Below are 49,472 nucleotides of genomic sequence, written 5' to 3' on the forward strand. Positions count from 1 at the left end.
CGGATCGGGCGTCAGCTCCCACTCGACGTAGTAGCACCAGCCCTGATCGGAGTAGCTGTTCTCGTACACGCGGAGCTTGCGGGGGTTGCGGTTCTGGTAGAGCCGCATCAGATGATGGCCGGGGTACGCCTCGTGCGGGCCGATCGCGTAGGTGAAGCTCCAGTCCTTCTCCGTGAGGTTCTCCTCGGCGACCTCGTCGGACCAGTCGGGATGAATCGGGATGATGGGCCACGCCATCTTCTTCGACTGGTGCGCGGCCGGCAGGAACCCGGGGCCGAAGCCCCACCACTGGGACGCCGAGAGGCTCGGGTCCGACGCCACCATGACCTGATCGTCATCGTCCCAGGGGATGCTGACGAGATCGTTCTTGATCGTCCATTCCCGAGTCCACCGCGCGACCTTCAGTCCCTCGTGGACGAGCTGCTCCGCGGCGGGGTGCACGCGCTTCATGTCCTTGATGATCTGCAGCCAGGTCCTGCCGGGCGCGATCTGCTGGGCGCGCGCCTCGAGCATCTTCTCGGTGATCGTGTACTGCTTCCAGCCCCAGTCGAAGTACCGCGGCACGCGCGTGAAGCCCTCGGCCCCGCGGGCGATCGTCCGCAGATCGAGGTCGTCGCCGTCGAACATGTGGCGGTGCTCCTGCAGGTAGTTGAACAGGTCGGCCCCGATTCTGAAGTCGCCCACCGGCCGGTTCCGCCACTGTTCGTTCACGAAGATCCTGAAATCGCGGAGCCCGGCGATCGCCTTGTCGGTCTCCCCCTGCAGCTGCTCCCGCAGGGCGGGGCTCAGCCGCGCCGCGAACTTGGGAACGGCGTTCTGGAAGTGCAGGATCGTTCCGTCGATGCGCGCGTTCGCGTAGGGGAGCCAGTTCGGGATGTACTCGGTCAGGTTGATCTTCGCCTTGGCGAGGCGCGCCTGCAGCGTCTGCATGTCGGTCACGAGCGCGCGGCCTCGCTCCTCGGGGTGCCGCGGATCCGCCTGCAGCTTGAACGTGATCGGGTTCGTCTCGACGTAGCGCCGCGGATCCTGCCGCCAGCGCGGGACCTCCTGCTGCTCGCGGATGTTCGCCCTCAGGATGCCGCCGAGGAACTGGTAGTCGATCTGCTGGTCGAAGTTGAGCTTCGAGCGGTCGAGCTGCTCCAGGTCGGCGAGCAGCGACTTCTGCGCCGCCAGGCGGGAGGCGAACGACTCCGCGCTCATGTCCGCCGGCAGGTTCCCTCCCACGCCGCGGACGTCGCGCAGGTACTTGTCGACGAGCGCCTCGAACGCCGGGTCCAGCGGCGCCTCGCGCACCCGCGCCTGTGCCGGCTCTCCCGGGGTTCCACTGCACCCTGCGCCGGCCATGGCGAGCACGGCCAGCAGCGGCCAGATCGTTCCACGCGTCATTCGTCCCTCCTCCGCGCCGGATCACGCCGGCGGCGATGCGCGCCGGTCCAGGTTGTCGCGATCCGCGGACCGGCTTCTCCGGCGTGCTGAGGCCCCGAGCAGTACGCCGGCGGCGACTCCCGTCAGCAGCCACACCCACGGCCCGGACGCCGTCCACCGGCGCCCGGCCGGGCCGGCGGCCGGCAGCGCGAACACGAAGATCGCGTTCTGCCCCTGCGGGGGCTTGATCTCGGGGTGCAGCGACAGGACGCGCTTCTCGGGCGAGGCCGTGTCGCCGCCGGCCGGCACGGCGATGTACTGCCGGCCGCCGACGGCGTAGCTGATGGCGTGGCCCGACACGGGCCCGCTCAGAATCGTCTTCCACACGACGGCCCCCGTCGTGTCGTCGAGGGCGAACAAGCGCCGGTCGACGTCGCCGCCAGTCTGGTTGGGCTCCGTCGGGCGGCCGTCGGCGTCGCCGCTGCTCTTCAGACCTCCGGCGCCGAGCTGCCACACGCCAATTCCGTCCGGGCCGGCATCGTCGCAGCGGTGGTGCCGGCCAGTCCTTCCCGCCCCCCAGCGACGGGCAGACCAGCCGTTCCTCGAAGGGTCCGGCGAGCAGGCGCTCGTCGATCGACACGCGCCCCGAGACTGGGTCGATGTCCCGGACCACGTTCTGGTGGATGGTTTCGCGCGCCCAGAGGAACTCGCCGGTCCGCCGATCGAGCGTGTAGACGATCCCGGTCTTGCCCGGGATGCCGGTCACCACTTGCCGAATCTCGCCCCGCCGCACGCGTGGGTTGATCCATCGCACCGCCGACGGGTCCGGCGACACGGCCGTGTCGACGAGCATGCGCTCGAACACGTGGTCGAGGTCCCAGTTGTCCCGCGGCAGATGCTGGTAGTACCACTTGACCCGCCCCGTGGCGGCATCGATCGCGAGCGTGCTGTTCGAGAAGAGTGCGTCGCCGCCCGGCGTTCCTCGGAGCGATTCCAGCGAGGGAGCGGGAACCGACGTGCCCCAGTAGATCAGGTTGAGGCTCGGGTCGTAGCTGCCGACGCCCCACGCGCCCACGTGAAGCCGGCGCTCGTACGGGAGGCCGACCCACGTCTCGTCGCCCGGCTCGCCGGGCCGGGGGATCGTCCGGACCCGCCAGAGCTCGCGCCCGCTGTCGACCGCGTGTGCCGCGATGTAGCAGATGTCCGGGCCGCCGGTCGCGGCGCAGGAGCGGCCGCTCACCACTTTCCCGTCGGCAATGATCGGCCCGGCCATGTGCCCGATCCCAACGCCGGCCTCCGCCACCGACCACGCGAGCGTGCCCGTGCGCGCGTCGACCGCGATCAGGTGCCCGTCGCTGGTGAAGTGGAACAGCCGCTCGCCGAACATCGCGATGTTCCGCACGCTGCGGCCGCGCGGCCTTTCGGCGGATCTCGAGGCGCCCCCCGCCCTCGCCCTGGCCGGTGGCTCCCACCGGAACTCCCAGATCAGATCGCCATTCGCGGCGTCGAGCGCCTGGATGACGTCGCCCGCGTGGGCGATGTACATCGTGCCGTTCCGGACGAGCGGCGTGGCGTACTGCCCGCCCGGCTCCATGGCCCGCGACCACGCGAGCTGCAGCCGGTCGACGTTGTCGCGCGTGATCTCGGCCAGCGGACTGTAGGCCGCCGCGTCCGGGGTGCGCCGGAACGAGACCCAGTCGGCGGCGGGCGGGTCGGCCAGCACGGCCTCGGTGACCGGCTCGACGTCCCGCACCTCGCCCTGCGCGAGCCCGTGCAGCTCGACGCCGTGAAGATTGGGACGACTGAGGCTGCGGGTGTACGCGACGAGCGCAACCAGCTGCTCACCGCGGATGTGCGCGAACGCGGGCATCTGGAACCCGCCGGCCTGGATGCGCCGTCCGATCTCGGTATCGGTGAGGGCGTCCATCGCGCGGTAGTCCGTCTGGTCGGCCGGTCGCGCCGACAGCGCTGCGGCGGCCGGACCGTCGCCCCTTCCCGATTCGCCGTGGCACGCCGCGCACTGCTCGCGATAGACGCCGCGCCCCTGCGCGAGCTTCTCGCTGTTCACCGGCACCAGCGGCGGCGCCGGCCCTCGGCGCGGTGGAGGCGGCAGGCGACGGCTCTCGGCGGCCTGCTCCGCCGCGGCACTCAGGCGCGGGGCCGGGGGAGCGACCAGACCCGCGGCCGCCAGACAGGCGCCGACGCCCGCGACGCGCACGAGCGACCGCATGACGGCGCGCATCGAACCTGTGGTCCCGGGTGTCATGGCCGCCTATCGCTGCGAGCCCGGGCCGGAGCATCCCAGAACGATCGGATCTGATCGTCCTGCCCGGTCATTTCCCAGCGGACGAGGGCGGGCGGAATCTGTCCGTACGAGAGCATCGCGTCGTGAAACTCCCGCCAGTTCACCTCGAAGTTGTTCTGCGCGATGCGCTCGGCCAGGATCTGCTCGATCTGCTTCTTGCCGGCGATGTAGCTGGTCGCCTGGTAGGGCCATCTCACGTACAGCTCGACCTCCGAGCGCGAGATGTGGTCCTCCATCGTGGGCACGCGGTCGATCTGGTACTTGATCGCGTCCTCCATCGTGAGCGTGCCGTCGGAGAGCCGGATGTCGAGCGGCACGCGCACGGCGCGCAGCAGCAGGAAGTTGTAGGTCAACTCGCGCGTGCGGGGCCCCCGCAGGTACGGGTAGCCCATGTCGAGGAAGAACTCCTCCCAGTAGTGCGCCCATCCTTGCGAGAAGCCGGTGTCGCGGTGAACGGCCCGAATGGGGCAGGGATTCCGCCGCGTCACCTCGCCCTCGAAGTAGTGCCCCGGCCAGTCGGAGTGCTGGTAATCGGTGATCGGATCGAGCCGCATCGCCCGTTCCCAGTACGTCCCGGCGAACCAGTGGTCTTCGTCAACCACGAACAGGCGCTTCGAGGGCTGCGGCGGCGCTTCGGCGAAGAAGCCGAGCAGGCCGGGCCGGTTGCCGATCCCGCCGAACGGCTCCTGCCACGTGCCGCGCGCGAGAGACGACTCGCCGACGTACGGCGGGAAGCTGATGAGATCCAGGTCCTTGAGCCAGTGTTTCGTCTGCAGGTACGTCAGGCGGAACCACTCGATCCACTCGTCCGTGGTCGGCATCGTGAGCGGCTTCAGGCCGCGGTTCCTCGTTTCCTCGATTTCGATCGACATGAGGAAGCGGTTCTTCTCCACTTCTCCCAGAGAGAGCAGCTCGTCGGCCGTCCACGGCACGAAGTTCACGCGCCGGAAGTACCACTCCATCGCCTCGCGGCCGACGTTCGGCTTTCCTTTCATCGCGGGCAGACTGGACTCGACCCAGCGCCCGTAGGTCTCCAGCGCGGTCGCGGCGGCATCCGCCGCGGCGACCAGCCGGGCGCGGTGACTCTCGGGAACGTGCGGCGCGAACAGCTTCGCGCCGGCGGCGTATTTCGCACGGATGTTCTTCAGATGCCGGAGCGCCACGCGGCCAAGATCGGCGGAGGCCTCGGCGAGCACGAGCGTCCGCGGGCCCTGCTGGAGGATGGGGCCGGTCCGTTCGAACGCCGACACGATGGCCTCGGCGCGATCGAGCGTGTAGGGCACCGTGCCGCGCACCGCCGCGGCCACCCCGTCGATCGCCTGCTCGACGTAGAAGGAAGGGTTCGTCGCAGGCTCGCGCAGCACCCGGTGCTCGAAATCGACGTCGTCCATCTCCGCGCGCAGGAGCAGGTAGTCCACCTGGTCGTGCACCGGCCAGCGGCGCGGGTCGAGCGCCGCCAGGCGCGCCTGGAACCTGGGCAGCCCCTCGCGCTCCGCGCGGACGACCGCCGCGTAGTCGGGCACGCCACGGCTGGCGTGCGTCGGGCGCCAGGTGCGCGGACGGAACACCGGGCTTCGGAAGCTCCGGAACTCCTCCGCCAGGGCGATCAGCGCGCCCGAGGCGTGCATCACCTGGGCGTGCGCCTTCGGCGGGGCGCTCCCGGCCATGAGGATGACGGCCAGCACGGATCCCGCAGCGCGTCTCATACACCCTCCGGCGCCGGAATTGACCGGCGGTTCGATTGCGCGACCACCTGACCGAATGGTTTGGCCTGAATCGTAGAGTTTCGAGGGCTTGGAGTCTAATAGTTATTAACTCGAGGGTCAAATTTTCGGAAGGGGGCAGAGGCCCGCCGCGTCCGCAGGCGTCCCGAGCGGCGGATCTGAGAGAGAGGGGAAGGCGTACCGGGGCGGCGCGCCGCGGCAGGGCGTCCGGGGCGTGATCACCGCCACGACAAGTGATCGAACCGTTCTCCCTGCTTCATGATCAGCCGCACGCGACGCATCGCCCGGACGTCCTCGACCGGATTGCCCTCGACGGAGATGAGGTCGGCCAGCTTGCCCGCCTCGATCGTCCCGATGCGGTCGCCGTGGCCGATCAGGCGCGCCGGCACGCGCGTGGCGGCTTCGATCGCGGCCAGCGGCGTGAGGCCGGCCTCGACGAGAAACTCGATCCCGAGCGTGAGCGTGCCGTAGAAGCCGTCCGAGCCCAGGCTGAAGGGCAGGCCGGCCTTCCACGCGTCCAGGTACTGGCGCTGGACGTTGCGGACCCCCTGGAACCTGTCGCGCGCCGCGCGGCCCGGCTCGTTGTCCTCGTAGGGCCGGTCCTCCTCCTCCTGTCGCGGATGCGCCCGGCGATACGCCTCGTACTCGCGCGCGAGGTAGTTCAGCCACTCTTCGGCGCTCCGCACGCCCGCGTCCATCGTCTGCCACGTCTTCGTCGTGGGCCGCCAGCCGATGTAGGCCATGGGCGTGAGGCTGGCGGAGGTGCCGTGCTTCAGCATGAGCGCGACCAGCTCGGGCGTCAGCGGACGGGCGTGCTCGATGTTGTCGGCGCCCGCCTCGACGGCCGTGCGAATCGCCGAGCCCCAGCGGCCGGTCGCGTGCACCGTGACCTTCATCCCGAGGCGATGGGCCTCCTCGACGGCTGCGCGCATTTCAGCGGGAGAGATGTGCGCGGTGGCGGGCGTCACGTCGGTATGCGCGAGCTTGATCCACTCGGCGCCGCGGTGAAAGCCCTCCCGCACGGCCTGACGCATCGCCTCGGGGCCGTCGGTTCCGCCCGCGTACTGCCCGTGGCCGCCGGTGGGGGTGATGACGAGACCCGCGCTGATCAGCCGCGGCCCGACGTGCATGCCATTCGCGACGGTATCGCGCAGCAGGATGTCGTTGTAGTTCGGCTCGCCAGCCTGCCGCTGCGTCGTCACGCCGCACAGCAGCTGGACGCGTGCCGCCCGCACAACGGTGAGCATCTGCTCGTTGGCGGGCGCACGCCGCTGCGCATTCAAGCCGAGCACTCCGCCAGCGCCGTAACGCAGGACGAGATGTCCATGCGTATCGATCAGGCCGGGGAGCAGCGTGTGCCCGGCGAGATCGATGACCTCCGCGCCTGCAGGCACCGGCGTGGCGGCGCGGGTGCCAACGGCCTCGATGCGGTTTCCGCGCACTAACACGACGCCTTCCCTGATCGGGGGCTGTCCGGTCGCTGTCAGCAGCCAGGATGGGCGGAGCGCGATGATCCTGTCCTGAGCGACTGACGAACGGAGCACCACCAGCACGATGAGGAGCACGAAGATCGCCGTACTACATGAGAACTCGGTACGACGGCGGCAGCTTGTACGCGACGGATCAGACAGGCTGCCTGCAAACAGCGTCATCATGTGACGATCCTACAGCGGCCCCCGGTGAAGTGCGACACCCGCACCAGTCCAAACGGGATCGGCAGAGGTCTGACCCTGCCTCAGTGCCCGAGCACGAGCTTCGCCAGTGGATACCCGACCAGCGCCAGCAGGAGCGTGTGCAGCAGGAACAGCAGCGCCCCGTGCCGCACCATCGTCCGCACGCGAAGGAAACCTGATCCCGCGACGATCGCGTTGGTCGTCGTGCCTGACGGCAGGAGATGCGCCAGCGACGTGCCCATTCCCAGGATGATACCCAGTGCGGCCGGATCTCCCACACCGAGGCTGCTGCTCAACGTCAGACCGAGCGGCACGAAGATGGCGAGCGTCACCATATTGGAAATGACGCTCGTCACGAGGATGACGGCGCCGCACAGGATCAGGACGAACATCGTCTCGGGAAGATGCCCGAGCAACGGTTCGAGCGTGTTCCTCACGTAGCCCGGCACCCCCGTCGCCTCCTCGCCCACGGCGATTCCCAGCGCCATGACCCCGCCAATGAACAGCACCAGGCTCCAGTCCACCCCGCGCAGCCACTCCTCCCAGGTCAGCACGAAGCGCCGCTTCGGATCGGGGACGGGGGTCAGGCACATGCCCAGCGGAACGAGCAAAGCCGGAACGGTGAGGTGAAGTCTGCTCTGCGCGATCGCCGCGATGTCGGGGGACAGCAGCATCCGCGCGGCGTCGGGCGCGAACCACAGCGCGACAGCCACGCCGACCCAGGCCAGGGCGCGCCGCTCGGCCACGGGCATGGGGCCGAGGCGCCGCCGTTCGGCACTGATATGGTCGCTCAGGTGGGGTCCACCGAGCGTGCCGGAGCCGTGCGGTACCGCCAGCCAGAGGAGCGCAATTGCCGAAGCCATCAGAAGCAGTGCGAGCCCCGATCCAATCGCCGTCCATTGCAGGAACGTGACGGTGGTGCCCGTGGCGGCCGCGACCAGTCCGATCGTCGGCGCATTCGTGCCGTTGCCGACCGGCGTGATCAGGCCGCCGATGTTGGCCGCCCATGCAATGCCGAGCGTGTTTGCCTCCACCAGCGGGTCCGCGTGGTCGATCTTCAGCAGCTCGTAGATCTTCACGGCCAGCGAAAGCCAGACCACGGCCACCACGGTGTTGGCCATCACGCCGCTCATCAGTGTTGCCGAGATGAGGAACATCGTCATGAAGCGCACCGGGTGGCCGCGCACCCAGCGCACGTCCAGGAGCGCCAGCGCGAACCGGCGGTTCACGCCGGTGGCATCGAGCGCCGCCCCCAGGCCGAAGGTCCCGATCACGAACCACAGCAGCCAGCTGTTGGAATGGGCGAACGCGCCGGCGAGACTGAGCGCCCCCGACAGCACGCCCGCCGCAAGCATTGCCAGCGTGGTGAACGCAGCAGGCAACGGTGTGGCGACCCACCAGATGACCGCGAAGGCGAGCAGGCCCAGACGGGCCATGCCCACCTCCGTGATCGGCGCCGGCGGGGGGAGGAGAAGGCCGCCGGCAACCGCCGCAAGGCCGCCCAGGATCCCCGGCAGCGCGGAACGGCCGAGTGCGGGCGCAGTCACGCGCGCTGTCCGGCCCAGCGAAACGCGAACAGCTGCAAGCCGCCCCGCAGCGCGCGGATCTCGGCGATGTCCACGTCGTCGAGCGAGCGGGTCGGATGCCGGACGGCGGGCGACGCGATCACCCCCGCATCGAACAGGTTGCGCTTCATGACGGCAACCCCCAGGCCGGGTTGCAGCTCATACCGGATCAAGGGAAGCGCCCGCGCGAACTGGTCGCGCGCAGACGAGTGATCGCCGCGTTGATACGAATCCCAGATGGCGCGGAAGATGTCCGTCATGTCCGAGCCCGGCATCGTGCCCACCGCCCCACGGGCGAGTTCCTCCAGGAAGAAATTCCCGTTCAGGCCGCCGAACAGCGTCAGGCGGTCGCCGGCCAGCGCACGGAGCCTGGACACTTTCGGCGTGGTGGGCGGGGCCTCCACTTTCACGAGGCGAACGTTCTCAAGTTCCAGCGCCATGCGCGCCAGCAGGTCGGCACCCATTGGGAGCTGCGTCATGAGCGGCGCGTCCTGCACCATCACCGGTATGCGCACGGCGTCGGAAATGGCGCGAAAGTAACGGAAGATGCCCTCGGCGTCGGGCTTCACGTAATAAGGGGGGAGCACCATCAGCGCGTCAGCCCCCATCGCCTCCATGTCGCGGCTGATCGCCACCGCCACGTCGGTTCCGGTGTGGCCGCTGCTGACCACGAGCGGCACGCGGCCGTCCACCTCCCGCACGATGACCTCAAGCAGAGTGCGGCGCCCCGATTCGGAGAGGGCATATCCTTCGCTTGCGTTCCCGAACAGCCCCAGGCCATGCGCCCCCGCATCAATCAGGAAGCGGACAAGTCGCCGCTGGCTCTCCAGATCGAGAGCGCCGTCGTCCCGGAACGTGGTGTTGATGATGGGAAACACGCCGTGGAAACGCGTCACTGATCCCTCCCGCCGCTTCCCGGCGCGTGAGGCCTCACGGCGCGCCGCAGATCTTCAATGAGGTTCTCGGCCGCCCGCCCGATGTGCTGCATCAACGCCCCGCGCAACCTTCCGGCATCGCGACCCTTCAAGGCGTCGACGATCTCGCGGTGTTCGGCCTTCTCTTCGGCCAGCCGGGACGCCCACCGATCGTGGCTGCGGTGAATCCGCGCAATCTTGATGTGGGCGTTCAGGCTCTCGTAAAGCTGAATCAGGCGGCGGTTCCCCGAGCGCTCGACGATGTAACGGTGAAAATCCGAATTGGTGCGCTCGTGCGCAATGCGGTCACCTTCGGTGACCATCGGCCGCTCGAGTATCGCGAGCATCCGTTCGAGCCGGTCCAGTTCGTCCCCGTTCAAGCGCCCCATCGCCTTTTCACCGGCCACCACTTCGAGGGCGGCGCGCAGCTCGAATGTTTCGGCCACATCCTCCGGGGAAATGTCGGTCACGAAGGTGCCGCTCCGCGGGCGAATTTCCACCAGACCTTCGGACGCCAGCTTGTTGAGCGCCTCCTTCACGGGAGTCAGGCTGACGTTGAGCGAGCGTGCCAGGTCGAGGACGTTCAGCCGTTCACCAGGCAGAAACACCTGGGTCATGATGGCCTGCAGGAGACTCTGGTAGGCCGCGTCGCTGGCCCTCTCCCGGTGCACCGGCACAAGTCCTCCCGCGCTTTGCGGAACCCGCCGTCTCTTCATCGTTGTTGACATTTCAGATGATAAATATCAGATGTTGTGGAGTCATTTGTTAGTCAACTTATTCCAGTAAAATTATCCAAAATATGACGTATGATGACAACTGAAATTTTTTACTTTACATAAAGAATCGCCTCAACTATGCTCCGCGGGTCAGGGCCGGGTGGCCGGCTTCGACTTTCTCCTCGAGGTGAGCGATGAAGGTACCGCCTCTCTGCCGGGCCGGCGCGGCGCTGGCGTGGATCGCGATAGCGTGCACGGCCGTCGTGCACGCACAGGGGCTGCAGAACGCGGTCGTCGGTCGCATTGTCGATAGTTCGGGTGCCGTGCTGCCGGGCGTCACCGTGACTGTGACCAACGTCGGCACCGGCGTGGAGCGGACTGTCCAGACCGGCTCCGCCGGGGATTATGTGGCTCCTTCCCTCGTGGCGGGCAACTATTCCGTTCGGGCGGAAATTCCCGGCTTCAAGGCTGAAGTCAGGCGCGGCGTCGTCGTCCGAACCGATGCATCGACGCGCGTCGATTTCACACTCGAGATCGGCGGGCAGCAGGAAGTCGTGGAGGTCACGGCCAGGGCCGCCGATACGATCCTGCGAACCGAAGACGCCAGCCTGGGTTCCGTGCTCGGTGAATCCCAGATCGACGCCCTTCCCGTCAAGAACCGGAACTTCATGGCTCTGGCGCAGATCGTGCCCGGGGCAACCGAGTCCCAGGTCGGCAACCAGAACACCCTCGGTCGCGCCCAGCCGCTGAACCTCTCGGTGCACGGGCAGCGGCATTTCGACAACAACATCCGGATCGACGGGGTGAGTATCATTGCCGGCTTCGTCAATGCCAGCACCTTCATTCCATCGCTGGAGTCGCTGAAGGAAGTCAGCGTGCAGACCGGCCAGTACTCGGCTGCGTATGGCATGTACTCGGGCGCGCAAGTGGACAGGACATGATCGTCAAGTCCGGGCAGAACGAATTCCACGGCAACGTGTTTGGCAACCTCCGCCATGACGCTTTGAACGCGAGCGACTATTTCGAACAGGATGAGAAGTCGCCGTTCAGTCACGGCCAGTACGGCGCCACGCTGGGGGGGCCCATCAAGAGGAACCGCGCCTTCTTCTTCGTGGGGTGGGAGGGCAACCGGCTGCGCAGGAGAGCGACCGGGCAGGCGACCGTGGCAACCGACCGCATGCGTAACGGCGATTTCTCCGAGCTCGCGGCCCCGATCCGGGACCCGTTCACGGGAGCTCGGTTCAGCGGCAATGTCATCCCGGCCAACAGGCTCTCTCCGCAGGCGCAGCTCCTGCTCGACTTCATCCCGCACGCGGACCTCGGCGTTCTCGTCTCCAACTATTTCGGCGAAACCAGCTGAACCCGAATTTTCAGAGCATCGGCCAGCCCGAGAACCAGAATTACGTGCTCGGCTATACCAAGACGTTCGGCTCGCGCGTGGTGACGGAGGCGAAAATCTCGTACGTGCGGGAGTCGAGCCCGAACCAGACGGGTCGCGAAGGCGCCGACATCGACCCTCTGCGCGACTTCGGCATCAGTGGCCTCAATTTCGACGAGCCGCTGCTGCGCGGCATCCCGAACGCCGGCATCAGCGGATACATGGGAACCGGAGAGACGTTCGCCAACGCGAAGCTGCTGTATCGGAGCCCCGCGGTGCAGAGCCACACGATGCTGGATCTGGCAGGGCATTCACTGAGATTTGGAGCGGAAGCGTTCCGTCGCTACCAGGACTTTACGACGATTAACGCCTCGAACCAGGGCAGCTTCAGCTTCACCGGACAGCTCACCGGCAACGCATTCGCCGACTTCATCCTCGGCCTGCCCACGCGAACCGACCGCATACCCTTCCTGCTCTCCTCCGAGCTGCAGCAGAATCACTTCCATAGCTACGTTCAGGATGACTGGAAGCTGTCCTCGAACGTGACCTTCAACCTGGGGCTGCGCTACGAATACGCGGGGGTGTACCGCGACAGGCTCGGCAACACCACGAACTTCGACTTCGATACGCTCACCTTCTTTCCGGATCCGGGAACGGACGGGGCGCTCAACGACCCCAGTCACGATCTGGCGCCGAGGCTGGGCGTCGCATACCGCTGGGGCGGGAGCACGGTCATCCGCGGCGGGTACGGTCACTATCTCACGCAGCCGACGATGGCCAACGTGTCGCTCATCAACCGCAACCCGCCGCGAAGCCGCCAGGACACGTTCAACACGAATCTGGCGAACCCCGATCTCACGCTCGCCAACGGCTTCCTGGACGGCCGATTGGGGGCGACGCCGCCGCCGACGCTCACGACCGTTCCCCGCGACTACGGTCCGGGCCGCGCACAGGTCTGGAGCCTGGGCGTGCAGCACCAGCTGCCGGGGGACTGGGTGGCCGAGATGAGCTACGTCGGCTCGACGACGAATGATTTGGACAGCGCATACACGCGCAACACGCCGCCGCCGGGGCCGGGCCCGGTGCAGGCCCGCCGGCCGAATCCCGCTTTCGGAGACGTCCGCGTGTTCGCGTCGGAGGCCGAGGCCTCCTACGACGGTGTGGACTTCCGCATTCAGAATGTCGGCTGGCACGGCCTCAATATCCTCTCGAGCTATACGTACTCCAGATGCATCGATACGAAGAGTTCGCCCGCCACCAGCACGGTGGGAACCGAGGACCAGGAACCGCAGAACCAGCTGGATCGCTTCGATGGACAGCGCGGACGGTGCGCGATCGACTTCACGCACCAGTACAAGCTGAATCTCATTTACGCGCTTCCGCTGGGTGAGCGCCTCACCGGCATCGCCGGCGCGTTCCTGAAGGGCTGGCAGCTTTCGGCGAGCGTGAACCTCCATACCGGAGCGCCCTTCACGGTCATCATGAGCGGCAATCCCGCGAACACGTCCCGCGGCACCATCCGGCCAGACCTTATCGGCGATCCAAACGACGGCCCGAAGACGACAGCGCAGTGGTTCAACACGGGCGCCTTCGCCGCACCGGCGCGTTTCGCCTACGGAAGCGCCGGACGCAACATCGTCGTCGGGCCGCCCACGAAGCTGGTCGATCTCGGCCTGCGTAAGCAGGTACGTCTAGGGGGAGGCCGGTCGCTGGAGGTCCGCATCGACGCCTACAACGCCTTCAACACCCCGCAGTTCGGAATTCCCGGCCGCGTGTTCGGGACTCCGCAGTTCGGCCGGATCACGAGCGTCGGATCGCCGCGGGAGATTCAGCTGGGGCTCCGGCTCGCGTACTGACGCACCCGGAGATCATGGGAAGCGACCAGACTCGCCGCCGTTTTCTGACCGCGTTGACCGCCGTTGGCACCCTCGCGCCGTTCTGCGAGGTGCTCGCGGGCGGCGAGAGACAGGTCGCTTCCCGGCCCGTCGACGCGCTGGGGCTTGATTCCGCCCAGCGGGCCGATCTCGAGGGCTTCGCCCAGCCCGTGCTCGAGGAGGCGGCCCTGCTCGAGGAGCTCGCCCTCGATGACTGTGATCCGGCGTTCGTGTTCGTTCCGCGCTGAAGACCGAGCGCCCCGAGCCGAGGGAAAATCGTGAGCAGCGAGCTGTGCTTTCTGTCGATCGCCCAGGCGTCGGACCTCATGCGACGGCGGAAATTGTCCCCCCTGGAATTGACCGAGGCGCACCTCTCGCGGATCGACGCGCTCGATGGTGCGCTCGGTAGTTTCATCACCGTGACGCGTGAAGAGGCGCTCCGCGAGGCGCGCGACGCCACCTCCCGAAGACCGCCGGCCGCCGGGCCGCTGTTTGGAATTCCGGTCACGCTCAAGGACAACATCGCGACGGCCGGGGTGCGGACGACCGCCGCGTCGCGCGTACTGAAGGATTGGGTTCCCGAAAGGGACGCGTCGCTGGTGACGCGCCTCCGCGCGGCCGGCGCGGTCCTCCTGGGAAAGGTGGCGCTCTCCGAGTTCACGTTCGCCGGCGGGTCGACCGGAGACGATTTCGTGAAGGCGCCACGGAACCCGTGGAACCTCGAACGCTCGGCGGGCGGATCGAGCAACGGGTCCGCCGTTGGCGTGGCGGCGGGGCTCGCGATGGCTTCGGTCGGCAGCGATTCCGGAGGATCGATCCGCATCCCGGCGGCGTTTTGCGGCGTGACGGGCTTGAAGCCGACATACGGACGGATCGGACGGTCGGGGGTCATCCCGCTCAGCTACTCGATGGATACCATGGGACCGATCGCCCGGGAGGTTCGCGACACCGCTCTCGTGCTGGAGGTCCTCGCCGGGTTCGATCCGGCTGATGCCACAACCAGCCGGCTGCCGGTTCCGCACTATGGAGGCGCGACCTCGAAACCGGTTCGCGGGCTGCGCATCGCTACCTGCCCGGATTACGTCGAGGCAGTCGGGTTGGAGTCGGATGTCGAGGAGGCGATCGCCGGAGCGGTCGAGGTGTTCAGGTTCCTCGGCGCGTCGATCCGGGAAGCTTCGGTCCCGCATCTGACGTACGCGTGCGCTGCGGGCTACAACACGATCATGCGGATCGAGGCGTTCGAGTACCACTTCCCGAACCTCCGCGATCGGCGCGGGCAGTATGGGGCGGCTTTCAGGAATATCGCCAGGGGCGGTTTTCTGACCGCGCGCGATTACCTCAGAGCGCAAAAAGCCAGAACACTGATCTGCGGAGAGTTGCATCAGGCCTTCGAGCAGGTTGACGCGTTGATTCTGCCGGTGACCCCTGCCACGCCGGGCGGAGGCTCCTACGGGAACGAAGGAACGGACGCAAAGGTGAGGAAGGGCAGCTTCGCGCACGGCGCCGCGTATACGGCGCCGTTCAACCTGACCGGCAGTCCAGTGCTCGCCCTGCCGTGCGGCTTCACGAAAGACGGGATGCCGATCGGCCTGCAGCTCGTTGGCCGGTCATTTCAGGAAGAGACGCTCATCGCCGCCGGGCACCAGTACCACGCCCGCACCAGACTGGCGCCGCTCCGCATTCGCGGCGTCGAGGGCATTGTCATCCGTGTCCCGCACGACACCGTGGCTGAGAACGACGTCGTGGAACTGGCGCCGCCGGGAAGCACCACGCCCGGTCGCGGTCTGTGGAACCGGCTCGACCACGCCAGTCCGACACGGCAGCGGGGCTACGAGCAGGCCACGCTCGTCAAGATCACGACAGATGAGGGTCTCGTGGGCTGGGGCGAATGCCATGCCCCGTCCGCGCCACACGTGCACCAGCGCATCATCAGCGACCTCCTTGCGCCGCTTCTTGTCGGCCGTGACGCGCGGCAGGTGGAGGCGCTCTGGGAGCGGATGTACACGAGCGAGCGCGTGCGCGGGTACTCGACGGGCTCACATCTTGAAGCGATGGCGGGGGTGGACCTCGCGCTCTGGGATCTGCTGGGCAAGTGGGCGAACGTGCCGGTATACCAGCTGCTGGGCGGCCGCTATCGCGCAGAGATCTCCACGTACGCCACGCTTTCTGGAACGTACACGGGACGGCACGCGGGACAAAACGCAGCGGACCGGGCCAACGCGATGGTGGACGCGGGGTTCCGCGTGCTCAAGATGGCGCTCCGGACCGGCCCGGACAGCGCAGAGTTCGCCCTGGTTCGCGAGATTTCGAGCGCGGTGGCCCCCAGGGCGCAGCTTGCCGTCGATGCACTCGGCACCTTCACGCTTGCCGAGGCAACCCGCATGGGACGCGAACTCGATCGACTCGGCCAGATTGCGTGGTTTGAAGACCCGTTGCTGCCCGAGGAGATGTTGCACTACCCCCACCTGACGAGAACCGTGGATACCGCGATTTGCGCCGGGGAGGCGCTGAGCAACCGGTTTCAGTTCCGCGACCTGCTGGCCGCGCGCGGCGTCGACATCGTCAATCCGGATATCTGCCGCTGCGGCGGCATCACCGAAGCGCGCCGGATTGCCTGGCTGGCCGACATCTTCGGCGTGATCTGGACCCCGCATGTCAGCACGGGGACGGCGCCCTACATGGCGGCCTCGATTCACATGGCCGTGTCTTCCCCCAACGCCGTCATGATGGAAGTGTACGACGGTTACAAACACGACGGTCCTCTTGGCAACGTGCTGCTTCGCGAACCTCTCGACATGAAACCGGGTGTCGCGCGTGTGCCCGAGCGCCCCGGACTCGGCGTGGATTTCGACGAGGCCGCACTGGCCCGCGTGATCGTGAGCGGAAACCGATGACCACAATTCTCACGCGACGTGAACTCCTCGGTGGGACCGGCCTGGCCGCTCTCGCGTCAGGGGCGCCCGGCGCCTCCGCCCGCGCGGCGCAGAGCGCGCGGGGCCAGGTGTCCGACTTGCGGCCGCTGATTATCGAGCGCGTCGAGCCGATCGTCATCAGAACGCCACCCGATCGGATTGGCTTCGACGAACCGCTGATGCAGCCTCGCGTCGGGGCCGTGACCGGGGGGCCCGGCATGTGGAATCGCCTCGACCACGCCACGCCCACACGCTTCAAGGGCTACGAGCAGGCCACGCTCGTCAAGATCACCACCACGGAGGGACTCGTCGGCTGGGGCGAATGCCACTCGCCGTCGGCCCCGCGCATGCACCAGCGCATCCTCAGCGATCTGTTCGCGCCACTGTTGCGCGGGCAGGACGCTCGGTGGATCAATCCTCTCTGGGAGCGGATGTTCTCCACCGAGCGCGTGCGCGGGTACTCCACGGGTGCACACTTCGAGGCGCTCGCCGGCGTAGACCTCGCGCTCTGGGATCTCCTGGGCCGCGCGATGGGGGTTCCTGTCTATCAGCTCCTCGGCGGCAAATATCGCGACGGCATACCGCTCTACACCGGGATAGGCGGAGCGACCGCCGAGGCGCTCGTCCAATCCGCCGAGCGGGCGGTGGCGAGCGGCCTGAAGGTCGTCAAGATGGGATTCCGAAAGGGAGAGAACACGAGCGACGTGGAACGAGTCGAGGCGGTGGCCGCAGCGATGCGGCCCCACGGGCAGGTGTGTCTCGACTCGCTCGGGGCGTTCAAGCTGTACGAGGCCATTCAGGTCGGCCGGATTTTCGATCGGATCGGCAACATCGGCTGGTTCGAGGATGCGCTGCTGCCAGACGACTGGCCGGCCTACACCGAACTGGCGGCGGCGCTTGACACCCCGGTGTGCGTCGGCGAGATGCTGTCGAACCGGTTCCAGTTCCGCGACCTGCTCACCGCGCGCGGCGCCGACATCATCAACCCCGATGTGTGCCGCGCCGGCGGGATCAGCGAGTGCCAGCGCATCGCGGCGCTCGCGCATGCCTACGGTGCCCTCTGGACGCCTCACGTCAGCACCGGCACAGTCCTGTACTTTGCCGCCTCGCTGCACCTGGCAGTGGCCACGGCGAACTGCGTCATCATGGAGGGGGGCGGCAAGCTTTCCGGACCGCTCGGCAATGCGCTGGTTCGAACGCCGTTCCGGGTCGACCAGGGAACGGCGTACGTGCCCGAAGCGCCCGGCTTCGGCGTGGAGTGGAACGAAGAGGCGCTCGCCCGGGTCACCGCGAGAGAGGCATGAGCGGCGAGGATCCCGGGAGCGATGTGCGGGCCGCCATCGACGCGTGCGGAGTCATTGCCATTCTGCGCGGCGGATACCTGGAGCGTCTCCCGGGCATTATCGGCGCCATCCACGCGGGCGGCGTGCGGGCGGTGGAGATCAGCCTGAACTCACCAGACGCGTTGCTCCAGATCTCGCGCGCCGTGCGGCACGCGTCGGGTCGCCTCGTGGTGGGAGCGGGAACCGTGCTCACGTGCGACGAGGTCAAGAAGGTCCATGACGCCGGTGCTCGATTTACCGTGTCTCCGGTTGTCGATCCGGACGTGATATCGACCGCGCTGCGGCTCGGGCTGACTCCGATTCCGGGAGCCTACACGCCCACGGAGGTGCGACTGGCCGCAGGCGCCGGTGCCGCGGCGGTGAAGCTGTTCCCGGCCCGGACGCTCGGCGCGGACTTCGTTCGAGCGCTCCTCGTGCCCTTCCCCGACGTGCGGCTGGTCCCAACCGGGGGCGTCACGCTCGAGGACGCGCACCGCTTCGCCAGGGCCGGCGCCTGGGCGGTCGGCATCGGAACGCCCCTGCTCGGCGATGGAACCGATGCGGCCGGGAACCTTGAACAACGGGCGCGCAGTTTCGTGAGCGCGATGAGACCGCCGGCCTGATGCCGACCGCACCGATCGCGATGCTCGACGTCGGCTCCACCAACAGCAGGGCCTGGCTCGTCTCGGGCGGGACGATCCTCCGGCGCGCCGCTGCCTCCGTGGGCGTGCGCGACAGCGTCCGGACCGGGAGCACCGCACTCCTGAGGCAGACGGTTCGCCAGCTGATCGAACAGATCTCGGCAGATCATCCTGTCGGCCTCGTCGCAGCCGCCGGGATGATCACGTCGCCGCTCGGACTCGCGGACGTACCTCATGTCGCTGCGCCCGCTTCGGCGCAGGACCTGTCGGCAGCCGCGGTCATCCTGCATCCGACCGACATTACACGTCTGCCGATGTTGCTCGTTCCCGGAGTACGGACCGGCGCGGCAGCGGCTTCCGTGGAGCAGCTGGACGTGATGCGGGGCGAGGAAACGCTGGCCGTGGGCCTGACCGACAGCGGATTGCTGCGGCGCGGGGGTCTGCTGCTTACGGCCGGCTCGCACTGGAAACTCATCTGGACGGACGCCGATGGACGAGTGGCCGGCAGCCGTACATCACTCGGCGGAGAGATCGTGCACGCCGTCCAGACCGCGACGCTGCTCAACGCGTCGCTGCCTTCGCAGCCGATGCACACCTGTGACCGCGAGTGGCTCGAGGCGGGCGCGGCCGCGGCGCGGAAATGGGGACTGCCGAGAGCGATGTTTCAGGTGCGTCTGCTCGATCAATCTGCGGCAGCGGGTGCCGCCGAACGTCTGAACTGGCTCGTGGGCGCGTGCGTGGCGGTCGATCTGGACGGTCTGACGGCGTCGGGCCGCCTTGGAGCGGGCGAGGCCGTTCTGGTTACCGGGCCCGCGGCCGTGCCGCACGCCTGGAGGCACCTCCTGCAGATCGCCGGGTGTCGGGCAGAGGTCCTCGACAGCCATGCGACCGAACAGGCCTTTGTGCGGGGACTGAGCACTGTCGTGGATGCGCGGAGGCGCGAGTTGCGATGACGCGGACGGCTTGCCTGGTGATGGTCGGCCTCATCTTCTTCCCCTGGAGCGGGCGCAGCGCGCTCGCGGCTGATGAAGGCGACGCCGTTCGGGGACTGCAGCTGAAGCGGTTCCAGGCGCTGACGCGCCAGGACTACGGCGCGCTGCAGGATCTGCTGGCGGAGGATATGGTCTATACCCACTCCAACGGAAGAGTGGACTCGAAGACCTCGTATCTTCAGCCCCTGCTGTCAGGGGCAACCCGCTACGAGGACTTCGCGCTCGACGAGGTGCGGAGCAGGGTTTACGGCACAACCGCCATCCTGACCGGTCGCGTACGAACGGCTGCACGTGTCGCGGGCGAGCGACGCACGAACGACCTCCGCTTCATCGAAGTATGGGCGAAGACCGGTGACGGCTGGAAAATGGTCGCCTGGCAGGCGACGCGGATTCCGTAGAGGCCGCCGGCGGACGCTGAAGGCGTGTGCAACGATGAGCGGCGCGAGCTTGTGCTATACTCCCTCATCGGATCTTGCCCCGCACTCTGACATCTGTAGGCGAATCGAGCCTTCCTGACTCGCTCCTCCTTTAGTCCTGCTCAGCTACGAGACGAAATCCGCCCGGCGTCCATCCGGACGTCCGGACACGACGTCGCTTTGGCGACGCGCTTGTCGCATGTTGCGGCAGAGGAGAAGTTCATGAATCGGAAGTTGTACGTCGGAAACCTCTCGTACGAAACGGGAGAAACCGAGCTCCAGGAATTGTTCGCACGCGCGGGCACCGTCGAAACGGTGAAAGTGATGCGCGACATGGCCACCGGACGCGCCCGCGGGTTTGCGTTCGTGGAAATGAGCACGGGCGGCGAGGCGCAGCAGGCCATCACCCAGCTGAATGAAACAGAGCTCGGGGGCCGTCGCCTTGTCGTCAACGAAGCGAGGCCGAAAGAAGGCGGGTCGGGCGGATTCGGCGGGGGCGATTCCCGCGGCCGCCGGTCCGAGCCTCGCTGGTAAACCCCGTGAGGGCGGAGCAGCCACGCTGCTCCGCCCCACCCTCCTTCTGCGCCCACGACGGGCGCCAGAAACGCCGACAATATTCACATGCCGTTCTCGACACTCGGGCTTTCACCCGCGCTCTGTACTCCGCTCGCACGACTGGGCTACGACCATCCCACGCGCGTCCAGGCTGAATCGATCCCGGTGGTCCTCAGCGGCGCCGATCTCCTGGCGCGCGCGCAGACCGGGACCGGGAAGACCGCGGCGTTCGGCCTGCCGATGCTGCACCGCTTGATGACGCGCAGCGCCGGCGCGCGTCGCGCTCCCCGCGGGCTGGTGCTCGTTCCCACGCGCGAGCTGGCGGTCCAGGTCCATCGCGCGCTCGCGGAGTACGGAGCCCCCGCGAACCTGCGCGTCACGGCCATCTTCGGCGGCGTGCCGATGCGCGCGCAGGTGCAGACGCTTCAGCGGGGCACCGACGTCGTGGTCGCCACGCCGGGCCGGCTGATCGATCACCTGCAACGCCGCACGGTGGATCTGACGAAGGTGGAGATCCTCACGCTGGACGAAGCGGACCGGATGCTGGACATGGGGTTCCTGCCGCCGCTTCGCATCGTGGCCGCGGCGCTGCCGCGCACGCGGCAGACGCTGCTGTTTTCGGCCACGTTGCCCCCGGGCGTCGTGCGGCTCTCGAAAGAATTCACGCGCACGCCGGTTCACGTCGACGTGTCGGCCGGGCATGCCGTCGCGCCGACGGTGACCCATCGCATCCATCCGGTCGCCGACGACCGCAAGCGCGACCTCCTGGTGCACGTCCTGAAACAGCCGCGCGGCGAGCAGGCGCTCGTCTTCTGCAAGACGAAGCGGGGGTCCGACCGGATTGGCGACTGGCTCACCCGCGCCGGGATCGTGGCCGCGGTCATCCACGGCAACAAGAGCCAGGCGGTGCGGACCCGCGCGCTCGGTGATTTCAGGCAGGGCCGGGTGAGAGTCCTGGTCGCGACCGATATCGCCGCCCGAGGTCTCGACATCGCGGAGCTGCCGCTCGTGATCAATTACGACCTGCCGATGGTGGCCGAAGACTACATCCACCGCGTCGGCCGCACCGGGCGCGCCGGGCGCGCCGGGGTGGCGGTCTCCCTCGTGTCGGGGGCCGACCGGAAACTCCTTCGCGACATCCAGCGGCTGCTGCCCATGCCGCCCGAGCAGGTCGTGGAAGGGTTCAGCGGTTCACAGCGAGACGGCCGGGCATGGCAGTCTCCTAGTCCTCGAACAAGTACCCCTCTCCGAGCGGGCACCAGAACACATCAATGACCTCGGCCATCGTCTTCGAGAACGGGCTGCGCGTCTGCCCGCGCAGCAGATGCGGCACGCTCGAATCGAGGTAACACGAGTCGCCCGGGCGCAGGATGTCCTTCACCTGCTCGTCACCGACGAACGTGGTCAGCTCGAGCTCGCCGTCGAGGACATACACGAACTCCTGGCCGTGGTGCTCGTGCATCGTGAGGGTCTCGATGTCCACGTTGAGCAGCCGCAGCAGGTAGGGGTACATGCTGCGCCCCGGGTAGCCTTCCGAGAACGCCTGGCAGGTCTTTGATTTCGGCGCCGCCGGCCGTTCCACCGGCGTTCGCCGCGTGCGGCTCGGCTGCGCCGCGGTCTGATCCGCGCGCTGAACATAGTAATGCGGGCCGTTGCCCGCCGGCTGCCCGAGCAGCTCGCGCAGCGGTCTTCGATACAGCTTCGCGAGCGCGAGCATCAGATCGAGCGGCACCGGCCGATCGCCGCGCTCGATCTGCCGGAGCTGGCGCTCCGGCACGCTCACCATCTCCGCCACGCGCGGCTCCGGCCAGCCGTGCATCTCGCGCAGCAGCCTCAGCTTGTGCCCTGTCTGCTGCGCGACGTCCAGCCCGCGATCCTGCTGCACCTCGCTGATCGAGACTCCGAAGCCGGTCTTCGTCAGGCCGGAGAGGGAGCAGAACACCTGAATGGTCTCGGCCGGTTCCTCGTCGAGCGACCGGAGCGCGTGGAGGAGATCCGATCGGAAATACACAGCGTCCCCCGCCGCCAACTTTTCGCGCACCACCCCGCCGGGCGTGTGAATCGACAACTCGATCCGCCCGCGCAGCACGAAGAGGAACTCCTCCTCATGCTGGTGGCTCCACTGCAGGGCGCCGACGGGGCCCGGCAAGATCCGCCCGAACGCCGGCTCCATGTGGCGGCCGACGAACAGATCGGCCAGCGGCGAGAGCCGGACGTCCGCGTGCCCCGCGCCGGTGCCCTCCGACGTGATTCCCGAAGGGGGCTTCGCGCGCGCATCCGCCTCACGCGTGATGTGGTACGGACGCCTGGTGTCGGTCGGAACGAAGTGATCCGGCGGCAGCCCGAGCGCCGCGGCGATCCGCAGCACCTGCCCGAGATCGATGACGTGAAGGCCGTTTTCGATTTCCGACAGCCTCGCGGTCGAAATCGACGACGCTTCGGCTAGAGACCTCAGCGTGAGACCGCGGGCCTGCCGTTCCGTACGGATCCGCTCGCCGACACGCAGACCCTCGTAACTCACCAGGTGGGAGCTGTACACCGGCATTCGCGAGCCCTCCTTGCCCGTGTTCAGAAAAAACACGGATGAAGGTAATTTTTCAGATGTGTTCACCATAACAGCTAAAACCGGAAAAATCGAATAAATTTTTAGAATATTCCTTGACCGCCGGCTTCGCCGGTGTATATTTCGTCCCCTTAACGCCGCAGCCGCGCCAGCGCGCCCGACGTTCATCGTCACCGGTTCTGCCCTACTACTTGGCCACGCACGGAGGAGACCACTGATGTTTACGCAGAAAACCGGGCTGACGCTCATCGTCGCCCTCGCACTCCACGCGGCCCTGCTGTCGCCTGCGCTCGCGCAGACGAGCATGGGCACGTTCCGCGGCACGGTCGTTGACGAGCAGGGTGGCGTCCTGCCCGGCGTGACGATCACCGCACGCCACCTGGCGACCAACACCGCGCAGACCACCATGACGGAGGAGCGCGGGCAGTTCTACTTGAGCAATCTGCGGGTCGGCGCCTATGAGCTGACGGCGGAACTGGCGGGGTTTGCCACGGCGCGCCAGGCGAATCTGGACCTGCGCGTCGGACAGGAACTGACGATCGCCCTGACGCTCAGAATTTCGGCGCTGGCCGAGACCGTCGACGTGCGCGGGACCTCGCAGATCATCACGACGGAGAACACCGTCGCGACGACCGTCGACCAGAAGATGATCGACGATCTGCCGATCATCTCGCGCGACTTCGCGCAGCTGGCGATGATTGCGCCGGGCACCACCGCATCGGGCGCGACGGGCACCGGCGCCGGCACCGGCGTTTCGGTCGGCGGGGCGCGGCCGACGTCGAATTCGATCGTCGTGGACGGCGCGTCGAACGCGATGCAGTTCTACGGACGCCAGTCCAACGAATTTCCGCAGGACTGGATCCAGGAATTCCAGGTGCACACCAACGCGTTCGGGGCGGAGTACGGCCAGGCGTCCGGCGGCCTGATCAACGTGGTGACGCGCAGCGGCTCGAACGCGTTCCAGGGGCGCGTGTACGGCTTCTTCCGCGATGAGGCGCTCGACAAGGCTCCCTTTGCGGGCCGGTTCGACGGCGGCAAGCCGGTGTTCTTGGATGAGGCGCCGCCCTTCTCGCAGCAGCGCATCGGCGCGCAGCTCGGCGGCCCCCTCAAGCAGAACAGGCTGTTCTTCTTCAGCGGGATCCAGAACCTCAATCAGGACGCGACGGAGGTGCTGGGCATCTCGTCCTACTGGCGCAACCAGGGATTCGAGTCCTCGGTCAACACCGGCGTCGAGAACCTCACGTACATCGCGAAGACCGACTGGAACGCGGGCGGCAACAACCGGCTCACGTTCCGTTACACGAACACGGACAAGAAGGACATGGGCCTGAGCCTGGGCAGCAGCCCGCTCGACGTGGACGAACGGCGCTACACGTTCACCGGGCCGCTGTGGAACGTGATGGGCAACCTCGCCACCACGCTCGGAAACGCGCGCTTCAACGAGTTCCGCGTCTACTACGGGCGCAACCTGCCGTGGATCATCTCCAACATGGCGGGCGCCGGCGGCTTCGAGCTGCTCCGGCGCGACGGCCGGATGGGGCAGAACGGCACGTTCGCCACCAGGAGCTACCCCGGGGGCAACTTCGGCGCCACGGCGTTCACCGGCCTGGAAGGGGAGACGATCCTCACCTTCACCGACAACTTCTCGTTCGTCTGGGGCAACCACCAGGTGAAATTCGGCGGGCAGCTCGCGCGCATGAGCATGCACATGGACGTCGAAGCGCCGCACAAGGGACGCTGGAGCTTTCCGACCGACCGCGCGTTCAACATCAACGACCCGGTCAGCTACCCGGACAACTTCAGCGGCGGCATCGGCGAAACGCGCGGCGAGTACCCGGCCTGGAACGTCTCGGCATTCGTGCAGGACACCTGGCAGGTCACGCCGAACGTGACGTTGAATGCCGGCGTCCGGTACGATCTCGATCGCACGCCGCTGGTCCTCAACGGCCTGATCGATCCGTACAACGACCGGATCGTGAGACGCTTCGGCGGCGCGCCGCCGCTCGTGAAGTCGAACGCCGACATGAACAACATCGCGCCGCGGGCCGGCGTCGTGTGGACGCCGACCGACGACCGGCGGACGACGCTGCGCGCCAGCTCGGGGCTCTACTACAACCAGAATCATTTCAACTGGACCGTCATTTACGCGATTGAGACGCTGCTCTCCGAGCAGCGCTTCATCTTCGACGCGAACCTGCCCGAACAGAACCCGTTCTGGAACCCGGCGGACCCGGCGGGCAGCCGCGCGGCGCTGCGGCGGTGGCTCGCCGAGAGCTTCCCGGCCTTCCCTGACGTGTCGAAGGCCAGCGTGGGGCGGGAGACGATCCTCGGCAACGACCCGAACTTCAAGATCCCGTACAGCCTGCATGCGACGGGCGGGGTGACGCACGAGTTGCGGCCCGGGCTTTCCGCGTCGGTCGACTACACGTTCCGGCGCGAGTTCGACGCGCCGACGGGCGTCAACGTCAACTTCGAGCGGGTGGACGGCCGGTACGTGATCAAGGACCCGCGCTTCACCCGGATCGCGATCAACTCGAACGGCGGGTTCATCCGCTACCATGGGTTGCTCAGCCGCGTGCAGTACCGGCACTCGGACCACGCGCAGTTCGGCGTGTCGTACACGCTTGCGAAAGCCACGTCGAACACGAGCGTCGGCCTGAGCGTGAGCGGCACCACGAACCCGTTCGACCTGGATGAGGATCTCGGGCCGGACGACAACGATCGGCGGCATAATTACGTGTTTGACGGATCCCTGCTGCTGCCGCTCGACATCCAGCTGGCCGGCGTGTGGGTGTATCGCAGCGCGCTGCCCTACAGCGTGTCCACCCGGTTCCAGCTGGATACCGATCCGTTCCCGGATCGCCCGGAGCCGAAGAACTCGCGCCGCGGCGACAGCGAGCAGACGGTGGACGTCCGCCTGAGCAAGCTCGTGCGCGTCGGACGCGTCACGGGGTCGGTGTTCTGGGAAGTGTTCAATCTGTTCAACACGGATAACTTCCTGCGGTACCAGGGCAGCCTCGAGTCCTCGGCGTTCGGCCTGCCGTTGACGCAGCTGCCGAAGCAGCGCCAGCAGTTCGGATTCCGGATCGATTTCTGATCCCGATCCGGCCGGACCGGCCGCGGATCGGGCGGTGGGGTGAATCGATGACACGGGTGCCAGGGGGGCGGGACGGCGCTGACATGGTGGCGACTTCGGGCGCCTTGCTGGTCGGCGGACGATGGATCGATCGCGACGAGACGATCGAAGTTCGCAACCCGCTCGACGGCACCCTCGCCGGGCGCGTGCCCAGGGGAACCGTCGCGGACGTCGACGAGGCCATTCGGTCGGCGGTCGACGCCCTGCGGACCGATTTTCCGGTGCACGCGCGCTGTGACGTGCTGCTCCGGGCGGCCGCCCTGATCGAACAACGGCAGGACGAGTACGCCTGGCACATTGCCGCCGAAGGGAGTAAGACCATTCGCGAAGCGCGGCGCGAGCCGCCGCGCGCGGCGCAGATCCTCCGGCTCGCCGCCGAGGAGGGGCGCCGTCTGGCCGGCGAGACCCTGCCGTTCGACAGCCGCGTGGGCTCCGAGAACCGCGTCGGCTACTACTTCCGCGTGCCGGTCGGCGTGATCGGTGCGATCACCCCCTTCAACGATCCGCTGGCCAGCGCCGCGCACAAGGTGGCGCCGGCGCTCGCCGGCGGCAATGCCGTCGTCTTGAAGCCGGCGTCGCGGACGCCGCTGTCGCCCTACCAGCTCGCGCGCGATCTCACCGAGGCCGGCCTGCCGCCGGGGCGTCTGAACGTCGTCTTCGGCGGCGGCCACGATCTGGGCGATGCGCTCGTCTCGGATCCGCGCGTCCGCATGGTCACGTTCACCGGCGGGCTGGCCGCCGGCGCGCGCGTCACGCGAAACGCCGGGATCAAGAAGCTGTCGCTCGAGCTGGGGTCGAATTCAGCCGTGATCGTGATGCCGGACGCCAACCTCGATCGCGCGGTGCGCGCGATCTCGGACGGCGCCTTCGCCCAGGCGGGACAGAACTGCCTCGGCGTGCAGCGCGTCCTGATCCATCGCGAGATCTACCACGCGTTCGCGGAGCGGTTCGTGGCGCACGTCGCCACGCTCCGCGCCGGATCGTCGATGGACGCGACGACCGACGTCTGCGCGATGATCAGCGAGCGCGAGGCGGAGCGCGTCGAGCAGTGGATTCGCGAGGCGGTGGACGGCGGCGCCACCGTGCTGGCGGGCGGCGGGCGCCGCGGCGCGCTCGTGCCGCCGACGGTCCTCTCGGGCGTGCCGCGCGGCGTGCGCCTCGACTCGGAGGAAGCGTACGGGCCGGTCGTGTCGCTGTACGAAGTCGGTTCGCTCGATGACGCCATCCAGGCGGCGAACGCCGTCAACTACGGGTTGCACGCGGCCATCTTCACCGAACGCCTCAGCGACGCGTTTGCCGCAGCGCGGCGCCTGGAGGTGGGTGCCGTGATCGTGAACGACTCGACCGACTACCGACTCGACGTGATGCCGTTCGGCGGCACGAAGATGAGCGGCATCGGCCGGGAGGGCATTCGCTTCGCGCTGCAGGAGATGACCGACACGCGCGTCGTGTGCCTGAACGTCTGACATGAAACGTCCCACGCTGCGCTGCCGCGCCACCCTCGCGCTCGCGGGCGTCTGGCTCGGAGTCGCGACCGCCGCCGCTCAGGACCAGACCACTTTCACCGTCGGCACCGCACGGGCGGCTCGCGGGCAGAAGGCGTTCGGCGCGATCGAGGTGCCCGCCGCTGCCGACGCGGGGCTGTCGATTCCCGTCGCGGTGATCCACGGCCCCCGCCCGGGACCCGTGCTCGCGCTCGTCGCGGGCTCGCACGGGACCGAGTACGCGTCCATCCTTGCCGTCGTGCGGCTGATTCAGTCGCTGGAGCCGGCGTCGATCCGCGGCACCGTGATCGCCGTTCCGCTCGTCAACCCGCGGTCGTTTCACGCGATCGTGCCCCATCCCCACCCGGTGGACGGCAGGAACATGAACCGGCGCTATCCCGGGAGCGCCTCCGGCTCGCAGACCGACCGCGCGAGCGCTCTCATCACGCGCGAGGTCCTCGCACGGGCCGACTACCTGATCGACTTCCACGGCGGCGACCTCGACGAGAGCCTCTATCCGTTCGCGTACTGGCCGCGAACGGGACGCGAAGCCCAGGACGCCGCGTCCCGCGCCATGGTCCTCGCCTTCGGGATCGATCACATCGTCCTCTCGACGGTGCGTCCGCCGGACGCGTCGAACCTCACCAGCATCTCGGGCGCGTCGAGCGCCCGCGGCACGCCCACGATCATCGTCGAGGCGGGGCACGCGGGGACCACCGAGCCGGACGACATCCGCGTGCTGGTCGACGGGACCGCGAGCGTGATGCGGCAGCTGGAGATGATCGACGGCCGGCCGGCGCCGATCGAGCGGCCGGTCTGGATCGATCGGATCGAGCGCGTGCCGGGCGGCACGAACGGCGTCTTCCAGCCGCTCGTGCGACGCGGACAGTACGTGGAAGCCGGAATGAAGGTGGGGATGGTGACCGACTATTTCGGCCGGAAGATTGCCGACGCCGTGTCGCCCGTCGCCGGCGTCGTCCTGTTCATCCGCGCGGTTCCGTCGATCGCCAGCGACGAGACGATTGCCTACATCGGCCCGCTCGCGCCGCCCCCCCGGTGACAGGCTCGAGGAGCTGCCGCTTCCCCGCGGGAGACGGCAACTCCTCGACGAGATGCCGGGCTTTGCCTACCGCCGGTTCCAGCCCTTGATCGGGCCGGGGTTCAGGAACTTCTCGGGCTCGATCCGGCCGTTGCGCTTGTAGACGACGCCGTTCTTCATGACGAACTGCACGTTGCGCAGCGAGTCGATGTCGTCGAGCGGGTTGCCGGGGACGGCGATGAGGTCGGCGTACAGGCCGGGTTTGATCGGACCGCGCTCGGCGATGAGGTCGGCCGCCTTGTAGCCGTTGATCGTCATCGCCTTCAGGATGTCCGCGTTCGGGATGCCGGCGGCCTTCCAGGTGCGCAGGAAGTCGATCGTCAGATCCCCCCGCGTCATCCAGCTCCCGTCGTCGCGCTTCATCCGCTCGTTCCAGTAATCCATGTCGGTCGAGAACGTCACGAGGACGCCCTTCTCCCAGGCGCTGCGGAGCTGGGCGACAGCCTGCTGGAACGCCTGCTCGGTGCCGCGGTACCTGGTGAACGGCGTGTCGGTGCTGGCGAGGAACATGCCTTTCTTCGCCATCTGCGCGTGGTGCTCGGAGGTGACGGCCCGGCCGTGCGAGATGATGTAGATGCCCGCGTCGATCGCGCGCTGGACCCCTTCGGGCGTCTGGCAGTGGCCGTCGACCTTGGCGCCTCCCTTGGCGGCCTCGCGGACGACCAGCTGCATGTCCTCGACCGAGTAGCCCCACGGCTTGCAGTCCACGCAGATCTTGATCGTCTTCGCGCCGAAGAGGAGGTTCTCGCGGACCGCGCGCGTGATCTCCTCGGGGCTGTTCGCATCGATGTACTCGGGGTACATGATGTCGTGGTGCTTGTACATTTCCGGGGTCGGCCAGTATTGGCCGCCCGTGCTGCCGATCATCGGCCCGGAGGGGATCACGGTCGGTCCCGGCAGCCAGCCCTGCTCGATCGCCGCCCGCAGGGCGGTGTCCGCGTAGAGCGCGTTGTTGCCGACGTCGCGGATGACGGTGAAGCCCGAGGCGAGCAGCTGCATGCCGTTGGACGCGGCCTGGATGGCACGCAGCGGCGTCGAGTCCTGCACGTAGGTGTAGTAGTAGACGTTGTTTTCCGGGATCTCCTTGTAGGTGATCGCCATGTGTGTGTGCGCATCGACGAGCCCCGGGAGCACGGACATCTGCGAGAGGTCGATGACCTCCGCCCCCTGCGGGATCGGGAGGTTCGCGCCGACGGCCTTGATGCGATCCCCTTCGATCACGATGACCTGGTTGGCGGCGGCCGTGCCGGTCTCGGGATCGATCAGCCGCCCGGCCTTGATGACCCTGACAGCCGAACCTGGCGCCGGCGCGGCAGGCGCGGGCTGGGCCTGCGCGCAGATCGGCAGGAGGACCGCGAGAGTCGACGCGAGCGTAACGGCACGGTTGAGCATTGAACGTCTCCTTTTGAGCTGGGTGTCCCCCGAAGGTGAGCGCCCTGATCAATATGTCCGGCGGCTCGCAGTGTCAAGTGAATATTTCACGAATGAAGCTATGGTATGCCAGCCAGGCACGTTGTTTAGAAAACTAATCGATGCAGCGGATATTTCTGAACATATCCGACGACACGCGGGAGCGTCCACCATGACCTTTACAACCGCCGCACCCGCGCGTAACATCGCGAATCCCGACTCGTCCTGTTTCGCCCCTGGACCGTTCGAATCGGAGCATTCCCATGGCTGGAGCATTCCCATGGCCGAAGACACGAAGTCGCCGGACGGTCCCGTGACGGATGACACGCCGGTCGAACCGGACGCCTGCGCTCTCCCGCGGCCGCTGACGCGTCGCGATTTCCTGGTCCGCAGCAACGCCGGCGCGGTCGCCGTCGGCGTGATGACCGGCGTGGGCTTCGCCGCCACGCTCGATCAGCGGGCCGCCAGGCCGGTCAGACCCGTGTCGCCGGCGGCCGCGCCGATGACGACGCGCCGCGTGACGCTCGACATCGACGGGAAGACGCGCGAGGTCACGGTGGATGTGCGCGAGAGCCTGTGGGAGACGCTGAACTATCAGCTCGGGCTGTCCAACGCGAACCTCGGATGCGACCGCGCGCAGTGCGGCGCGTGCACGGTGCTGGTGGACGGCAGGCCCGTCACCTCGTGCAGCATCCTGACGGCGCGACTGGGCCGCGGCCAGAAGATCCTGACGGTCGCCGGGATCACCCGCGGCCCGGGCGTCGAAGGGCTGCACCCGCTGCAGCGCGCCTTCTGGTTCGAGGGGGGGTTCCAGTGCGGGATCTGCACGCGGGGCGTCATCATGTCCGCCTACGCGTTGCTCGAGCGCAACCGGAACCCGACCGACGCGGACATCACGGAGGCGCTCGCCGGCAACATCTGTCGCTGCGGCGAATACGTGGGCATCATAAGCGCGGTCAGAAAGGCGGCCGCCGAGATGCGCGGCGAGCCGGTGACCTACAGCGCCGCGCCGAAGACCGGGATGACGGCCACGGCCGCGGCGGCACCCGCGGGCGAGAAGGCGTCGAAGCAGTTCGAGTTCGTGACGCCGCTCGGCACCATCGAGGTGTACGACGAGATCGCGCTCGAACTCAAGCAGACGCCCGGCATCGTGGACGTCTCCGGCTCGGAGCGGACGATCGCCGTGACCTGGGATTCCGCGAGGCTGGACGAGGCCAGGGTGCGGCAGCTGCTCGCGCAGTCCGGGCATCCCGTCAGGTGAGAGCCGAGGAGCCACGCGATGATGGACCGAGTCGATGCGATGCGTGTCGTGCAGGAGCCGGCCTATGCCGCCAGCCTGACCGACGATCAATGGCGCGTGCTCGCGCTCGACCCGGCGTGGGACGAGCTCCTCGGTGAGTTTCATGAGCTTGTCGCGCCGGTCATCGCGCGGTACGGCGCGAAGCTCGGCATGCCCGAGCCCCAGGCGGTGCCTTCGGCGCCGGACGGCGTCGATCAGCAACGGTCGTTTGCGGTGGTCGGGCAGCGCGTCCCGCGGCTGCACGGGCTGGGTGTGGTCACCAGCCTCGGGCAGTACACCCAGAACATGCGCATGCCGGGAATGCTCCACACCCGGACGCTGCGCAGCCCGCACCCGCACGCCCGCGTCACGCGCGTCGATGCCAGCAAGGCCGAGGCGCTCCCCGGCGTCGCCGCCGTTCTGCACCGCGGCAATCTTCCGGCGGAGTACCGCGACGTCAGACTGGGGAGCGGCCCTCCGGACCGCTTCCTCTTCAACGAAGAAGTGTTCGAGGTCGGCGCCCCGATCGCCGTCGTCGCTGCGGAGAGCGAGCACGTCGCGGATCACGCGATCCGGCTGATCGAGGTCGGGTACGAGGTGCTGCCGGCCGTATTCGACGCGATGGAAGGCGCCCGCGCGTCGGCCCTCAAGCAGTGGGACAACCGGCAGAACGGGACGATCCTCAGCGTGACGCCGCCGCTCGTCCGCGGCAATCCGGACGGCGGTCGCGCCGACACGACGATCGAGGCGGTCCTCACGCGCGCGACCGAGCAGCACAACGCGCTGGAACTGACCAACTCGCTCATGTACTGGGATCAGGATCGTCTGGTCGCGCACTACACGAATCAGCACGCGCACGGCTCGCGCGGCGGGCTGTCGCAGGCGCTGAAGCTGCCGGCGAACCGCGTCCGCGTCGTCCAGAACGGGTACATGGGGTCGGGGTACGGCTACCGCTCCGGCATCGATCTCACCGAAGTGCACACGGCCATCCTGGCCCGCCTCACGGGCCGGCCGGTCAAGACGATGTATACGCGCGAGGAGGATTTCATCGCGCGCACCCACCGTCCCTCGTTCCGCAACGAGATGAAGCTCGGCGTGAACCGCGATGGCGCGATCCAGTTCGGCCACTTCCGGGTGTACGCCAACGTGGGTGCGCACCGCACCGGCGCCGCGAACGGATCCTGGTTCGCCTTCATCAACCTCTACAACATCCCGAACCTGAAGCTGGAAGCGATCGACGTCTTCACGAACAGCTACAAGGCGGGCCCGTACCGGTGCGTCAGCCATCCGAACGGCACGTTCGCGCTCGAGATGATGATCGAGAGGGCCGCCCACGCGATCGGGATGGACCCGGTGCAGTTCCGGCTGAAGAACATCAACGAGCAGGGGAATCCGGACACGAAGAAGCCCTTCAGCAATCCAGGCATCCGCGACTGCATCACGGCGGCGGCCGACCGCATCGCCTGGAAGCAGCGGTGGCACGAGCCGCGCGGCAGAGAAGTGCGGCCGGGCGTGTTCCACGGCATCGGGCTGGCCGCGCACGCGTGCAGCCACGGGGCCGGCACGAATCCCGCCACCGGCCAGGTGATCGTGAACACCGACGGCAGCGTGCAGTGCGTGTCGGGCAGCACGGAGATCGGGTGCGGCCAGCGGACGCAGATGGCGATGATCGCGGCCGAGGCGCTGGGGGTGCCGCTCGATCAGGTGAGCATCGCCACCTACGTGGACACCGACAACACGACCGACGCCGGGAGCACGTCCGGCAGCCGCCAGACGAACACCGGGGGGCGCGGGATGTACGAAGCCGCGATGGACGCCCGGCGACAGATTCTGGATCTCGCCGCGCAGAAGTTCGCGGCGGACGCGAAGCAGCGGAACGAATCGCTGCAGGTGACGCCCGAACACCTCGAGCTGGCGAACGGCGAGGTGGTCCTCAAGGCGGATCCGTCGAAGAAGCTCGCGCTGCAGGCGGTGACTCAGGCCGCCGGCATGCCGATCCTCGGACGCGCGATCTACCGGCAGGACAACGACTGGGAGCGGACGGCCTGGGCGGCGCACGCGGTGGAGGTGGAGGTGGACACGGGGACCGGCAGCGTCGCCGTCAAGAAGGTCGTGGCGGCCCACGACGTGGGGCGCGCCATCAACCCGTTCGCCGTCGAGCAGCAGATTCGCGGCGGCGTCGTGATGGCGCTCGGCGCCGTCTTCACCGAGGAGCTGCTGCAGGACGCGGCGACCGGGCTCCCGCTCAACCCCAACATGCTGGACTACCGCCCGCTCAGCATCGAGGACGCGCCCGGCCAGATCGAGGTCGTGATGATCGAGCGGCCGAAGGCGTACGGCGTCTTCGGTGCGCACGGGATCGGCGAGCCGCCGATGGGGCCGCCGGCGGCGGCGGTGGCGGCCGCCGTCCACAACGCGGTCGGCATCTGGATGGAGCACATGCCGATGACGCGCGAGAAGGTGTTGGCCGCGCTGAGGGCTCTGAGGTAGGAGCGCCCATGAAGCCATTTGCACTCTACGAGCCGGCGACCGTTCCGGAAGCGGTGGCCCTGCTGGCGAAACTCGGCAGCAAGGCGAGGGTCCTCGCCGGCGGCAGCGATCTCGTCGCGGGCGTGATGAAGGACTGGGTCGAGGGCCCGGGCATGCCCCTTCCCGACGCGCTCGTCGACGTGACCACGATCCCGCAGCTGCGCGGCATCAAGATCGATCGGAAGGGGGCCACGATCGGCGCCAACACGACGCTCACCGAGATCGTCGAGTCGAAGGAGCTGAACGCGATGGCGCCGTTGCTCGTGCGGGCCGCGCACGGCGTCGCCTCACCCCTCATCCGGAACTACGCCACGCTCGGCGGCAACGTCAACCAGCGGCCGCGCTGCTGGTTCCTCCGCGGGCGCGACTTCGCCTGCTACAAGAAGGGCGGGGACACCTGCTTTTCGGTGACGGGCGACAACCGCTACCACGCGATCATCGGCGGGGAGCTCTGCTACATCGTCCATCCGTCCGACACCGCGACGGCGCTGCTCGCGTTGAACGCACAGGCGAAAATCGCCGGCCCGGCGGGAGAGCGCACGGTCCCGTTCGACAGCTACTTCACCGGTCCGCGCGAAGACGTCCTGCGTGAGAACGTGCTCAAGCCCGACGAACTGCTCGTTGAAGTGTTCGTGCCGGCGCCGGCGGCGGGCGCGAGGCAGGCCTGGACGAAGCTGAAGAACCGCGAGGTCTACGACTTCGCGGTGGTTTCGGTCGCGGCGGCGTTCGTCACGGCGGGCGACACGTGGCAGGACGGCCGCATCGTCATTGGCGGCGTGGCGCCCGTCCCGTATCGCGCCGCGGTCGTCGAGAGCCAGCTCAAAGGCCGGAGCGTCAGGAGCAGCATCAGGCAGGCGGCGGCCGCGATTCGAACGGTGGCTCGCCCGATGAGCCAGAACGCCTACAAAGTGGACGTCACCCAGACGTTGATCGAGCGGACGGTGCTGGGGGCGCTGGAGGAGAAGGGCACGCAGCTATAACATCGGCTGGAGGCAATTCAGCAGCGAGTTGTGGATCACGCCGTTGCTCGCCACGTAATCGCCATCCGAGTAGAGCCACGTCATCCCCCGCGCGTCGGTGAGAACGCCGCCGGCGCGCTCGACGATGAGGCTCGCCGCCGCGATGTCCCAGATCTTCAAATCGAGGTGCCAGTAGGCGTGGAGCCGTCCGGCGGCGACGTGACAGAAGCCGAGCGCGGGCGAGCCCATCATCGTGCACGCGAGCACCTGATCGACCATCACGTTGACAATCGATCGCGCCTTCCGCCGGCGGTCACCGCCGCAGGGCCAGTCGGTGCCCAGGATCGCGCCGCTCCAGGCCTCCGACCCTTCGGAAATCTGCTGGACGCCGATGTTCCGGCCGTTGAGCGTGGCGGGGGTGTCCGCGGTTGCGGCGAACAACTCGTCGCGGGAAGGATCGTAGACCACGCCCACTTGTATGCGGCCCGCGGATCGCAGCGCGACCGAGAGCCCGAAATGCGGGATGCCCTGGACGAAATTCAGACTGCCGCAGATCGGATCGACGATCCAGAGCTGGTCGGCGTCGACGGGAAGGGTCGCCTCGGCCGGCCCCTCCTCGGCCAGGATGCCGGCGCGCGGATACGCCGCGAGGATTGTCGAGGCGATCGCCTCCTGAACGTCCAGCGAAGCCTGGGCGACGAGGTCCCGATCTCCCTTCCAGCTGACGTATCCCGGGTCGCCCATGCGGGCGCGGCTGACCTCTCCGCCCCGGCGGACGGCCTGCACGGCCACTTCCAGCCGGCGACTGAGTTCGACGCTCATCGGCGCAGTCTAGCCCATGGCCGCCTCACGCGGCGCCCGGAGTCCCGTCACGCCGATCCCCCGCTCTGCGCGCGCGCGCCGCCGCAGTGTAGGCTGGCGCGAGGAGACGGCCGATGAACTCAGCGATGCCCGCCCGGGATCTCTTCGACATCCCGGACGGCGTGACGTATCTCAATTGCGCGACGATGTCGCCGCAGCTGCGAGCGGCGACCGAGGCTGGACTGGAGGCCGTCAGGCGGAAGGCGGCCCCCTGGACGATCTCCCAGGCGGATTTCTTCAGCGGCGCCGAGGAGCTTCGCGCGCTGGCGGCCGCGGTGGCGGGGGTCGAGACCGACGCGATCGCGCTCGTGCCGGCCGCCAGCTACGGCATCGCCGTCGCGGCGAAGAACGCCCCTGTCCGCGCGGGACAGTCGATCGCCGTTCTCGACCGCGAGTTTCCCTCGAACGTCTACGCCTGGCGCGCGCTGGCGCAGCGAACCGGCGCGCGTGTCGTCACCGTCGCGCGCACCGGCGGCGAGTCCTGGACGGACGCGATCCTGCGCACGGTGGACGAGCGGACCGCGATCGTGTCCGTGCCGCACTGCCACTGGACGGACGGCAGCCGGATCGACCTCGCACGTGTCGGCGACCGCGCGCGGGCGGCGGGCGCGATGCTCGTCGTGGACGCGAGCCAGTCGCTCGGCGCGTGCCCGCTCGACATCCGGTGCGTCCAGCCGGATTTCCTCGTCGCCGTCGGCTACAAATGGCTCCTGGGGCCGTACTCGCTCAGCTACCTCTACGCATCGCCGCGGTGGCGCGAGCGCGGCGTGCCGCTCGAGGACTCGTGGCTCGCGCGCGAGGGGAGCGGGGACTTCGCGCGCCTGGTGGACTACCGCGACGAGTATCGCCGCGGCGCGCGGCGGTTCGACATGGGCGAGGTCTCGCAGTTCGTGCTGGCGCCGATCGCGGCCGCGGCGCTGGGGCAGATCCTCTCGTGGACCGTCGAAGCCATCCAGTCGTCGCTCTCGCGGCTGACCGATCGAGCGGCTGAGCTGGCGGCCGCCTCGGGCTACATCACGCAGCCGCCCAGCGAGCGCGTCGGCCACATGATCGGCGTCCGGCTGCCGGGCGGCATCCCGCCAGATCTGATTGCGAGGCTTGCCGCCGCGCGCATCTACGTCGGCCTCCGAGGGGATTCGATCCGGGTCGCGCCCCACCTCTATAACACCGAGGCGGACATCGATCGCCTGTTCTCGGTGCTGGCGGGCTGAACCGTTCATCGGCGCCTTACGCGCGACGAAAACGCGCTTACTCCGCCTGTAATCGCTGCCCGCGGATCCCGCGATTCTTCCCCGTTTTCCGCGCCACCGCTGGTGGTACTCGACTTGTGAAGGCGGATTCGGAGCGAATCGTTCAGCAGGAGGAGCAGCATGCGATTCACACGCCGATGCACGTCCCTGTCTCTCGCCGCCGCCGCGCTGGCCGCGTATGCCGCCTCGAGCGGTCCCGAGATCCACGCGCAGAGTGGACCGCAGGTCCTCGTCCCGAACCTCGCCGTCAGAACCGTCGTCAGCGGGCTGATTACGCCCGTCGCGATGGCCTTCCTCGGCCCCGACGACATCCTGGTGACCGAGAAGAACACCGGGCAGGTGAAGCGGATCGTCGGCGGCGCCGTGCAGTCCACGGTCCTCGATCTGGCCGTCAACTTCGGTTCCGAGCGCGGCCTGCTCGGTATTGCGCTGCACCCGGACTTCTCGTCGAACGGCGCCGTCTATCTGTACTGGACCGAGAGCACGACGGGCGCCGACACGAACGTGCTGTCCCAGACATCGCTGCTCGGAAACCGCGTGGACCGTTTCATCTGGGACGGCACCTCTCTCACGCTCGATCGGAACATCATCCGGATTCGGGCGATTCAGCAGGACGCGGGACAGCCGGAGCGCGGCAACCACGACGGCGGCGTGATCGCGTTCGGACCGGACGGGAAGCTCTACGTCTTCACGGGCGATGTCGGGCGGCGCGGTCAACTGCAGAACCTGCCTTGCGGCCCCACGGCCACGTGTCCCGGGCCGATCGTTCCCGACGACCAGTTCGGCGGCCCCGAACCAGACGAGGCGCACCGCACGGGAGTGGTCCTTCGCCTCAACGGCGACGGGACGACGCCAGGAGACAACCCGTTCTTCGCGGCAGGCGCCGCCATCGGCGGCGAGGCCGGCGCGTCGGTGCAGCGAATCTTCTCCTACGGGCACCGAAACGGAATCGGCATGGCGTTCGATCCGCGGTCGGGCCGTCTCTGGATGCAGGAAAACGGCGACGACAGCTTCAGCGAGCTGAACCTCGTCGACGCGGGCATGAACGGCGGCTGGGTGCAAATCGCCGGGCCCGTGGAACGGATCGCGCAGTTCAAGGAGATCGAGACGACCTTCGGCGGCCGCAATCTGCAGCAGCTCCGCTGGCCGCCGGCCAATATCGCCGACACGCCCGACGGAGCCCTTTCGCGGCTGTTCATGCTGTCGGGCGCGCACTACAGCGATCCGGAATTCAGCTGGAAATGGGAAGTCGCGCCGGCCGGCCTCGGCTTCATGTCGGGCCGCGCGCTCGGCCGGCAATTCGACGGCGATCTCTTCCTCGGCGCGGCGACGCCGCTCCTCCAGGGAGGCTATCTCTTCCGGTTCAACCTCACGGGGAACCGCGCGAAGATTGCCGTTGACGATCCGCGGCTGGAGGACCGGGTCGCCGACAATCTCGCGAAGCACGAGATCACGGAAAGCGAGAGCCTGCTCTTCGGCCGCAACTTCGGAATCGCAACCGACATCCGCACCGGTCCGAACGGCAACCTGTTCGTCGTGTCGCTGACCGGGGGCGCGATCTACGAGATCCATCGCGTGAAGTAGACGGGGACCATGGTTCGGGGCGGCGCGCCGATGATCGAGCGCGGCGGCGTGTATCATGATGTCTTGTGGCGTCACGATCCTCCCGGTCGGCCCGGCTGACGCTCGTCGCCTTCGGCCTGCTCTGTTCCGTGCGGGGGATTGAGGCGCAGGACGCCGCGACATCTGCCGGAACGATCGCACGCACTCCCATTTCACGCGAACGGCGCTACGTGATGAACGCGCGGATCCGGCCGTTGCTGTTCTGGATCCGCAAGAACAACGTGGGTGCCGCGCGCATTACGTGGCGCGGCAACCGCGAGGGCGCACACGGCTACGAGCTGCTGGTCGGGTCCGATCCGCTCAAGGCGCCGCGCAAGATCAACAGGTGGGGATACATCGCGGAGCACGCGCTCGATGGCGATGCCGCCGTGGTCGGGGTGATGAAGCACGCGAATTCGGAATCCGTCGAGGAGGCGGAACGGCAGCTGGCGCGCGAGGGGACGGGCGGTTATGTCTTCCAGGCGATTCGCGCGCACGTCAGGGGCGAGGTGTCCACTTCGGAGATCGTGCAGATCCGCAGCGACACGGACATGAGCTACCGGGAACTCGACGCGCTGCTCGCGCGCGTGGACCGCGTGGAGGCGCCGCCGCGCAGTGTCAGCGTGCCGAACGCGATCGCGCCCGGCCTGCTCTCCGCCGTTGCGGAGATGGTCCACGAGACCATCTCGCGGCCCGAGCGCGGTCGCGCGACGCGTCTCTCTCCGCCCCGGCCGGGCCCATACGTGTACAACAACCGGCTCTACGACCTGACGATGCGGTCGCTGGAGGCGGTGACGGACTTCGCGGCCGGCGAACGCCGTTACGGCCCGGCCCTGGACGCGGAGTTCGAAATCCTGAACCGCTCCACGCGCAACAAGACAAAGTTTTCCATCGTGTACGGCCGCAGCGGCGCGCTGGCCGGCGTGCCGCTCAAAATCGTGTTCCGGCCGAAATGGTGGTTCGAGGCGGAGCTGCTCCTCGAAGACTGACGCGCGGCCGCTCAGCGCTCGTCGGGCCGGACGTCGATCGTAATCTCCCGCCATCTCCCCTGGTTGAAGCGCCACACGCTCAGCGCGCACCGCGTCGCGTGTCCGGCCAGGATCGCCAGCCAGATATCGAGGGCGTCGAGCCGGCCCGCCTGCTGGATGAGGACGCAGATGCCGAGCGGCACGATGATCTGCGAGACGATCGAAATAAAGAGCGGGCTCCTGGTGTCGCCGGTTCCCTGCAGGCAGCCGGTGTAGGTGAGCGCGACGGCAATCAGCAGTCCCGACACGCTCAGCACGCGCAGCAGCTCCACGCCGATCTCGACGACGACCGGCTCGTTCATGCCGAAGATCGCCAGCAGCTGCCGTGGCAGGAACAGGAACAGCGATCCGATCGCGGCGGCGCCGGCAAGCCCGAAGCGCGCCGCGACGTGCACGCCCGCGTCCGCGCGGTCCGGCTGCGCGGCGCCGAGATTCTGGCCCGCCACCACCGCGGCGGCGCCCATCAGGCCGACGCTGGTCCACGTGACGAGCGAGAACAGCTGGGAATACGAAACGGCGAACGCCGCCTGCGCGGCCGCGCTCTCGGCGAGCGATCCGATGAACGAGAGGAGGAGCACGCCGCCGATATTCATCGCGATGCCCTGGAAGCCGGCAGGCAGCCCGAACCGGAACAGGGATCGGACGATCGACCAGTCGGGACGCAGGTGCCTGCCGCGCGGAAACCTCACGACCCATCCGCCGCGCCAGATCCTCGCCACACCGTACAGCGCCACCATCCCGGAGGCGATGCAGGTTCCCATCGCCGCGCCTGCCGTGCCGAACGCCGGCACGGGGCCCATCCCGCGAATCAACAACACGTTGAACGCGACGTTCAGCACGGTGAGCGCGATGCCCAGCCGCATCGGGGTTCGGGCGTCACCGGCGGAGCGGAGCGCGCCGCCGAGCATGAAGAACACGAGCATGCCCGCGCTGAACACGAACATGATCCGGAGAAACGGCAGCGCCTCGGCCTGGACGGCGGGCGCCGCGTTGACCAGGTCGAGCAGGTACGGCGAGAGGAGGTAGCCGACCGGCGCCATCACGCCGAGCGAGAGCAGCGTGGCGGTGAGGAACGCCTGGTACACCGTGCGATCGACCATCTCCTCGTCGCCGGCGCCGACAAAGCGCGCCACGAGCACGTTCATCCCGGTGAACAGCGACGAGATGAACATGATCACGACCAGGAACATCTGCCAGCTGACGCCGATCGCCGCGTTGCCGGTGAAGCCGACGAAGTTGCCGACGAGCACGTGATCGAGGATGCCCTGCAGGCCGCCGACGATGTTGGTGAGCATGGTCGGCCAGGCCAGCCTCCAGACGGCGGATCGCAGCGGTCCTTCGACGATCGAGCGGTCGTAGCGTCCAGCGGGTGCGGGCATGAAGCTCCTATGCGTATGCCTACGTGAGCGCCCGTGGCGGCGATGGTGGCGCGCGAACCGATACGCCCCTCACGCCGCGCCCGCAACCCAGGCGTGGCGGCCCACCGAACCGCGGATGGCCACCTCGCCGAATCGATGGTCGTGCCGCTGCCGGGCGATCGCGCCTCGCGCGGTCACCACGTACCGATGACCGCCGGCGAGCATCGTGAAGGCCCACCCCGTTTTCGCCGGCGTCGCATACCATGCGCCGGCGTCGGTTGCGCCGCGCGTCGATCGGTTGATTAGGATCTCGCGCTGGCCTCGCCGGAAGGCCTTCGAAGAAATCAGGTTGACGACGCCGCTTTGTGGGTGGGGAGCGTCAGCTGTTGTTCGAAGAGCACGAGCGCGAGGGCCAGGTCGGTCGACACTCTCTCAGTATAGTGATCCAGTGATCCGGGGCAGGGAAAAGGGGGACAGTCACACTTTCCGGACGAAGCTCACGGAAAGTGTGACTGTCCCCCTTTTCCGCCCCAGCGGACGAGGTGGCATTGCGTATGCCTGCGCACGGCTGCGCTTGCGGGGTCCTGCGCGGGCCATGCGTTGCATGGTGTAATGAGCGGTATGGCAATTGGGGGATGGCTGCGCGCCCTGGAGACCATCGGCGGCCTTGTGGACATGGGGCAGCGCCTGCGCCGGCCGCCGGCACCGCGCGTGTCGTCGCCGGGTGACGCGCTGTCGACGGGCGCTCACGCGCCTGGGATGCCGGAGGCGGCCGGTGGCCTCGAGGCGCGTCTGGCCGGTGTGCTCGTGGCGGCCTTGAAGGAGGCGTTCGACCGCGACCGCACGCGCCTGGAACTCGAGCAGTCGCAGCTCGACGCGGAACGGCGCCGCGCGGAAGAGGCGATGCGCCTGGAGTTGCGCCGGCAGGCAGGAGACCGCGCCGTCGGTCACGCGCGGCTGCTGGTCACGCTCGCCGTTGCCGGGTGGCTCGCCTCGGCGCTGCTGCTCGTGTTCGTTCCCGGTGCGCGCGCGATGCCGGCGCGCGGCGTGCTCGCGCTTGGATGGGTGCTTCTGCTCGGTTGCGCGGGTACCGCCTTTGCGTCCTACTACCAGGCCGCTGCGTGGCTCGGCCGATTACGACCGGGCGCCGCCGACCCCGGCGATGTCCCGTCGGAGATGACGGGGCGCGCCTCGGGCATTCTCCTCATCACGGGGCTTGCGGTGGTCGCCGCGGCGCTCCTGCTGGCACTCTGACGCATGGCCACGATCGAACCGCATCCGGCCGCCGCCGCCGTCGAACACGATCCGCGCGGCTTCATCACCGACTTCGACCTGTACCTCTTCAACGAGGGGAATCACCTGCACGCGTTCGACAAGCTCGGGGCGCACCCTGAAACGGGCGCGCGGACGGGCGTCCACTTCGCCGTGTGGGCGCCGAATTCGGATCGCGTCGCGGTGGTCGGCGACTTCAACGGCTGGAGCGGCGCGCACCACGTGCTGCGGCCGCTCGGATCGAGCGGCGTGTGGTACGGGTTCATCCCCGGCCTCGGCTGCGGCGAGCGCTACAAGTACGAGATCCGATCGCGGCAGACCGGCGCGCTGCTCCAGAAGGTGGATCCCTACGCGTTCTATTTCGAAGTGCCGCCCGCCTCCGCGTCGATCGTGTGGGGCTGCCCGAAGTACGACTGGCGCGATGGGGACTGGATGCAGATGCGCCGCGGCTGGGAGGGCTGGTTCCAGCGGCCGATGTCGATCTACGAGGTGCACCTCGGGTCCTGGCGGCGCGTTCCGGAAGAGGGAAACCGGTTCCTGACGTACCGCGAGCTGGCGGAGCAGCTCGTGCCGTACGTCAAGGAGCTCGGCTGCACGCACCTGGAGCTGCTGCCCGTGATGGAGCATCCGTTCGCGGGCTCGTGGGGCTACCAGGTGATCGGGTACTACGCGCCGACGAGCCGCTTCGGGACGCCCGAGGACTTCAAGTGCCTCGTCGACGAGTGCCACCGGCACGGGCTGGGCGTCATCCTCGACTGGGTGCCCGGTCATGTTCCCAAGGACGCGCACGGCCTGGCGCAGTTCGACGGGACCGCGCTGTACGAGCACTCGGACCCGAGGCAGGGAGAGCACCGCGACTGGGGCACGCTCATCTTCAACTACGGCCGGCACGAGGTGCGGAACTTTTTGCTGTCGAACGCGCTTTACTGGTTGAAGGAGTTCCACGTGGACGGCCTGCGCGTGGACGCGGTGGCGTCGATGCTGTACCTGGATTACTCGCGGAACCCCGGCGAGTGGGTGCCGAACCGGTTCGGCGGGCGCGAGAACCTCGACGCGATTGAGTTCCTCCGGCAACTCAACGCGGTGACGCACAGCGAGGCGCCCGGCAGCATCATGGTGGCCGAGGAGTCCACCGCGTTCCCGGCGGTCAGCCGGCCCACCTACGTCGGCGGGCTCGGCTTCACCTACAAGTGGAACATGGGGTGGATGAACGACATCCTGCAGTACATCAGCAAGGATCCGGTCTACCGGCGCTACGAGCACCGGCACCTGACCTTCTCGCTGCTCTATGCGTTCACCGAGAACTTCATCCTGCCCTTCTCCCATGACGAGGTCGTGCACGGGAAGGCGTCGATGATCGACAAGATTCCGGGCGACGCCTGGCGGAAGGCGGCCACCCTGCGCGCGCTGTACGGCTTCATGTACGCGCACCCGGGAAAGAAGCTGCTGTTCATGGGGCAGGAATTCGGCCAGTGGCGCGAGTGGAACCACGACGAGAGCCTCGACTGGCACCTGTTCGGAGAGGGGCCGCATCACGCGGGGCTCCACCGCTACGTGCAGGCGCTCAACTGGGTCTACGCCCGGGAGCGCGCGCTGCACGCCATCGATTTCGATCCGAACGGATTCCAGTGGATCGACTGCAACGACAGCGAGAACAGCGTCGTCTCGTTCCTGCGGAAGGCGCGGGACCCCCGCGAGTACGTCGTGGCGCTGCTCAACTTCACGCCGGTGCCGCGCGAGGGCTACCGCATCGGCGTGCCGGAAGCGGGGTTCTACGAGGAGCTGCTCAACAGCGACTCGGCGTATTTCGGCGGCGGTGACGTCGGAAACGGCGGCGGACTGCACACCGAGCCGATCCCGTCCCACGGATGGGAGCAATCGCTGCGGCTCACGCTGCCGCCGCTCGGGTGTTTGTACTTGAAGATCCGACGGTGAGGTCCGCCGGCCTGAAGGCCGGCGGCTACTACACGTGTCGTTCCGACATCGTCACGATCGCGTTCCATTCCTGGTCCGTGACCGGCATGACGGAGAGCCGCGGCAGGCGCGTGAGCGGGAACGAGGCGAAGCGCCTGTCTGCCTTGATCGACGCGAGCGTCACCGGCGCCTTCAGCCTCTTCACCGGCACGACGTCCACGACGTGCGCCTTCCCAGACGTGTCCGCCGGATCCGGGTAGGCGTTCGAGTCCGCCTTCGCGATGGCGACGATCGCCTTCTCGTTGCCGGTGTGGTAATAGAAGATGCGGTCTCCCTTGCGCACCCCGCGGAGGTGTTTCTGCGCAACCGGGTTCTTCACGCCAGACCACGAGGTGCGGCCGTCTTTGACGAGCGCGTCGTAGCTGTAGTGGGTGGGTTCCTCTTTGAACAGCCATTGAGCCATGGCGGACGATTCTAGCCGGGAGCGCCTGCGTCTCAAAGACCGGATCGCGCCCGGCGTCCGCGTGCTGTTCGTGGGCATCAATCCGGGCGTGCGGTCGGCGATCACCGGCCATCACTTCGCGGGCTACTCCAACCGGTTCTGGAAGCTGCTCCACGAGTCGCGGCTCGTGCGTGAACCGATCTCGTACAAGGATGACGTCAGGCTGCCGGGGTGGGGGTCGATCCCGAACAGTCTGACGGGAAGAACACGGAAGCCTCCTCCGATCCGGGCGCGGTCCACCGGGCGGCGGACTTCGCGCGGACGGTGTAGCCGCCGGACGCCGGCCTCGACAGGAAGAGAGACTTGACGCCCCAGCGCTCGGCGGGCCCGGGCAGCGTGGCCCAGCACGCGCGCGGCGCGGCGCCGCCGAGCATCGCGAGCACGGCCGTCTCCTCGCTGCCGCGGCGCATCGTGAAGAGCAGAGCCGGCTCCGATGGCGTCCCTTCCCACTGGAGCACCGAGGAGAGCACGTACGCCTCGGCGCGCGGCGTCACGCGGCTGGCGTCCTTCCATTCGTCCGCCGGTGGAAACAGGGGCCAGCCGGCGCGCCATTCGCGCTCGACGGCGACCGGGTACGCCGCGTGGTTTTTCTCCTGCGGCTGGCCGGTGTCGTACACGGCGACGCCGTCGGACGGTCCCGGGTGTCCCTCCGGGAAGAACCGCTGGTATGCGATCCAGCGCCCGCCTGGCGACGCGACCGCGTCGCCGGCATAGACCTCGTCGGCCGGCACCTGGCCCGCCGGATCCACGACCGCGAATCCCTTCTCGCAGAGGAAGAGCACGCGCCCCTGATCCTCGCGGATGACCGCGCGGCGCAGCGCGCCGAGCGTGCGGTTGATCGACAGCATGTGGCGGCGCGAGGTCACGTTGCTGGAGATGATGACGCGCGCGGCGCGCTCGCCGCCGCCGGTGTCGAGCGCCTCGACGGTGTACCGATCCGAGCTGGCGCGGACCTCGGGGCTCTGTCCGGCGGAGGCGGCCAGTGCAAGCGTCAGGAAAACGATTGCGGTCATTTCTTCAACGCGGCAATCAGGTCTGCCGCCTTCTCCCTCATGATCGCGTGTTCGGCGGCGCGGCTCGCGTGCGCGAGCGCCTGCGCGCGATCGCCGGCCTGGGCGGCGGCATACGCGGCGTTGTAATAGGAACGCGCCTCGCTCACCAGCTCGCGCTCGATGTACCCGGAGTACTCGGCGCTCACCTCGACGGCATCCGGCGTGCCGGCCACGGTGTTCCGCACAGTATCCAGCGCCGTGCGGTAGGCGTCAACGTTGGTGCGGTAACACGCGGCCGCGCTGGGGAACAGTCCCGCCGCGTCGGTCCACCGCTTCTGCTCGGAGCGCACGAGGCCGAGATACCACGACGCATCGCACGCCTGGTCGTTGAGCTGCAGCGACTTCTCGAGGTCGGCCGCGGCCTCGCCCATCTCATGCCGATCGTAGCGGATGATGCCCGACAGAAGGAAGACGTCAGAACGGACGCCGGCCACCGCCTTGGACCGTTCAATCTCATCGCGCGCCTCGTCCAGCCGCCGCTGTGCGTGACGGTTGTACGCCCGCCAGTAATAGGCGTCGCCCAGGTACCAGTCTTCCAGCTCGATGATTCGCGTGGCGGACTCGAAGGCCTCATCGGGGCGCTCGAGATAGCTGAGCATGATCGTGCGGCCGAGCATCGCCTCACGGTGCGTGGGCACGAGCGCGAGCGTCTCGTCGTAGTACCGGAGCGCGTCCTTGATCTTGTTGAACGCCCGGTGCATGCCGGCAACGGTGAAGGTCACCGACGGCGACCGCGGGAACGCCTCGTACGCGGCCGCGAGGTGTGGAACGATCTCGGAACGCCGCCCCTTGCCGACTGCGGCATCGGCCAGGGCGTACCGGCCCAGGAAGAAGTGCGCTTCCACGTATCGTGGCTCGACGCCGAGCACCTCGACGAGCAGCGCGCGCCGCGACTGCACGCACGCGCCGATGCGGTAACGCACCACGAGCGTGGACGGGTGCTGCGACGCCAGCTGGTCGAGCGCGGCGTCGCGCTCGCGGAAATCGGCGTACGCGCACGAAAGAGACGTCTGGAGGTAGGCGGCGGCCGGATCGGCGAGCAGCGGCGCGAGCTGCTGCCGCAGCGCCTCACGAACGGGGGCGCCGAGCCGCTCCGTCTTGATCCAGCCGTCGTAGTCCTCCTTCGAAAGGCCCGAGGACTCCGGCGGAATGCCGCCGGCCACCCGGAGGAACAGCTCGCCGTGTTCTTCCGGCGGCAGCAACGGGGCGAGGATCCGGGCGCGGTCAAGCGACTGCGTGGCGGGAAGCCCAAGCTCCTTCTCACGGAGATGCAGCAGGACGGCCGCGCGGAACGCGCCGCGGATGGCCGGGGGCGAGGCGCGGCGCGCCAGCAGGGCGTCGTAGACATCGAGCGCCTGGCTGAGGCACGTGTAGCAGCCGGCACTCGCCAGGGCGTCGGCGTCCGCCAGCGTCGGCAGGGGCACACGCGGGCCGCGGGCCGCGCACCCCGCGGCGAGGATCACCAGGCAGGCCAACCCGCGCGTCATCGTTGTCCCAGTCGTTCGCCCGACCCAGTGCTTCCGGGCGCGTCCCATTAGACACCGGGACTGGAATGATGGCCAGCCGGGGGCATTCACGTGAGCGGGGCGTCTCGCGTTCCGAGTTCATCCGGCAGCAGCTCGCCGACGTCGACTGTCTTCGATGAGCACGCCGACGTGGCGGCGGTGCTCGCGACGTTCAGATATCAACCCTCGTCAGTCCGCGGCGAGCGGATCGGAGTTGGTCTATGAGCGGCGCGCACCCGGCGTCAATGCGCCGGCGCCGCACGCGATTGCCGAGATGGCAGGCGATCAGCGGCACGGCGATGCACAAGATGTGCAGAACGATGCGGCCAGCCGGCGGACGCGGCTCGGCAACCCCCAACGCCGTCACGTTCAACCCCCCGATCAGATTCCACGTCAGCGTCCGAGCGGCGCCTGTTGCGCCTGCCTGATAACGGTGGAGAAGGCCGAGCGCCGTGTCTACGAACTCGGCCGACGGCGCCGCAAAGTCGAGACGCGAAAGCGAACGATACCTTCGCCACTCAAGGCCGAGCACGCCGGCCGTCGCGGCGATGCTCCACAGAACGCCTACGCCCACGAGCATCGGTCGGCCGGGGCCGGAGAACAGCCACCCGACTGCGGCGCAAAGAGCCAACACCGGCACAATCATTTTCGCGACCATCATGCGCTGCTCGCGCGCGGTGTGGCGTTCGAGAGCCGCCGCCACTGCGGCAGGCTGAATGCCTCCGGCGTCCGGACGATACGCGCGCCACACAGCCTGCAGATCGTCAAAGTGTTCCGCCATCGTGCTCCTTCATCGAGGATTCGAGCGCACGCTTCGCGCGCGACATCCGGACGCCAACGTGGTTGACCGTCATCCCGGTCACCTCGGCGATCTCCTTGTAGCTGAGCCCCTCAAGCGTCAGCGTGATGCAAATACGATCCTGCGGCGCGAGCCACGCGATCGCGCGATGCAGCTGCGCCAGCCGCCGCTCGTTGTCACCGTCTTCGGGCGGCGCCGCACGATCCGGCAGCGCGTCCACTGGAGTCGTGATGACCTTCGCCCGACGCGAGGCGGCGCGCCGGTACATCAGCGCCGTGTTCACGGCAATCCGGTAGATCCACGTGCTGGCGCTCGACTCGCGGCGGAACGCGGGCAGCCCATTCCAGACGTTGATCATCACGTCCTGGAACAGCTCGTCCGCGTCCGCCGCCGATCCGAGATAGCCCGCGCACAGTCGGAGCAGGCGGGCGCGGTTCTGGTCGTACAACTCGACGAACAGCCGCTCGCGGTCCGCTCCCGTCACCGCTGAATGAACCCCGAGATCTGCGACGCAAGCCACTCCGGCTCGTCGAGCATCACGAAATGCCTGGCGGTGTCCGACACGACGACGTCGTAGTGCGGCACGGCACGATATTGTTCGGTCATCTGCTGCAGGACCTTCTCGCGCGTAAAGCCGAACGCTTCCCGCCCCCGCCACACGGCGATCGCAAGGACCGGCGCCGAGATCTGTGCGAGCTGAGGACGCAGGTCGGTCGACAGCATCTCGTACTGAGCCTGGGCGATCGTCTGCCGGTCCGACGAGAGCATCCAGTCGAGTGCTGTTGCAACACGCGCGCGATGAAGACCATGTGACCCTCTCTTTGAATGCTCTACGACCATTTGATGCAGGGCCACGCTGTTTCTTACAGCGCGTTGAAGAAAACAACCGTTCCGCGCCGCTCGTTTCGCGCGTTCAACGTCGTCGGTGGCGTGAGCCGCGAATGCCTCGCCATCGACGTCGATCGCGGCCCCGAAACCTTCGCCGTCCGTGAGCGTGTCGCTGACGATCATCAGGTCAATGTCGCTTACGGACTGGTCGGTCGCTCAGGCTTCTTCGACTGGAACGAGGCGAGGCGGCCTTCGAACCCGACGTGGGCACAATCATGCCCGAGTTGGGTATGGCCGCCAAACGCAGTGAGGCGGACGAGCAACAACGGAGACGGGAACTGGCCGGGCCTGCCGATCGCAGCGCGCCCGACATCGAGGCAATCATCCAGGCGAGCGCCGAGCTCGGGGCACTGTCACGTCACAGTGCCTGGCTCTGCACGGCTCCCCGCCCCGAGCGAACGCCCGCCCTGAGCGAGCGAAGCGAGTCGAAGGGAAGTGAGTCGAGGGGAGAGATGTCCGAGTGGTTGAAGGAGCACGCTTGGAACGCGAAGCCCCCTGTGCCAATAATCTCTGAGACAACCTCCCGAGTGAGATTAGTGTAGGGGCGGGGAGGGTTCGATGGATGAATCGTATGCCAGTAGCAGTGGAGATCGACGTGGCGGAGGGGTCGGAGGCGGAGGGAGCCCGGAG

40 protein-coding genes and 2 pseudogenes are annotated in these 49,472 nt (G+C 68.0%); 24 read left to right on the plus strand and 18 right to left on the minus strand.

Annotated elements, in window-relative coordinates; all coding sequences use genetic code 11:
- From HYU53_00860 to HYU53_00870, 3 genes and pseudogenes are all read right to left on the minus strand, one after another.
- The coding region (locus HYU53_00860; GenBank protein ID MBI2219739.1) for a DUF885 family protein at nt 1–1,386 on the minus strand (1,386 nt) is incomplete at its 3' end.
- A gap of 21 nt (nt 1,387–1,407) precedes the next feature.
- Nucleotides 1,408–1,881: a PQQ-binding-like beta-propeller repeat protein gene (locus HYU53_00865; GenBank protein ID MBI2219740.1), complete on the minus strand. Its 474-nt coding sequence runs from the start codon at nt 1,879–1,881 to the stop codon at nt 1,408–1,410.
- A gap of 43 nt (nt 1,882–1,924) precedes the next feature.
- Nucleotides 1,925–2,638 (minus strand): annotated as a pseudogene (locus tag HYU53_00870) (PQQ-binding-like beta-propeller repeat protein).
- On the opposite strand from HYU53_00870, the gene HYU53_00875 reads away from it, so the two are divergent.
- A complete protein-coding gene (locus HYU53_00875; protein MBI2219741.1) occupies nt 2,565–3,026 on the plus strand; it encodes a hypothetical protein in 462 nt (153 codons plus the stop codon). The pseudogene HYU53_00870 and the gene HYU53_00875 sit on opposite strands and share 74 nt — an antisense overlap.
- Nucleotides 3,027–3,169: 143 nt before the next feature.
- Here the strand turns inward: HYU53_00875 and HYU53_00880 are convergent.
- The 6 genes and pseudogenes from HYU53_00880 to HYU53_00905 all read right to left on the minus strand — a co-directional run bounded on the left by HYU53_00880 (nt 3,170) and on the right by HYU53_00905 (nt 10,223).
- Nucleotides 3,170–3,631: pseudogene (locus HYU53_00880) on the minus strand (cytochrome c).
- A complete protein-coding gene (locus HYU53_00885) occupies nt 3,628–5,376 on the minus strand; it encodes a DUF885 family protein (GenBank protein MBI2219742.1) in 1,749 nt (582 codons plus the stop codon). The pseudogene HYU53_00880 and the gene HYU53_00885 overlap by 4 nt, the downstream one beginning before the upstream one ends.
- Before the next feature lie 236 nt (nt 5,377–5,612).
- Nucleotides 5,613–7,049, minus strand: a complete 1,437-nt coding sequence (locus HYU53_00890; protein ID MBI2219743.1) for an amidohydrolase family protein — start codon at nt 7,047–7,049, stop codon at nt 5,613–5,615.
- Between the two features lie 80 nt (nt 7,050–7,129).
- Entirely contained in the window at nt 7,130–8,614 is a 1,485-nt protein-coding gene (locus tag HYU53_00895) for an anion permease (protein MBI2219744.1), read from the minus strand.
- Nucleotides 8,611–9,528, minus strand: coding sequence for a dihydrodipicolinate synthase family protein (locus HYU53_00900; protein MBI2219745.1), 918 nt, complete (start codon nt 9,526–9,528; stop codon nt 8,611–8,613). Before HYU53_00900 ends, HYU53_00895 begins: the two co-directional genes overlap by 4 nt.
- Nucleotides 9,525–10,223, minus strand: a complete 699-nt coding sequence (locus HYU53_00905; protein ID MBI2219746.1) for a GntR family transcriptional regulator — start codon at nt 10,221–10,223, stop codon at nt 9,525–9,527. Before HYU53_00905 ends, HYU53_00900 begins: the two co-directional genes overlap by 4 nt.
- A 302-nt stretch (nt 10,224–10,525) precedes the next feature.
- Here HYU53_00905 and HYU53_00910 point away from each other — a divergent pair, with 302 nt between their 5' ends.
- The 11 genes from HYU53_00910 to HYU53_00960 all read left to right on the plus strand — a co-directional run bounded on the left by HYU53_00910 (nt 10,526) and on the right by HYU53_00960 (nt 21,627).
- The gene (locus tag HYU53_00910; protein ID MBI2219747.1) at nt 10,526–11,203 is read left to right on the plus strand and encodes a carboxypeptidase regulatory-like domain-containing protein; all 678 of its coding nucleotides are present in this window, start codon (nt 10,526–10,528) and stop codon (nt 11,201–11,203) included.
- Nucleotides 11,200–11,622 (plus strand): hypothetical protein, encoded by a 423-nt coding sequence (locus tag HYU53_00915; protein MBI2219748.1) that lies wholly within the window; start codon nt 11,200–11,202, stop codon nt 11,620–11,622. Before HYU53_00910 ends, HYU53_00915 begins: the two co-directional genes overlap by 4 nt.
- A 44-nt stretch (nt 11,623–11,666) precedes the next feature.
- Nucleotides 11,667–13,496 (plus strand): TonB-dependent receptor, encoded by a 1,830-nt coding sequence (locus HYU53_00920; GenBank protein ID MBI2219749.1) that lies wholly within the window; start codon nt 11,667–11,669, stop codon nt 13,494–13,496.
- Between the two features lie 14 nt (nt 13,497–13,510).
- Nucleotides 13,511–13,762 carry a hypothetical protein gene (locus tag HYU53_00925; GenBank protein MBI2219750.1) on the plus strand — a complete coding sequence of 84 codons (252 nt, stop codon included), beginning with the start codon at nt 13,511–13,513 and terminating at the stop codon, nt 13,760–13,762.
- Nucleotides 13,763–13,792: 30 nt separating this feature from the next.
- A complete protein-coding gene (locus tag HYU53_00930) occupies nt 13,793–16,408 on the plus strand; it encodes a hypothetical protein (protein ID MBI2219751.1) in 2,616 nt (871 codons plus the stop codon).
- Nucleotides 16,405–17,730: a mandelate racemase/muconate lactonizing enzyme family protein gene (locus HYU53_00935; GenBank protein MBI2219752.1), complete on the plus strand. Its 1,326-nt coding sequence runs from the start codon at nt 16,405–16,407 to the stop codon at nt 17,728–17,730. The genes HYU53_00930 and HYU53_00935 overlap by 4 nt, the downstream gene beginning before the upstream one ends.
- On the plus strand, nt 17,727–18,371 hold the full coding sequence (locus HYU53_00940) for a bifunctional 4-hydroxy-2-oxoglutarate aldolase/2-dehydro-3-deoxy-phosphogluconate aldolase (GenBank protein ID MBI2219753.1): 645 nt from the start codon (nt 17,727–17,729) through the stop codon (nt 18,369–18,371). The genes HYU53_00935 and HYU53_00940 overlap by 4 nt, the downstream gene beginning before the upstream one ends.
- Entirely contained in the window at nt 18,371–19,342 is a 972-nt protein-coding gene (locus HYU53_00945; GenBank protein ID MBI2219754.1) for a 2-dehydro-3-deoxygalactonokinase, read from the plus strand. Before HYU53_00940 ends, HYU53_00945 begins: the two co-directional genes overlap by 1 nt.
- On the plus strand, nt 19,339–19,779 hold the full coding sequence (locus HYU53_00950; protein ID MBI2219755.1) for a nuclear transport factor 2 family protein: 441 nt from the start codon (nt 19,339–19,341) through the stop codon (nt 19,777–19,779). The genes HYU53_00945 and HYU53_00950 overlap by 4 nt, the downstream gene beginning before the upstream one ends.
- A 240-nt stretch (nt 19,780–20,019) precedes the next feature.
- Nucleotides 20,020–20,331, plus strand: coding sequence for an RNA-binding protein (locus HYU53_00955; GenBank protein ID MBI2219756.1), 312 nt, complete (start codon nt 20,020–20,022; stop codon nt 20,329–20,331).
- An 87-nt stretch (nt 20,332–20,418) separates the two neighbouring features.
- Nucleotides 20,419–21,627 (plus strand): DEAD/DEAH box helicase, encoded by a 1,209-nt coding sequence (locus HYU53_00960; GenBank protein ID MBI2219757.1) that lies wholly within the window; start codon nt 20,419–20,421, stop codon nt 21,625–21,627.
- Here HYU53_00960 and HYU53_00965 read toward each other — a convergent pair.
- The gene (locus HYU53_00965; GenBank protein ID MBI2219758.1) at nt 21,575–22,933 is read right to left on the minus strand and encodes a cupin domain-containing protein; all 1,359 of its coding nucleotides are present in this window, start codon (nt 22,931–22,933) and stop codon (nt 21,575–21,577) included. The two genes, HYU53_00960 and HYU53_00965, sit on opposite strands and share 53 nt — an antisense overlap.
- A 199-nt stretch (nt 22,934–23,132) precedes the next feature.
- Between HYU53_00965 and HYU53_00970 the strand changes: the two genes are divergently transcribed.
- From HYU53_00970 to HYU53_00980, 3 genes are all read left to right on the plus strand, one after another.
- Complete coding sequence (locus HYU53_00970; GenBank protein MBI2219759.1) at nt 23,133–26,012, plus strand: TonB-dependent receptor; 2,880 nt, start codon at nt 23,133–23,135, stop codon at nt 26,010–26,012.
- Between the two features lie 83 nt (nt 26,013–26,095).
- Nucleotides 26,096–27,517 (plus strand): aldehyde dehydrogenase family protein, encoded by a 1,422-nt coding sequence (locus HYU53_00975; GenBank protein MBI2219760.1) that lies wholly within the window; start codon nt 26,096–26,098, stop codon nt 27,515–27,517.
- Between the two features lies 1 nt (nt 27,518).
- Nucleotides 27,519–28,595: a succinylglutamate desuccinylase/aspartoacylase family protein gene (locus HYU53_00980; GenBank protein ID MBI2219761.1), complete on the plus strand. Its 1,077-nt coding sequence runs from the start codon at nt 27,519–27,521 to the stop codon at nt 28,593–28,595.
- A gap of 66 nt (nt 28,596–28,661) precedes the next feature.
- On the opposite strand, the gene HYU53_00985 is transcribed toward HYU53_00980, so the two are convergent.
- A complete protein-coding gene (locus HYU53_00985) occupies nt 28,662–30,026 on the minus strand; it encodes an amidohydrolase family protein (GenBank protein MBI2219762.1) in 1,365 nt (454 codons plus the stop codon).
- Nucleotides 30,027–30,546: 520 nt separating this feature from the next.
- On the opposite strand from HYU53_00985, the gene HYU53_00990 reads away from it, so the two are divergent.
- Genes HYU53_00990 through HYU53_01000 form a run of 3 tightly spaced genes read left to right on the plus strand, consistent with a single transcriptional unit; the run spans nt 30,547 to nt 34,832 of the window.
- Complete coding sequence (locus tag HYU53_00990) at nt 30,547–31,305, plus strand: (2Fe-2S)-binding protein (protein MBI2219763.1); 759 nt, start codon at nt 30,547–30,549, stop codon at nt 31,303–31,305.
- An 18-nt stretch (nt 31,306–31,323) separates the two neighbouring features.
- A complete protein-coding gene (locus HYU53_00995) occupies nt 31,324–33,813 on the plus strand; it encodes a xanthine dehydrogenase family protein molybdopterin-binding subunit (GenBank protein ID MBI2219764.1) in 2,490 nt (829 codons plus the stop codon).
- An 8-nt stretch (nt 33,814–33,821) separates the two neighbouring features.
- Nucleotides 33,822–34,832 (plus strand): FAD binding domain-containing protein, encoded by a 1,011-nt coding sequence (locus tag HYU53_01000; GenBank protein ID MBI2219765.1) that lies wholly within the window; start codon nt 33,822–33,824, stop codon nt 34,830–34,832.
- Here the strand turns inward: HYU53_01000 and HYU53_01005 are convergent.
- On the minus strand, nt 34,827–35,633 hold the full coding sequence (locus HYU53_01005) for an inositol monophosphatase (GenBank protein ID MBI2219766.1): 807 nt from the start codon (nt 35,631–35,633) through the stop codon (nt 34,827–34,829). The genes HYU53_01000 and HYU53_01005 overlap by 6 nt on opposite strands.
- Nucleotides 35,634–35,758: 125 nt before the next feature.
- Here HYU53_01005 and HYU53_01010 point away from each other — a divergent pair, with 125 nt between their 5' ends.
- From HYU53_01010 to HYU53_01020, 3 genes are all read left to right on the plus strand, one after another.
- Nucleotides 35,759–36,883, plus strand: coding sequence for an aminotransferase class V-fold PLP-dependent enzyme (locus HYU53_01010; GenBank protein ID MBI2219767.1), 1,125 nt, complete (start codon nt 35,759–35,761; stop codon nt 36,881–36,883).
- Nucleotides 36,884–37,042: 159 nt separating this feature from the next.
- Complete coding sequence (locus tag HYU53_01015) at nt 37,043–38,506, plus strand: PQQ-dependent sugar dehydrogenase (GenBank protein MBI2219768.1); 1,464 nt, start codon at nt 37,043–37,045, stop codon at nt 38,504–38,506.
- Between the two features lie 65 nt (nt 38,507–38,571).
- Complete coding sequence (locus tag HYU53_01020; protein MBI2219769.1) at nt 38,572–39,513, plus strand: hypothetical protein; 942 nt, start codon at nt 38,572–38,574, stop codon at nt 39,511–39,513.
- Between the two features lie 11 nt (nt 39,514–39,524).
- On the opposite strand, the gene HYU53_01025 is transcribed toward HYU53_01020, so the two are convergent.
- Entirely contained in the window at nt 39,525–40,931 is a 1,407-nt protein-coding gene (locus HYU53_01025; protein MBI2219770.1) for an MATE family efflux transporter, read from the minus strand.
- 600 nt (nt 40,932–41,531) lie between these two features.
- Here HYU53_01025 and HYU53_01030 point away from each other — a divergent pair.
- Nucleotides 41,532–42,164 carry a hypothetical protein gene (locus tag HYU53_01030; GenBank protein MBI2219771.1) on the plus strand — a complete coding sequence of 211 codons (633 nt, stop codon included), beginning with the start codon at nt 41,532–41,534 and terminating at the stop codon, nt 42,162–42,164.
- A gap of 3 nt (nt 42,165–42,167) precedes the next feature.
- Complete coding sequence (glgB, locus tag HYU53_01035) at nt 42,168–44,117, plus strand: 1,4-alpha-glucan branching protein GlgB (protein ID MBI2219772.1); 1,950 nt, start codon at nt 42,168–42,170, stop codon at nt 44,115–44,117.
- 28 nt (nt 44,118–44,145) lie between these two features.
- On the opposite strand, the gene HYU53_01040 is transcribed toward glgB, so the two are convergent.
- Nucleotides 44,146–44,559: an EVE domain-containing protein gene (locus HYU53_01040; protein ID MBI2219773.1), complete on the minus strand. Its 414-nt coding sequence runs from the start codon at nt 44,557–44,559 to the stop codon at nt 44,146–44,148.
- Between HYU53_01040 and HYU53_01045 the strand changes: the two genes are divergently transcribed.
- Nucleotides 44,558–44,905: a hypothetical protein gene (locus tag HYU53_01045; protein MBI2219774.1), complete on the plus strand. Its 348-nt coding sequence runs from the start codon at nt 44,558–44,560 to the stop codon at nt 44,903–44,905. The two genes, HYU53_01040 and HYU53_01045, sit on opposite strands and share 2 nt — an antisense overlap.
- Nucleotides 44,906–45,607: 702 nt before the next feature.
- Here HYU53_01045 and HYU53_01050 read toward each other — a convergent pair.
- From HYU53_01050 to HYU53_01065, 4 genes are all read right to left on the minus strand, one after another.
- Nucleotides 45,608–47,137, minus strand: coding sequence for a hypothetical protein (locus HYU53_01050; GenBank protein MBI2219775.1), 1,530 nt, complete (start codon nt 47,135–47,137; stop codon nt 45,608–45,610).
- A gap of 190 nt (nt 47,138–47,327) precedes the next feature.
- Nucleotides 47,328–47,936 (minus strand): hypothetical protein, encoded by a 609-nt coding sequence (locus HYU53_01055; protein MBI2219776.1) that lies wholly within the window; start codon nt 47,934–47,936, stop codon nt 47,328–47,330.
- Nucleotides 47,920–48,438, minus strand: a complete 519-nt coding sequence (locus HYU53_01060; protein MBI2219777.1) for a sigma-70 family RNA polymerase sigma factor — start codon at nt 48,436–48,438, stop codon at nt 47,920–47,922. Before HYU53_01060 ends, HYU53_01055 begins: the two co-directional genes overlap by 17 nt.
- Nucleotides 48,435–48,965, minus strand: a complete 531-nt coding sequence (locus HYU53_01065; GenBank protein ID MBI2219778.1) for an alpha/beta hydrolase — start codon at nt 48,963–48,965, stop codon at nt 48,435–48,437. Before HYU53_01065 ends, HYU53_01060 begins: the two co-directional genes overlap by 4 nt.
- Nucleotides 48,966–49,472 lie beyond the last annotated feature (507 nt).

It is taken from the genome of Acidobacteriota bacterium (genome assembly GCA_016184105.1).
Taxonomy (GTDB): Bacteria; Acidobacteriota; Vicinamibacteria; order Vicinamibacterales; family 2-12-FULL-66-21; genus JACPDI01.

What these genes read in the sequence shown, in the direction of transcription:
- HYU53_00875 (MBI2219741.1), top strand. Translation starts at nt 2,565, where the DNA reads ATGTCCGGGCCGCCGGTCGCGGCGCAGGAGCGGCCGCTCACCACTTTC.
- HYU53_00885 (MBI2219742.1), bottom strand. Translation starts at nt 5,376, where the DNA reads ATGAGACGCGCTGCGGGATCCGTGCTGGCCGTCATCCTCATGGCCGGG.
- HYU53_00890 (MBI2219743.1), bottom strand. Translation starts at nt 7,049, where the DNA reads ATGATGACGCTGTTTGCAGGCAGCCTGTCTGATCCGTCGCGTACAAGC.
- HYU53_00915 (MBI2219748.1), top strand. Translation starts at nt 11,200, where the DNA reads ATGATCGTCAAGTCCGGGCAGAACGAATTCCACGGCAACGTGTTTGGC.
- HYU53_00925 (MBI2219750.1), top strand. Translation starts at nt 13,511, where the DNA reads ATGGGAAGCGACCAGACTCGCCGCCGTTTTCTGACCGCGTTGACCGCC.
- HYU53_00935 (MBI2219752.1), top strand. Translation starts at nt 16,405, where the DNA reads ATGACCACAATTCTCACGCGACGTGAACTCCTCGGTGGGACCGGCCTG.
- HYU53_00940 (MBI2219753.1), top strand. Translation starts at nt 17,727, where the DNA reads ATGAGCGGCGAGGATCCCGGGAGCGATGTGCGGGCCGCCATCGACGCG.
- HYU53_00945 (MBI2219754.1), top strand. Translation starts at nt 18,371, where the DNA reads ATGCCGACCGCACCGATCGCGATGCTCGACGTCGGCTCCACCAACAGC.
- HYU53_00950 (MBI2219755.1), top strand. Translation starts at nt 19,339, where the DNA reads ATGACGCGGACGGCTTGCCTGGTGATGGTCGGCCTCATCTTCTTCCCC.
- HYU53_00955 (MBI2219756.1), top strand. Translation starts at nt 20,020, where the DNA reads ATGAATCGGAAGTTGTACGTCGGAAACCTCTCGTACGAAACGGGAGAA.
- HYU53_00960 (MBI2219757.1), top strand. Translation starts at nt 20,419, where the DNA reads ATGCCGTTCTCGACACTCGGGCTTTCACCCGCGCTCTGTACTCCGCTC.
- HYU53_00970 (MBI2219759.1), top strand. Translation starts at nt 23,133, where the DNA reads ATGTTTACGCAGAAAACCGGGCTGACGCTCATCGTCGCCCTCGCACTC.
- HYU53_00975 (MBI2219760.1), top strand. Translation starts at nt 26,096, where the DNA reads ATGGTGGCGACTTCGGGCGCCTTGCTGGTCGGCGGACGATGGATCGAT.
- HYU53_00980 (MBI2219761.1), top strand. Translation starts at nt 27,519, where the DNA reads ATGAAACGTCCCACGCTGCGCTGCCGCGCCACCCTCGCGCTCGCGGGC.
- HYU53_00985 (MBI2219762.1), bottom strand. Translation starts at nt 30,026, where the DNA reads ATGCTCAACCGTGCCGTTACGCTCGCGTCGACTCTCGCGGTCCTCCTG.
- HYU53_00990 (MBI2219763.1), top strand. Translation starts at nt 30,547, where the DNA reads ATGACGACGCGCCGCGTGACGCTCGACATCGACGGGAAGACGCGCGAG.
- HYU53_00995 (MBI2219764.1), top strand. Translation starts at nt 31,324, where the DNA reads ATGATGGACCGAGTCGATGCGATGCGTGTCGTGCAGGAGCCGGCCTAT.
- HYU53_01000 (MBI2219765.1), top strand. Translation starts at nt 33,822, where the DNA reads ATGAAGCCATTTGCACTCTACGAGCCGGCGACCGTTCCGGAAGCGGTG.
- HYU53_01005 (MBI2219766.1), bottom strand. Translation starts at nt 35,633, where the DNA reads ATGAGCGTCGAACTCAGTCGCCGGCTGGAAGTGGCCGTGCAGGCCGTC.
- HYU53_01010 (MBI2219767.1), top strand. Translation starts at nt 35,759, where the DNA reads ATGCCCGCCCGGGATCTCTTCGACATCCCGGACGGCGTGACGTATCTC.
- HYU53_01015 (MBI2219768.1), top strand. Translation starts at nt 37,043, where the DNA reads ATGCGATTCACACGCCGATGCACGTCCCTGTCTCTCGCCGCCGCCGCG.
- HYU53_01025 (MBI2219770.1), bottom strand. Translation starts at nt 40,931, where the DNA reads ATGCCCGCACCCGCTGGACGCTACGACCGCTCGATCGTCGAAGGACCG.
- HYU53_01030 (MBI2219771.1), top strand. Translation starts at nt 41,532, where the DNA reads ATGGCAATTGGGGGATGGCTGCGCGCCCTGGAGACCATCGGCGGCCTT.
- glgB (MBI2219772.1), top strand. Translation starts at nt 42,168, where the DNA reads ATGGCCACGATCGAACCGCATCCGGCCGCCGCCGCCGTCGAACACGAT.
- HYU53_01045 (MBI2219774.1), top strand. Translation starts at nt 44,558, where the DNA reads ATGGCGGACGATTCTAGCCGGGAGCGCCTGCGTCTCAAAGACCGGATC.
- HYU53_01040 (MBI2219773.1), bottom strand. Translation starts at nt 44,559, where the DNA reads ATGGCTCAATGGCTGTTCAAAGAGGAACCCACCCACTACAGCTACGAC.
- HYU53_01050 (MBI2219775.1), bottom strand. Translation starts at nt 47,137, where the DNA reads ATGACGCGCGGGTTGGCCTGCCTGGTGATCCTCGCCGCGGGGTGCGCG.
- HYU53_01055 (MBI2219776.1), bottom strand. Translation starts at nt 47,936, where the DNA reads ATGGCGGAACACTTTGACGATCTGCAGGCTGTGTGGCGCGCGTATCGT.
- HYU53_01065 (MBI2219778.1), bottom strand. Translation starts at nt 48,965, where the DNA reads ATGATCGTCAGCGACACGCTCACGGACGGCGAAGGTTTCGGGGCCGCG.